The organism is Nocardia lasii, assembly GCF_042658545.1.
Taxonomy (GTDB): Bacteria; Actinomycetota; Actinomycetes; order Mycobacteriales; family Mycobacteriaceae; genus Nocardia; species Nocardia lasii.
Genome location: NZ_JBHSQN010000002.1, coordinates 263,461 through 321,131, shown reverse-complemented (window position 1 = coordinate 321,131; position 57,671 = coordinate 263,461). Strand labels below are relative to the sequence as shown.

The window sequence follows — 57,671 nt, the reverse complement described above, 5'->3', positions numbered from 1 at the left end:
GTGGGTGAGACGATCGCCGTGGAACCGGCGCCCGAGTGTGTGCTGGGCGTCGCGGTGGCCGATCTCGCCACGGTCGTCCGTCGGGGACTGCGACCTGTGGCGCCGACCGTGCGTCCCCTGTGCGAGGCGGTGGGTGCGACTCTGGCGCGGCCGATCCAGGCCCACACCGCCGAACCGGCCGTCGACGTGGCCGGGCGCGACGGGTACGTCGTGAGTGGGCCCGGCCCGTACTGGGTGGTTCGCGCGGGCCGGGTGGGCGCGAAGACCGCGGCGCTGGCGGTGGGTGAGGCCGCGCGGATCACGGCGGGCACCCCGACTCCGCTGTGCACCAGCGCGGTGATTCGTGACGCGCACGTGGAATTCGCGCGGGTGCTCGGTCAGGCGGTGCTGATGCGCGCCTCGGCCGCGCCCAAGACCGACGACACCCGGGTTCGGGGCGCGCAGTGGCACGCGGGCATGGTGTTGGCTCCGGCGGGGGTTCGGGTCGGACCGGCGGTGGTCTCGGTCGGGTCGAGCGCGCGGGTCGGGCAGGCTTCAGTGCGTGGTCCGCTGGCGGCCGATGTGCTCGTGACCGACGGCAGGCTCGGGCGCGGGGTACGGCGCGGGGCGAGCTGGGAACCCGATGTGGTCGCCCCGGTGGTCTCGGACTTCTTGCGCGCGTGCGATTTCCGCTCGGGCAAGGTCTGGCAGATGAACGACGGCGAGCTGCTGCGCTCGTGGTTCACGCTGGCGCCGCAGGCCCAGGTCGTCGTGGTCATCGGCGCGCTCGAGGAGGTCCGATTCCTGCTGGCCGAACTCGGCGCCACCCTCGTCGTCGACGGTGTCAGGATGCGTCCCGGCGGCGAACAGCTGCTGGCGCGGCTGCCCGACGGCCGGACCATGCTGGCGGTGTCGGCGGACCCGTTCGAGGCGATCGCCGCGCTCATGGTGACCGGCCGGTGCGTGCTCGAGGCGCTGACCGCCCGCGATCCGGCCGCCCCGATCCTCGGCCGCCTGGTCGACCGCGCCTCGGCCACCGAGGACCTGACCGAGGTCGTGCCGGTCGGACAGGTCGGTGGTGGGGTGTGGCGGGCCACCGGCCCGGTCGGCGTCCCGCATCTGGCACACCTGGTCGAGGCCCAGGCGCTCGCCCTGCTCGAGCCGGGCGGCACCCGTGGCGCGCTCGCCGAACTGATCCCGCTGCCGCGATGAGCGGGCCGATCCGCACGGTGTGCTCCTACTGCGGCGTGGGATGCGGCATCGCCCTCGAGGTCGAGACCGGCCCCGACGGCACCCAGCGTGTCCGCAAAGCACCGGGCGACAAACACCATCCGGCCAACGGCGGACGCCTGTGCACCAAGGGCGGCAGCCACCTCGATCTGCTGAAGGTCGACGGTCGACTCGACACCGCGCTGGTGCGTGCCGAGCGTGGGGCCGAGCCGGTCGCGCAACCGGTGGACGCCGTCATCGCCGACACCGCGCAACGACTCCGGCAGGTGATCGACACGCACGGCCCCGACGCGGTGGCGCTGTATGTCTCGGGACAGATGACGGTGGAGGCGCAGTACCTGGCCAACAAGCTGGCCAAAGGCTTCATCGGCACCAACCAGATCGAATCGAACTCGCGGCTGTGCATGGCGAGCGCCGGGAGCGGCTACAAGCTGTCGTTGGGCTCGGACGGGCCGCCCGGTTCCTACGAGGACTTCGATCACGCCGACGTGTTCTTCGTGATCGGCGCCAATATGGCCGACTGCCACCCGATCCTGTTCCTGCGCATGATGGATCGGGTCAAGGCGGGCGCGAAACTGATCGTGGTGGACCCGCGCCGCACCGCGACCGCCGACAAGGCCGACCTGTTCCTCCAGGTCACCCCCGGCAGTGATCTGGCCCTGCTCAACGGCCTGCTGCACCTGCTCGTCGAGGGCGGTCACCTCGACGCGGAGTTCATCGCCGAGTTCACCGAGGGCTGGGACGGCATGCCCGAGTTCCTCGCCGACTACACCCCGGCCACCGTCGCCGCGCTCACCGGAATCGCGGTCGAGGACCTGCGCCGTGCCGCCGAGCTGATCGGTACGGCGGGGGAGTGGATGAGTTGCTGGACAATGGGTTTGAACCAGTCCACCCACGGCACCTGGAACTCCAACGCCCTGATCAACCTGCACCTGGCCACCGGCGCGATCTGCCGACCCGGCAGCGGCCCGTTCTCACTCACCGGCCAACCCAACGCCATGGGCGGGCGCGAAATGGGGTACATGGGGCCGGGTCTGCCGGGGCAGCGCTCGGTGCTGGTCGAGGCCGACCGCGCGTTCATCGAGAACCTGTGGCAGATCCCCGCCGGCACGCTGCGCACCGATGTCGGCAGCGGCACCATCGACATGTTCGCGCGCATGGCGGCGGGCGAGATCAAGGCCTGCTGGATCATCTGCACCAATCCCGTTGCGACCGTGGCGAATCGCAAGACCGTGCTGGCCGGGTTGGAAGCGGCGGAGCTGGTGATCACCCAGGACGTCTTCGCCGAGACCGAGACCAACGCCTACGCCGACGTGATCCTGCCCGCGACGCTGTGGATCGAGGGCGACGGGGTGATGATCAACTCCGAACGCAACCTCACCCTGGTCCCGAAGACCATTCCGGCGCCCGGCGAGGCCATCCCGGACTGGCAGATCATCGCCCGAATCGCCTGCGCCATGGGCTATTCCGAGAGTTTCACCTACGGCAGCGCCGAGGAGATCTTCGAGGAGATCAAACAGGCCTGGAATCCGCGCACCGGGTACGACCTGCGCGGGGCCACCTACGACCGGCTGCGCGAGGGGTCGGTGCAGTGGCCGGTCGCCCCGGATGGTCCGCGCCGCAACCCCATTCGCTACCGCAACGACGGAATCAGCCAGGAGTTGCGCACCCGCGAGGACGGCACGACGCCACGACTGTGGTTCCCGACCGCGTCGGGACGCGCGGTGTTCTTCGCCCGGCCCAACCTGGAACCGGCCGAACTGCCCGACGACGACTACCCGTTCGTGCTGAACACCGGTCGCGTGCAACATCAATGGCACACCCTGACCAAGACCGGCAAGATCGCCAAACTCAACAAGCTCAATCCCGGACCGTTCGTCGAGATCCACCCCGACAACGCCGCCCGACTCGAGGTCTCGGCCGGCGACTGGGTCGAGGTCGCCTCGCGGCGTGGTCGCGCGGTGCTGCCCGCGATCGTCACCGACCGCGTCCGGGTGGGGGACGTGTTCGCGCCGTTCCACTGGAACGACCTGTTCGGCGAGTACCGGGCGGTCAACGCCGTGACCAACGACGCCATCGACCCGATCTCCCAGCAGCCCGAATTCAAGGTCTGCGCGGTGCGATTGGCGAAAGTGCCCGCGCCGATCGTCATCGAACCGAGTACCGAGGCTCCCGTCGAGGCCGGGTCGGTGTCGTCCACCGACGAGGCGGCACCCGCCGTCGGGTCGAGCCCGCCCGTCGGCTCGGTAGCCGATGCCGCCGCCGTGCTCGGCCTCGGCGAGCTCGCCGCACCGGCACTGTCGGACGCCGATCGCGCCTACCTCGCCGGATTCCTGTCGGGCATCGACCGTCTCGAGGCCGCCGTCGTGCCGGTCCTGCCCACGAGCCCGCCCCTGCCGCCGCAGGCTGCGGCCTGGGTGAACGGGATGCTGGCGGGCGTGTTCGGGCCGCATCAGCGCGTGACCCGACCGGTCGAGTCCGCGCCCGAACCCGCCGCCGCCGAGCCGGCGCCCACCGCGCGTCCGCTGGTGGTGCTGTGGGCGTCGCAGACCGGCAATGCCGAGGACTTCGTCGCCGCGACCGTGCTCCCGGCGCTGGCCGGAACCGGACGAGCCCCGACGCCGCACGGCATGGACGAGATCGCGGTGGGTGACCTGCCGCGCGAGTGCGACCTGGTGGTCGTGTCGAGCACCTTCGGCGACGGCGACGCCCCCGACAACGGCGCCGCGTTCTGGACCTCGCTGGTCGAGGCCGAATCCGGGGCGCTGGCCGGTTCCCGATTCGCGGTGCTCGCGTTCGGCGACTCGAACTACGACGCGTTCTGCGGTCACGGCAAACGCCTGGACGAGCGGCTCGCCGAACTGGGCGCCGCCCGGATCCTGGACCGGGTCGACTGCGAACCGGACTTCGAGGAGACCGCCGGGGCCTGGCTCGCACGGCTACTGACCGAGTTGGGCCAACCCGCGACCGCTGCCGCCGCCCCGGTGGCGCCGCGTGGCGAGCAGGCGCGCCGACCGGGTTCGACCAGGACCGAGCTCCGCGTCGATGCCCCGACCGGACGCCTGGTGGGCAACCGGTTGCTGAGTCTGCCCGGCGCGCAGAAGGAAGTCCGCCAGTTCACCTACGACCTGTCCGGCTCGGACCTGCGCTACGACGTCGGTGACGCGCTCGGCGTGCGTCCGGCCAACGACCTGGGCCTGGTGTGGGAGTTTCTCGCGGTCACCGGACTGAACCCGAGCGCCGTCGTCGAGGTCCCGAAAGCCGGGTCGATGCCACTGTCGATCGCGCTCGAGGGCCACCTCGATCTCACGCGCACGACCACCGAACTGCTGCGCTTCCTCGCCGAACAGACCGGCGACCGCACCGTCAAATGGTTGCTGCGACCCGACAACAAGGGCGAACTCGCGAAGTGGTTGTGGGGTCGCCAACCGGTCGACATCGCCACCGAATTCGCCGTGTCCGCCGATGCCCAGCAGTGGGTCTCGCTGTTCAAACGCCTACAGCCCCGGCTGTATTCGATCTCCTCGAGCCCGCTGGTCGACTCCGCGATCGTGCGCACGACGGTGTCGGTGATCCGCTACGAGGGCCCGACCGGGCGACCCCGCGGCGGCCTGTGCTCGGCCTACCTCGCCGATGTCGAACTCGAACAACCGCTGGTCCTGCACGTGCAGCCCGCACCGCACTTCCGCCCACCCGACGACCCGGCCACCCCGGCGATCATGGTCGGACCGGGCACCGGGGTCGCGCCCTTCGTCGGGTTCCTCGAACACCGTCGCGCGCGCGGTGACCAGGCCCCGAACTGGTTGTTCTTCGGCGAACAGCACGAGGCCACCGACTTCTACTACCGCGACGAACTGGCCGAACTCGAGTGCCACGGCGTGCTCAGCCGCCTGGACGTGGCGTTCTCCCGCGACCAGCGCGCCAAGATCTACGTGCAGGACCGGATGCGCGAACACGGTGCGCACCTGTGGAATTGGCTGCGCGACGGCGCCCACTTCTACGTCTGCGGTGACGCGGCGCGGATGGCCAAGGACGTCGACGCCGCGCTGCGCGAGATCGTCTCCCACCACGGGGCGATGAGTGAGGAGGAAGCCGACGCCTATGTCAAGAAGCTGGTAGCCGACAAGCGGTATGTCCGCGACGTGTACTGAACCATCGCTCAGATGTCCGCAGGTGCCATAGAATCACCAGTATTCCTCCGCATTATGGGAAGGATCTCACCAGCGGGTCCGTATGTACGGAGATCTGATTGTTACTGGCGGTCGGACTCGATGTGGCGACCCGACCGCACCTCTGTTTTGTCTTCGAACCGCTGAAAGTGGATGACGTTGAACATGATTCGAATGATCCGTGGCATCGCGTTGACCGGCGCGGTGGCACTCGCCGCCGTCGGTTGCGGGGACGACACCGCGACGAAACCCGCCTCGGCGGACGAGATCTCCGGCACGGTCACCGTGTTCGCGGCCGCGTCGCTGACCGGGACGTTCTCCGAGCTGGGCAAGCAGTTCGAGGCCGAGCATCCCGGGGTGAAGGTGGTCTACAACTTCGCGGCCAGTTCGGCCCTGGCCGAGCAGATCAAGCAGGGCGCGCCCGCCGATGTGTTCGCCTCGGCCGCGCCCAAGAACATGCAGCAGGTCGTCGACGCCGGTGACGTGACCGCGAAGCCGGTGATCTTCGTGCGCAACCGACTCGAGATCGCCGTTCCCGCAGGCAATCCCGGCGACATCACCGGGCTGGCCGACTTCGGCAAGTCCGAACCGAAGATCGCGCTGTGCGCCGAGCAGGTGCCCTGCGGCGCGGCGGCGAAGACGGTGTTCGAGGTCGCCGGGGTGACCCCGCAGCCCGATACCCGCGAAGCGGATGTGAAGGCGGTGCTGACGAAGGTGACGCTCGGCGAGGTCGACGCGGCGCTGGTCTACCGCACCGATGTGCAGGCCGCGGGCGACAAGGTCGAGGGGATCGAGTTCCCCGAGGCCGACAAGGCGATCAACGACTACCCGGTCGCGCCGCTGGCGCACGCGCCGAACGCGAAGGCCGCCACGGCGTTCGTCGACTTCATCGGCTCCGACAAGGCCCGCACGGTCTTCACCGACGCCGGCTTCGACGCACCGTAGAACACCTGCTGAGCCGCCGCGAATCCCACCACCGATCCGGCGGCGAAGAACGCCACGCTGCGCCTGGTCGTCCTCGCGACTGGTGCCGACGGGTACCAGGCGACGGTGGCGTGGGGCGAGTTCGATCCCGGGTTCGCCGCGACGCCGGTGCTGGTCGCCTACCGGGAGGACGAGGTCGACCTCGCCGCCCCGCGCCTGGTGGTCCCCGGCGATATCAAGGGTGGCCGCTATGTCAGTGAGCTGACCTCGTTGACCGTCATCGACACCGGGAAGTAAGGCGTCAGCGGTTGACGTAGGCGGCCAGGCCGCCGAGGTCCTCGTTGGCGATGAAGACGGCGCCGACGTTGAGCAGGGCGTGTTCGACGTGGTCGGGACAGCCCCAGGCCGCGTCGCCCCAGGAGTCGGCGACCTTGATCTCGGCGGGGGCGGCGCAGCCTGCCGAACCGCCGAGTTCGCAGTGCTCGGGATGCGGGACAGCGGCCAATGCGGCTGCGGCGCTGCGCATTCGGGCGCTGAGTTCGGCGGCGGCCTCGGCGCGCTGTTCGGCCTCGGCGCGGAGGCGGTGTTCGGCGCGCAGGGCTTGGGCCAGTTCCTCGCGGGCGGCCTCGGCCTGTGCTTCGGCGGTGGCTTTCGCCTGCTCGATGTGGTGACGTTCGATGGCCAACCCGGCGGTGTCGGCGAATACTCGGGCCAGGGCGAGATCGCCGGGCTGGGGCACGCGCGGGCTGCGGTGGTACATGGCGAAGGTGCCGAGGAGGGCGCCGTCGCGGGCCAGGATCGGGGTCGACCAGCAGGCCGCCAGGTCCGCTCGCTCGGCCAGGTCGCGGAAGTCGTCCCAGAACGGGTCGGTGCCGATATCGGTGACGATGACCGGTTCGCGGCGGTGCGCGGCGGTGCCGCACGAGCCGACGCCCTCGCCGGTGGTGATGCCGTCGATCGCCGCGTTGTAGAAGTCGGGCAGGCTCGGTGCGGCGCCGTGGTGTAGGTGCCGGCCGGTGGCGTCGGCGAGGAGGACCGAGACCAGGACCTGTTCGGGTGCGAGATCCTCGATGGCCCTTGCCATTCCGTCGAGCACCTCGGACAGGGGCGCCTGGCGGGCGATCTGTTCGACCAGGGCGCGCTGTTCGGCCATCAGGCGTTGCGCGTGCTTCAGTTGCGCGGTTTCCACGCCGATCAACCGGATCCCGGTCACCGCGCCCGCGCTGTCGCGGATCGGCTCGTAGGTGAAGTCGAAGAACGACCGCGCCGTGCCGACTTGGACCGCGACATCGCGGCCGACGGCGGGCACACCGGTCCGATAAACCTCATCGAGGACGCCGTACGCGCCCCACTCGGGCATCAGCTCGGCGAGCGGAATTCCGGTGCGCACGCCGAACGACTCGAAGAACGCCGAGTTGGCCGCCTCGACCCGGTGCTCGGGACCGCGCAGTTCGACGAACACCGCCGCGGCCTGCCCGAACAGGTCCCGCAGATCCTGCGCGCCCGTCGAATCCCGCACTCGGACACCGGAATCGGTGGGGTTGCGGCCTGTGGTCGTCACTGGGGGGCGCCTCTCGTCGGTGGACTGTGGATCGATCGCCTGCCTCGACGCGACACCATCGTTGTGAAACGCTACCGGTACCGGCGCGAACGAAAGGCACCCCATGAGAATTGCCGCCCTGCTGGTCGGGCTCGCCGTGCTCGGTGTGCTCCTGGCGATCGACAACTGGCACCCGGCGCGCGCCGCGCTGTACGCCCTGGGATGGCTGCTCGCCGCAGTCGTCCTGGTGCGTTTCGCCCGCCGGGTGAGCTGACCGCTCAGAGCTGCGATTGCACCTGCGTGGCGATGAGCTCCAGCTGATCGAGGTCGGTGAGGTCGAGGATCTGCAAATAGATTCTGCTCGAGCCGATCTCGCGGTAGCGGGCGATCTTGTCGAGCACCTCGGCGGGTGAACCGGCCAGGCCGTTCTCCTTGAGTTCATCGACCTCGCGCCCGATCGCGGCGGCCCGACGCGCCACCTCGGCGTCGGTGCGGCCGACACAGGCGACCAGGGCGTTGGAGTACACGAGGTCGTCGGTGCGCCCGGCCGCGCGGACCGCCGCGCGCACCCGGTCGAATTGGGCGGCGCTGTCGGCGACCGAGGCGAAGGGCATGTTGAACTCGGTGGCGTAGCGGGCTGCCAGGCGCGGGGTGCGGACCTTGCCGTTGCCGCCGATGATCACCGGCACGGGACTCTGGACCGGCTTGGGCAGGGCGGGGGAGTCGGTGAGCTGATAGTGGGCGCCGTCGAAGGTGAACTTCGCGCCGGGCGCGGTCTCCCACAGGCCGGTGACGATGGCCAACTGCTCCTCGAGCAGGCCGAAGCGGTTGTCCGGGAACGGGATTCCGTAGGCCGCGTGTTCCGCGGCGAACCAGCCGCTGCCAAGGCCGAGCTCGACCCGACCGCCCGACATCTGATCCACCTGCGCCACCTGGATGGCCAGCGGTCCCGGCAGTCGGAACGTCGCGGCGGTGACCAGAGTGCCCAGCCGGATCCGGGAGGTTTCCCTGGCCAACCCGGCCAGGGTGATCCAGGCGTCGGTCGGTCCCGGCAGGCCCGAGGCGTCGCCCATCGCGAGGTAGTGATCCGAGCGGAAGAACGCGTCGAACTCGAGCTCCTCGGCGGCACGCGCCACCGCCAAGAGGGTGTCGTAGTCGGCGCCCTGCTGAGGTTCGGTGAAGATGCGAAGGTCCATGCGCACCATCGTGCCCGATGCGGTCGGCGTGCGGGCGGGTGCGGTGGGTCGTCAATTCCGCGCACGCTGATCGGAATTGGGTGATGTGTCGATCACCGATGTTCTGTTCGCGTCGAATTCGGAAGCGAAACTAGAGGAATTCGGTCGAATGTCACGATCGAGTAATGGGGGTGCGTCGTCGACGAGCGGTGGGGGAGTGGTCGCCTATTTTGCGTTGAAGCGTGGGACCACACAGGATTCGGGGTCGATGTCGAATGCGGGATTGTCGGTTGCGGTTCGCTGCTCTGATCGCGGCGATGGCGGTGGTGGTGGTCGGGTGTGCGCGCAGTAGTGCCGACTCGGCACCGGCTGACGCGCCATTGGTCGACGAGGCGTCGTTCACGCCGGTGCGCAAACCCTCGAATGTGCCGATGGTGAAGTTGGCGCACGGGGAACGGCCGCCGCAATTCGTGCTGTTCTCCTTCGACGGGGTTGGCCTGTCGCCGAATTGGGATCTGTTCCTCGAGACCGCCGAGCGTGTCGACGCGCGGTTCACGGCGTTGATGACCGGGCTGTATTTCCTCACCGACGCCAATCGGCACCTGTATCAGGGGCCCGGTCATCAGGCGGGGGAGGCCGCGATCGCTTTCGGCGGACAGGCCGAGGATGTGCGCAACCAGGTCGACTACCTGAATCGGACCTGGCTGGCCGGGCACGAGATGGGCACCCACTACGTGGGGCATTTCTGCCACGGCGGCGGGTACAACGGGGACCGGTGGAGCACCGCGGACTGGAACCACGAACTCGAGCAGTTCTACGCGTTGATGGCGAATTTGCAGGCGAACAACGGGCTGTTCGATTCCCCGGATCTGCTTTTCGGGCCGGAGGCGGTGCTCGGTGGGCGAACCCAATGCCTGGAAGGGCGACTCGATCAACTGATTCCCGCGTGGAAACAGCATGGTATGACCTGGGATTCGTCCATGCCCGCGGACCGGCCGGGACTCACCTGGCCGATCGATATCGACGGAATCTGGGAATTCCCCATCCCGTACGCCTATTCGCCCGCATTCCAACAGCGCCAGACCGCCCTGGACTACAACTTCTGGTACACCTTCAACAAGGCCACCGAGCAGCCGGAAACCGCACCGCGCCTGCGCGAGATGGTCGCCGAAACCTACACCTACCTCTACGAACGAGCCTTCCACGGAAACCGCGCCCCACTGGTCATCGCCAATCACTTCAACGACTGGAACGGTAATTCCTTCAACCCGGCCACCGCGGACTTCATGTCCGCCGTCTGCGCTGCCCCCGAAACCATCTGCGCCACGCACGCCGACGTGGTCGCCTGGCTCGAACTCCAGGACCCGGCGGTCCTGACCCACTGGCAGCAACTGCCGGCGGCTGCCGCGGCAGCCGAGGACTGAGCTCGGAATGCGCTCGGCGACGGCCCGGCCGTCGTCGAGGTGCGCCGGAGTCGAACTAGACCATCACGGGCTGCTTCAAGTCCTTTGCGCCAATTAGATGCCGTTATCGCGATATGCGTATTGAAGCATGTGAGCGCGAGGACGGTGGTGCTGGACCCGATCGAACGCTACGAATTACCGACGGGCAGGGGAAGGGAACGGCGGCATCGAGCCGCGCGTCCCGTGCGTGAGGCCCGCCGCCGACGGTGGTCCGCGACGGGCGAATCGATGTCAGCCGAGTCGTTCGCGGACGAAGGTGGCTGCCTCGGTGCGGTTTCCGTTGATGAAGTAGGCGAAGTGGCCGTAGCTCAGGGCGTTGGCGAAGCCGGCGGCTGGGTCGCCGCCCTGGCAGACTCGGTCGCCGGTGTTGCAGTAGCTGTGGAGGCGGTCGGTGAAGGGGGCGAGGGCGCCTGGGGCCAGGGCGCCGGTGCCGGAGAGGGCGGGGTCGTAGTTGCCTCGGTTGTAGGGGTCGGCGCCGTTGAACAGGGGGTTGCCGAACAGGGCGATGGCGTCGATGCGGGCGGCGGCTCGGTCGGTGAGGGTGGTGCCGGGGCGCAGGGTGTTGGTGATGACGCGGGCGCCCTGGGAGTAGCCGAGCAGGACCAGTTGCTGGTCGGGGCAGGCGGTGGCGGTCGTCTCGAGCAGGGCGGTGAGGTTCTCGACGCCGCGCACGGAGCTGTCCGGCGCCATCGAGGCGGGGTAGTCGAGTTCGGTGACGGTGGTCGGTCGACCGGATTCTGCGGCGATCTGGGTGGCCAGCGGGGTGAGCAGCAGGCTGCCGACCTGTGGTTCCAGGGTGCCGCGCACGGTCACGACTTTCACTGCCGCGCAGCTGGAAGCCTCAGTGGTGGGTTCGGCGGTCGCGGTCGGAAGGGTGGTCACCGCCAGTGCCGTGGTGGCCGTGGCGGCCGAGCACAGCAGGATTCGAGATAGTCCACGCATGTGCTCACTGTAGGGCGGGCGTCGGACCGCTGGGGCCGGAGTTCAGCCGATTCCGTACTCGGGTCGGGGTGCGATGAGGCGTCGGGCCGTGCGGGCCGCGCGCGTCGGGGTCGGGTGCCAGGGGGCGGAATCGTCAGCGGGCCAAGCGTATACGGGCACGTCGTCGCAGAGCAGGGTGCGGAGTGCGGGTTGGTCGAGGTCGGTGGCCGACCAGGCGTAGAGCTGGTGCACGCGGGGGGTGATGATGCCGATGTCGAGGAGTCGGCCGAAGCCGTGTTCGTTGTCGATGTAGGTTTCGACATCGTCGGACAGGGGGTAGCGGTCGGGCAGGATGCGCGAGATCGACAGGAACAGGCCGGTCATGCCCAGCCGGGGATCGCCCAGTAGCGGCGCTACGGGCGAGAGCCAACCGAGTGCGAGACGCGGCGCCGCGACGAGGGCGTGGGCGTAGAGCACGCGCAGCAGCACGAGGTTCATGAAGAACCGTTCGGTGCGGCTTTCCTGGTGTGCCAGTGCGTGATTGGCGAGGTAGCCGGCGACGATGCTGGAGTTGTGGGCGCGATACCAGTTGGTCGCGGTCGGTTCGGCGACGAAACGGGTCGAGAGTTCGACGCTGGGGGAGGACGGTGTGCCCGCGAAGCCCTCGGCCAACGCCCGCGACTCCCAGCCGTCGCGCAGCAGTTGTTCGTTGACCGCGCGCCACCACGGGCTACCGGGGTGCGGGTCGGTGGGTGGGTGCAGGAGTCCGCGCTGCACCTGCCAGCGCAGGAACGCTGTTGCGGCACGGCGGAAAGGGAGTCGCCGGGAACGGAATTCGCCGTCGTCGTAGAGGTGGCACAGCGAGCGCGAGCGCGCTTCGGGGTCGTCGCGGACGTCGGCGACTCGCTGGCGGGCGAACATCGCGGCGTCCGAGAGCTGCACCCCGCGATTGTCGCACGTCGGCGGCGCGAACAACGGGTCGAGACGCCCGCTGTGAGTGTCTACAAGCTCTCGTGCGGAGCCCGCCGTCGGCCGGTCGCGTCGAATACGCTGCGAAATCGGCAAGGGCGCCTTCGATCCCTCCCTGGGGGCGGCACGGTCGCGATCTGGGTTCTGCTGCCACGTGTTTCGTCGGCTTCCCGCAAGGCCAAGGAGAGAGATGATCGAACCCGATCGCGCGCGACAGCGCCGCCGCCAGGTTCCGCTGCTGCCCGACGCGGACCCGTTCCTGCGCACACCGGCCGACATCGCCTCGATCGCGCCCGGCACGGTGATCCGGTCGCGGCCGGTGGAGTTGGCGTTGTTCGGGATGGTGCGCCAGCGGGTGCGGGCCTGGCAGTTGGCCTACCGCAGCAACGATCTGTTCTCGCGGCCGGAGCTCGCGGTCACCACGGTGGTGACGCCCTCGGGCGCGGAGCCGGACCCGAATCGGCCGCTGCTGCTGTTCCAGTCGGCGATCGATGCGATCACCCAGCGGTGTGCCCCGTCTTACGCGCTGCGCCATCGCGCCTCGGTGTCGGGGTCGATCACGCGCCTGGAATGGCCGCTGATCGCCAACGCGCTGCGGCGCGGGTGGGCGGTCGGGATCGCCGATCACGGCGGCATGCTGGGCAGTTTCGGCGCACCGCGCGAGCCGGGGTATCGCAGTCTCGACGGTGCGCGGGCGGCGCTGTCGTTCGCGCCGCTGGGGTTGGATCGGCGCACGCCGATCGGGCTGTGGGGGTACTCGGGCGGGGGGATGGCCAGTGCGTGGGCGGCGGAGATGGCGCCCACCTACGCGCCGGAACTGAATATCGTCGGCGCGGCGCTCGGGGCGCCGGTGGGTGATCCGGGTGAGGTGTTCCTGCGACTACATGGCGGGCGGTACTCGGGCTTTCCGCTGATGGTCGTCGCGGCGCTGCGTCGGCTGTATCCCGACCTCGACGAGGTGATCACCGCCAATCTGCTGCCCGCCGGTCAGGAGTTGTTGGACGAGGTGGAGCGGTTGGCGCCGTTGGTGGCGCTGCTGCGGCTGTCGGGTCGCAATGTCGACCAGTATCTGCGGCGACCGCTCGAGGAGATCCTGGGCGATCCGAAGGTGCGGGGCGTGATCGACGATCTGCGCCTCGGTCTGTCGGCGCCGAACTGTCCGCTGCTGGTGCTCCAACCGGTCAACGACCAGGTGATCCACAGCGCCAGCGTCGACGCGCAGGTCGAGCGCTATCGCGACGCGGGCGTGCACGTGACCTACCTGCGCGACCGTCTCAGCGACCATTTCACGCTGCTGCCGCTGTCCACGTCGCTGAGTCTGGGCTGGTTGGCCGATCGCATCGCCGGCGCGCCGCTGCCCGCGCCCAGCACCCGCACCGTGCTGTCGACGAGTGCGGTGTCGGCGAGTTGGCGCGGACTGCTCGGTGTCGCGGGCACCGCGCTGACGGTGGCGGTCGGCGGCAGGCTCGCGGGCACGAACACCCCGTTCACCGGCCCGACGATCGACCGGGCGGCCTAGGACACCGGTGGCCCGCATCGCGACGATGCGGGCCACCGGTGCGGGTTACGCCTTCTCGCCGACCGGAACCAGTTGCGCCACACCGGCAGTCGAGGCCGCGACGGCTTCGCGCAGGGTGGCGGTGAGCGAGTCGAGCAGGGCCTCGGCGCGCTCGGTCGACAGCAGGGTGTCGATGTGGCCGAGGTTGAGCGACAGGGCGTCACGGCCCACGCCGACGGTCAGCATCATCAGCCCGCTGATCGACATGCCGGAGACGAATTCCGGGTTCGAGACCGACCAGGCGCCGACCTCGGTGGGGAAGTCGGTGGTGTCCAGCGAGGTCAGGCACAGGTTGCCCGGACCCCGGGCGTCGAGCAGGCTGACCACCTTGGCGGCGTCGGCGGGGGTCTTGGGCGTCATGAAGGCCATGCTGCCCAGGTTGGCCAGGTGCTGACGCTGGTCGACCCGCTCGGACAGGTCCGTGCCGAAGGCCGCGGCGGTCTCCCACACCGGGGCCGCGGCGGGCGTCGGCAGCGCGATCATCGCCTGGTAGGCGCCGGTGTCGACGGTGTCGATCGGGCGGGCCAGGTGATCGCGGAACAGGACCGAGACACCGACCGCGAAACTGGCCTGCGGTTCCCCGGCATCGGCGGCGGCCGCGCGGGCCAGCGCGACGGCGACGAGACTGGTCAGGTCGACATCGTGGGCGGCGCAGGCCGCGACCAGCGCCTGGTAGTCGGCGTCGGCGATCTCGCGGCGCACCAGCGCGGTCAACCGCTCGGCGGGGGCGGCCTCGGCGCCGGGACGCACGCGCAGCGGCTTGGCCCGCGCGTCGCGAAGCGCGTCACCGGCGAGCTGGGCCACCGTCTTGCCCTTGCCACGCAGACCGTGGAAAGCGCTGGGGAACAACGCTTCCGGGCCCGGCTGCGCGGGCACCTCGGCGACCCACGACGGGTCGGCCGCGGCCAGCTCGAGCACCTGGTAGGCCAGCGACACGATGGTCTGCCCGTCGGCGAAGGTGTAGGTGGAGGTCAGGATCAGATCGTGGACGCCGGGGGCGACGGTGACCAGGGTGGCGCGCAACGGGGGCGCGTCGGGGGCGAAGCGGTCGCGCAGTTCGGCGTCGGCCTCGGCGGCCCAGTCGGTGCCTGCGACCTCACGCAGGGGGATCGGTCGCGCCGCGACGGGGACGAACCGGGGGGCGCGGCCGTCGTCGGAGGTGACCACGGTGCGCAGCATCGGATGCCGGTGGACCAGGGCGGTCAACCCGGTGCGCACGTGGGCGGCGCTCAGGTCGCCGGTGACCCGGACGCGGGACACGATGTGCAGGGGCGCCACCTGATCGGCGGTCCAGTGCCAGCGCTCCAGCACCGACAGCGGGCGCGGCAGCGCGGCCACCGGGGTGGGCTCGCCGAAACCGGGCCAGGTCATCGGCTCGGACAGGCTCGCGAGCACCTTCGCGTCGGAACCCTTGGCGATGAAGGCGTTGCGCACCGCGACCAGCGCCCGGCTGCGGGTCTGCTCGAGGCGGCCGAGCTTGCGGGAACCGTCGACCAGCATGGTGGTGCGCGGAATCCGGCGCTGCTCGTAGCCGCGCAGGGCGCTCACCGGGTCGGCGTGGCCGACCAGCGAATGGCCGAGCACCACGGCGTCCTCGATGGCGGAGTTGGCGCCCTGGCCGAGGCTGGGCAGCATCGGGTGGGCGGCGTCGCCGAGCAGGGTCACCCGGCCGCGACCCCAGCTGGTCAGCGCGGGACGGTCCTGCGCGGGCAGCGCGAGGATGTCGGATTCCGGTGTGGCGTCGATGATCTCGACGATCTCGGGCGCCCAGTCGGCGAACCGGGAGGCCAGATCGGCCTTGCCGTGCGGCCAGTTCGCGGCCCGCTCGGCGGTGGTGGTCATCGTGGCCCACCAGTACACGTTGCCGTGGCCGATGTCGTGGATGCCGAAGCGCATCCCGCGACCCCAGTAGTGGATCGAGGCGCCGGTTTCGATCGTGGGATGCGCGAACGGCACCAGCGCCAACCAGCACACGAAATTGCCCGGACGCGGGGGCTGGGCGCCGTGCAGTTGGGCGCGGATGGCGGAGTTGATGCCGTCGGCGCCGATCAGCACGTCGGCGCTGAGGGTGCGTCCGTCGGCGAATTCGACGGTGACCTGATCGGCGGTCTCGGTGAAGCCCACCGCCTCGGCGCCGAGCTCGACGTGCAGGTCGGGACCGCAGGCGGCCAGCAGGGCATCGTGTAAGTCCTTGCGGGCCAACGGGACCGAGGGGGCGCCGAGGCCGGCGTCGACCTCGGTGAGGTCGACGCGGCGGATCAGCGAACCGTCGGGGTAGCGGAAGGTGAACGAGGTCGCCTGCGCGCCTGCCGCCAGGAGTTCTTCGTCGAGACCGAGGCCGAGGGTGCGCAGCGCGTTGATCGCGTTGGACTGCACCGACAGGCCGAAGCCGGCGGCGCGCAGTTCCGGGCCGCGTTCGCACAGCACGACGTCGATGCCCGCGCGGCGCAGCGCGGCCGTGGCGGTGAGTCCGCCGATGCCCGCGCCGACGACGATTGCGGAGGTGGGGGAAGGTGTCACGGTAATTCCTTGCTGGGTAAGGGGATTCGAGTCTGTCATGCCGTGGTCGAGGCGTGCCCGAGCGCACGGGCGAGTTGGGCGGCCACCTCGCGCACGTGGGGTGCCTGGATCAGCGTGAGGTGGTCGCCGGGCACCTCGATCACCTCGAGGTGACCGGCGACGTGGGCCTCCCACCCGTTGGTCGGGTCGCGGTGCAGGGTGCCCGCCCGGTCGTGCGCGGGTCGCAGGACCTGGGGCAGTGGTTCGACGGCGCGCAGCAGGGTGACGTCGCCGTCGTAGGGCTGCGGTCGGTAGGCGTCGACCGCGCGCCACCCGGCCACGAAGACCTCGAACAGGCGGCGCACCATCTCGCGAGAACCCGTGGGCGGCAACACTCCCGCGTCCACGGCGGTGGTGAGGATGAAGTCGAACACGGCGTCGTCGGTGTCGAGTTCGGTGGGGATCTCGATCACGGCGGTCTCGGCGCCGCGCGCGAGCCACAGCAGTTCCCACAGGAAGAACTCGTAGAGGAACTGCTGCGGGATCGGCAGGCCGTCGCCGTGGCGCACGGTCATGGTGTCGATGAGGGTGAGAGTGGCCACCTCGTGACCGGATTCGCGCAGTTGGCGGGCCATTTCGAAGGCGACCATGCCGCCCAGTGACCAACCGCCGAGGTGGTAGGGGCCCTCGGGTTGGACGCGGCGCAGGGCGGTCAGGTAGGCGGCGGCCATGTCGGGGATGGACTCGGCCGGGGTGGTGCCGATCTCGAGGCCCGCCGCCTGGAGGCCGTAGACGGGTTGGTCGGCGGGTAGGTGGTTGCTCAATTCGACGTAGCAGAGCACGTTTCCGCCGATGGGGTGTACCAGGAACAGCGGGTCCGCGGTGCCCGCGCGCAGGGCGACGAGCGGGTCGAACGCGGTGGCGGTGCGGGTGTCGAGTTTGTCGGCGAGCGCGGCGACGGTCGGGCCGGTGGCCAGCGCCGACACCGGCAGGGACAGGCCGTAGCGCTGTTCGATGGACACGATCAGGCGCATCGCGGTGAGCGAGGTGCCGCCCAGGGCGAAGAAGTCGTCGTGCACGCCGATCTCGGGCAGTCCGAGCGCCTCCGCCATCAGCGCGGCCACGCCCGCTTCGAGGGGGGTGCGTGGGCGGACCATGGTCGCGGTGGTCGCGGCGGGCAGGGTCATGGTGGCCAACACGGCGTCGGCGCGCTTGCCGCTGGGGGTCAGCGGCAGGGTGTCGAGTCGGATCAGCCGGGTCGGAATCATGTAGTCGGGCAGCCACTCTCGCAGTCCGGCCACGATGGCCTTGTCGTCCATGCCGTCGCCGACGAGGAAGGCCACGAGCTGGGTCTGCGCGCTCGAGCCGGTGCCTGCGCCGTGCGCGATGACCGCGACCTCGCTGATCGTCGAGCGCGCGGTCACCCGCTGCAGGGCCAGTTCCACTTCCAGGGGTTCGACCCGGTGGCCGCGGATCTTGACCTGGCCGCCGCGTCGTCCGTCGCTGATCACCGCCCCGTCGGGGAGGCGGCGGCCGATGTCGCCGGTGCGGTAGAGGCGGCGGCCGTCGGCGAAGGGGTGGGCCACGAAGGCGGCGTCGGTGAGGTCGGGGCGGTGTTCGTAACCGTCGGCCAGTGCCGCGCCGCCGAGGTAGATCTCGCCGGGCACGCCGTCGGGGACCGGGCGGGCCAGCGCGTCGAGGACCAGGATCTCGACCCCGGCGATGGCGGTGCCGATCGGCGGCAGCGGCGGGAACAGGGCCGGGTCGCCGGTCATGGCATAGGCGGTGGCGACGTGGGTTTCGGTGGGACCGTACTGGTTCTCGAGCACCACCTCGGTGCCCGCCGCGCACAACGCGCGGATCTCGTCGGTGACGCGCAGCTGTTCGCCGGAGGAGATGATCACCCGCAGCCCGGTGGGGGCGATGTCGAGGCGGATCGCCGCCTCGGCCAGCTGCTGGAGGGCGACATAGGGCAGGAAGATCCGCTCGATGTCGCTGGTGGTGAGCAGGCGGGCCAGGGCGGGCAGGTCGCGGCGTTGCTCTTCGGTGAGCAGGACCAGGCGGCCGCCGCCGCTCAGGGTGGAGTAGATCTCCTGGAAGGACACGTCGAACGACAGTGGCGCGAATTGAGTGGTGGTGGGGGCTTGGTCGCGGTCACCGAGGCGGCCGCTGGGGGTGGACAGCTGCCAGCGCACCAGGTTGGACAGGGCGCGGTGTGGCATCGCGACGCCCTTGGGGGTGCCGGTGGAGCCGGAGGTGAACAGCACGTAGGCGGTGTCGCTCGGGTCCAGGTCGACCGGGTCGGCGGTCGGGGTCGCGGTGGTGAGCTCGTCGACCAGCAGCACCGAATGCGGCTGCGGGACAATCGAAGTGTGCTCTACGGTGGTGATCACCGCGAAGGGGCGGGCCTGCTCGAGCATCGCGTGCAGGCGGGGCAGGGGATAGCTCAGGTCCAGTGGCACGCACGCGCCGCCCGCCGCGGCGATGCCGAGGACGGTCGCGATGAGGTCGGGTGAGCGGTCGAGGGCCACCGCGATCCGGTCGCCGCGGCGGGCACCGCGAGCCACCAGGGCCGCGGCGATGCGATCGGCCTTGTCCTTCAGTTCGGCGTAGGTGACTGTGCGGGAACCGAATTCGAGGGCGACCGCGTCCGGGGTGCGGGCGGTGGCGGCGGCGAACAGGTCGAGCACCGTGCCTGTCGGCGGTGCGGTGGGGAGCGCGGGTGCGGTCGGTGCGAGGGCGGAGAAGTCGACCTCGGCGGTGGGATCGGCGGTGAGCAGGTCCAGCACCGCCAGGTAGGTGTGGCCGAGGCCGGTCAGCTGGTCGCGGGTGTAGGTGGCCGGTTCGCCGTCGATGCGCAGGGCCATCGACCCGTCGAGCGGGTTGCGCACCGCGTTGACCAGCAGGGCGAAGTTGGTGTCCTCCCGGATGTCGACGCCGAGCACGGTCACGTCCAGCGCTGACAGGGCCGCGCCCGCGGCGTGGAAGTGCACGTAGTTGAACGCGGTGTCGAGCACGATGCCCAGCTCGCGCTGGATCTCGGTGAGCGGGTAGCGCTGGTGGGCGACGCTGTCGCGGTCGCGGCGGAACAGGCCCGTGAGCACCTCGAGCCAGCGGCGGTTCGCCAGGTCGAAGCGCACCGGCATGGTGTTGAGGAACAGCCCGGCCATCCGCTCGGCGTCGACCAGTTCGGGTCGGCCGTGGGTGACGACGCCGGTGGTGACGTCGGTGCGTCCCGAGAGCAGCCCGAGGGTGCTCACGTGCGCCGCGAGCAGGACGATCTTGGCCGGGACGTGCAGGTCGAGTGCCACCTGGTCGGCCCTGTCCAGCAGGGTCGCGGGGACCGGCACCGTGACCGAGATCCTGGCGTCGACCGGGTCGTTCGTGGTCGGGGTGGTGTCGGTGTGCGGGCGGGCGCCGGGGATGCCGACGGATTCGGCACCGTCGAGTGCGCGCCGCCAGTACTCGGCCTGGCTCGGGTCGGCGATCGAGTGTCGTTCGGCCCGCACGTATTCGGCGAACGAGGGCAGTGCGGTGGGCTCCGACGAGCCGGGCGCGCGGTATTCGGCGAGCAGTTCGGCGAGCAGGGTCGCCACGCTCCATCCGTCGAGGATGGCGTGGTGGAACGACAGCACCAGGTCGGTGCGGTCCGCCAGACGGAACACCGCCAGGTCGAACAGGCCGGGACGCTCGAAAGCGTAGGGCCGCAACCGGTGTCGCGCGACGTGCTGGGCGACCAGGGTCTCGGCGCGATCGGGGTCGTTCGCGCGCAGATCGGTGATCGTCAGCGGCGGGGTGATCTCGGCGTGCACGAGTTGCAGCGGCTCGGAGTAGGCCGCCAGGTCGAAGGAGGTGCGCAGCATCGGGTGGCGTTCGATCACCCGGCGCAGGGCCGCGCGCAGGGCGGGCTCGTCCCACGGCATCCGCAGCGAGTACCGGAACACATCGTGGTAGAGCGAGGAATCGGCGCGTTCGCGGCTGTGGAACACCATGCCCAGCTGCAACCTGGTCAGCGGATAGGCGTCGACGACGTGGCGCAGCCGGGCCCGGTCGATGCCGGCGACCAGCGCGAACGGTGCGATCGCGGCGACGCCGGTGCCGGGACCGGTGCGCACGCGCTCGGCCAGCTCGGCGACCGTGGGCGCCTCGGCGATATCGCGGGCGCTGATCAGCAGCCCGCGCGCCTGCGCGCGGGCCCGCACCCGCAGTAACAGGATCGAGTCGCCGCCCAGGTCGTAGAAGTTGTCGAACACCGACACCGACTCCCGGTCGAGGACCTCGCTCCAGATGTCGACGAGGTGTCGCTCGGTCGGGGTGCGCGGCGCGGTGGTGCCCGCGGCCTCGGGTTCGGTGGCCAGTGCGGCCAGCGCGGCCCGGTCGGCCTTGCCGCTGGGGGTCAGCGGGATGGCGGCCACCTCGCGCAGCAGTGCCGGAATCATGAACTCCGGCAACGTTTTCGCCAGCTCGGCCCGCACCGTCGCGGTGTCGAGGAGGGTGCTGGTCACGCAGTAGGCGACGAGGTAGGTGCCGCGACCGGTCGAATGCTGGTCGATGACCGCGGCGGCGGTGATGCCGGGGAGACCGACGAGCGCGTTCTCGACCTCGCCGAGTTCGACGCGATTGCCGCGGATCTTCACCTGGCGGTCGATCCGGCCGAGGTACTCGATATCGCCGTCGGCGAGGCGACGGGCCAGGTCGCCGGTGCGGTACATGCGCTCGCCGGGATGGAACGGGTCGGCGACGAACTTCTCCGCCGTCAACTCGGGCCGATCGAGATAGCCGCGCGCCACACCCACACCGGCGATGCACAATTCGCCCGCCACGCCCACCGGCTGCGGGCGGTCGGCGGCGTCGAGCACGTACAGGCGGGTGTTGTCGATCGGGCGGCCGATCGGCACGCGCGCGATCGGCGCGGTCGGGCAGTCGTAGTAGGAGACGTCGACGGTCGCCTCGGTGGGGCCGTAGAGGTTGACCAGGCGCGGGGCACGCGCACCGAGTGCGGCGAAGGCCCGGTTCCAGCGGGTCACCTGGTGGGGCAGCAGGGCCTCGCCGCTGCAGAAGACCGTGCGCAGACCGGCCGCGCGCGATACCGCGGTGGGGTCGGATTCGAGCAGGTCGAGGAACGGGGTCAGCATCGAGGGCACGAAATGCAGGACGGTGACGCCGAATTCGGTGATCGCGTCGAGCAGGTCGCGCGGATCCTTCTCCGCGCCCGGCGCCGCCAGGGCGACCTGGGCGCCTTCGATCGCCCACCAGAACAGCTCCCACACCGACACGTCGAACGAGGACGGGGTCTTCTGCAGGATCACGTCGGTGGGGCGCAGCGGGTAGGCGCGCTGCATCCAGGCCAGGCGGTTGATCACCGAATGATGTTCCACGCCCACGCCTTTGGGCTTGCCGGTGGAACCGGAGGTGTAGATGACGTAGGCCAGGTCGGTGCCGGTGGGGAGTTCGGCCGTCGTGGGCGAACCGGTCGGCCAGGTCGCGGGGGCGAGGCCGCGGGGGTCGTCGGTGGTCAGCACGACCTTGGCGGCACTGTCGGCGAGCAGGTAGTCGATGCGCTCGCGCGGGTAGCCCGGATCGATCGGGACGTAGGCGGCGCCCGCGCGCATCGCGCCGAGCATCCCGACCAGCATGTCGGGTCCGCGTTCGAGCATGACCGCGACCAGATCGCCGGTGCCGACGCCGGATTCGCGCAGCAGGCCCGCCAGCGAGGTGGCGCGGTCGGCGAGCTCGGCGTAGGTGCGGGTCTCGGTCGCGGTGCGTACCGCGACGGCGTCGGGGGTCTGTGCGGCGCGGTCGAGGAAGCGGCCGATCACCGAGGTCTGGTCGTCGTAGGGCACCGCGGTCGCGCCCGCGCGGTCCACGAGCAGCGCGAAGTCGGTGTCGGACAGCATCGGCAGCTGGGCCGGGTCGGTGTCGAGGGCGTCGATGCCGGCGTGCAGCAGGGCCGTCACGTGTTCGGCGACCGACTCGATCCGGTAGTCGGCGTCGAAGATGTCGGTGGCGTTGTCGAGCCGGATGAGCAGGGGGCCGTCGTCGTCGATCTCGGTGAGCGTCCAGGCCATCGCCAGCGGGCTGTAACCCTGCGACGGCTCGACCACCTCCCGCAGGCCGTCGATCAGTTCCGAGGCCGAGGGCAGGCGCGGGTAGGCGACGGTGACATCGAACAGTCGCCGCGCCGAGCTGCCGTGCCGGCGCAGCTCACCCATGAGGTCGCCGAGCGGATAGCGTTCGTGCTGCTTGAGTTGGCGCACTTCGGCTTTCACCGCCGCGACCAGGTCGCGCACCGTCGCCGCACCGCCGGTGTCGATCAGCATCGGCAGGGTGTTGGCGAAGTGTCCGACGGTGGTCTGCTCGGTGGGATGGCTGCGGTTGCCGAACGGGACCCCGATCGCCACCTGCTCGCTGCGCAGCACCCGCGACAGGTACAGGCCGATCATGGTGCAGAAGTACGGGTACAGCGACACCCCGGCGGCGCGCACCCGGTCGACCAGGGCGCGGTCGAGGGTGAACTCGTAGGAGTCGACCGGCGTCGGCTCGGTGCCGTGGCGGCGCTCGAACATGGGGGGCGCGGCGGTGGCGAAGCGGTCGACCAGTGCGTCGCGGTCGGCGCGGTAGTCGGCGCCCGCCCGGTAGTCCTGCTCGATCGACAGGCACCGCAGGAACGAGGATTCGGGGATCTCGAGCGGACTGCCGGCCACGGTCGCGACGTAGTCGGTCATGATCTGCGTGCCGATGAGGAACAGGCCGGTCCCGTCGGCGGCGATATGGTGGGTGGTCACGACCACATAGGTCTCCGCGGCTCCGGCGCGCACCACATGGGCGCGGAACGGCACGGCGTCGACCAGGCCGATCGGGGCGGCCACGAGATCGTCGATCCGGCGCCGCGCCTCGGCGGACGGGTCCTCGGCGTCACTGACATCGATGATGGTGACCGGCGGCATCGGGTCGGTCGACAATTCCTGGAAGGGGACACCGTCGATGACGCGGTAGCGCAAGCGCATCCCGTCGTTGCGGTGCCAGGCGCGTTCGATCGCGGCCACCATGAGCGCGATATCGATGTCGAGATCGAGACCGATGATCACCGGGGACAGGTAGCTCGGCAGACCGGGGAAGAGTTCCACGACGGTCCAGATATCGCGCTGATACGCGGTGAGGGGAAAACGGCCGTTGTCGGGCATGGGTGTACCTCTGAGATCGATGGTGACTCGCGCGATCACGCGGGGCTGCGGCGATCGCGAATTCCGCCCGGAGGCGGGGTGGGTGGACTAGTCCTCGCGAATGGCGATGCGGGAGTGGGCGCGGCGCAGGAAGGCGGGCGCCCACCAGTTGGCCTCGCCGAGCAGGCGCATCAGGGCCGGTACCAGCACGCCGCGGATGATGGTGGCGTCCATCAGCACCGCCAGCGCCAGGCCCACGCCCATGAGTTTGGTGAAGGTGACCTGGGAGAACGCCAAGCCCAGACAGACGATCGCCATCAGCGCGGCCGCGGCGGTGACGATGCGCCCGGTGCGTTCCAGGCCGTAGGCGACCGCGTCGGCGGTATTGCCGCGCACCCGGTATTCCTCGGCGATCCGCGACAGCAGGAATACCTCGTAGTCCATCGACAGACCGAAAGCCAGACAGAAGACCAGCACCGGAATCGGGGCGGCGAGGTGACCGGTTTCGGTGAAATCACCGACCAGCCATTTCAGGTGGCCTTCCTGGAATATGTAGACCATCGCGCCGAACGTCGCCGACAGGCTCAACACATTGAGCAGGACCGCTTTCACGGGAATGATCACGCTGCCGGTGAAGGCGAACAGCAGCACGATCATCGCGACCGCGATCAAGGTGATCGCCAGCGGCAATCTGTCGGTCAGGCTCGCGATGGTGTCGGCGTTCTCCGCCGTCGCGCCGCCGATGAGCAGCGGTGCGGGGGCCGGACTCGCGCGGATGTCGTCGAGGAGAGTTTTCGCCTCGTCGGAATAGGGGTCCACGTCGGGCAGGACCACCAGATGCGCGCCCGTGGCGCCGGGTTGGGTCCGTACCGCGCGCACGTGGGGCAGGTCGGTGATGTGGGCGGTCAGGGCGGTGAGTTCGGCCGGGGTGATCGGGCCGTGCACCACCACGTCGAACTGGCCGGCGGTGGTGGCGGGGAATTCGGCGCGCAACACATCGCCGACCTGGCGGCTCTCGACCGTCGTCGGCAGCGCGCGGTCGTCGGTCAGGCCCAGGCTCAAGCCGGTGAACGGCAGGCCGAGCAGTGCCACGATCAGCAGGGCGGCGCCGCCGAAAACCAAGGGGCGAGCCGTGACTCGGCGCGCGGTGCGATACCAGAAGCCGTCCTCGGGCGCGCGGGGCTCGGGTCGCGGGCGGCGCAGCAGTCGGCCGACGCCGCGTCGCAGATCCAGCGCGTCGATGCGGTGGCCGAACAGCATGAGCAGGGCGGGCAGCAGGGTGACGGTGGCCAGCGCGGCCAGCAGGGTGACCGACAGACACGCCGCGGCCAGCGAGCGCAGGAACGGCATCGGGAAGATCAGCATGGCCGACATGGCGATCACGATGGTCGCGGCCGAGAACAGCACGGTGCGACCGGCCGTGCGCACGGTGGTGGTGACCGCGACGGGGACCGTGCTGCCGGTGGCGCGCTCCTCGCGGAAGCGGCTGACCAGCAGCAGGCTGTAGTCGATGCCGAGGCCAAGGCCCAGCACGGTGGTCAGGTTCAACGCGTAGCTCGAGACCGGGGTGATCTCGGTGAGCAGCCGCAGGATGCCGAAGGTGCCGACGATCGAGACCAGGCCGAGCAGCAGTGGCAGACCGGCGGCGATCAGGCTGCCGAAGATCAATACCAGCAGCAGGAGCAGGATCGGAACCGTCACCGCCTCACTGACTTTCAAGTCGTGGGCCAGCTGGACGGTGACATCGTGGTAGGCCACCGCGGCGCCGCCGAGGCGTAGGCGCAGCATGTCGTAGTCGCGGTCGCGGTAGGTGTCGAGGAGTTCGGTGACGACCTTGTCGACGACGAGTTCGTCGCCGGGAATGTCGACCGCGGTCAGCGCGCGGGTGCGGTCGCCGTTGCGCAGGAACTCCGACGAACCGGTCGACCAGTACGAGCTCACCGAACGCACGCCGGGCACGCGGCCCAGCTCGGCCGTGAGGCGTTGCCCGGCGGCCACGACGGCGGGACTGTCGACCGTGCCCGCCTCGGCGGGGACATCGATGAGCACCACCACATTGGGGGTGCCGGTGGTGTACTCGGAGCCCAGAACCTGTGCGGCACGCGCTGATTCGGCGTCAGCGTCCCAGAATCCGCCACCCGAGAGTCGTTGCTGCAGCGACGCCCCACCGAGGCCGGCCAACACCAGGATCAGCACGACCACCGCGACGACGGTCCTCGGCCGACCGACCGCTACGTGTGCGAGAACCTTCACTGACCACTCATCTCCTTGCGGGACTCAGTGGGCCGACATCGGCACCGTTGGCGCGCGACATCGCGCCCGAGCCAGAGTGTAGGTAGCGAAAAGTGTTGTGTCGCAAAAAGATTCGACATATTCGGACGAATCGGGCGTGGGATCGCATCGCGGTTACCCACCGGTGTGCGTTCGATGCTGGTCGGAGTCGGTACGCCCCGGCAATGTGTGATGGGTCACTGGCCGACGCGGCCGACGGTGGTGACCGGGACTCGGCCCCGAGTCCGACGCACGCGGCTTGGCGCGCGTGACAACATCGCGCGCGGAAGGCTGGATGTGCGTGCAGTGACACTGTTACACGGTGTCACGCACACTGGTTCTCGCCACCGCATCGTCCTGCTCGCCGACGCAACGCCGCTGGTCGGACACCCTGCGATGGCGACATTGCCCGACCGGCGGACCGCGCAACCGAAAGCACCCCGCATGATCGCACCACCACAGACCGGCTCGCCCGACGCGCCGAATGTCACCGCCGTCCACCGGATCCTCAGCCAACTTCTCGCGACCCTGCCGTGCTCGCCGATCTCGGCCCGCCAGCTCGAAACGGTGGCCGCGCACTGCCTCGGGCTGCTCCGCGCGGACCGCCCGATCGGGGGCGGGCTCGACGCCGTCGAACGGATCGCGGGTCGGTGGGCCGCGGGCGGGGTGTCGCACGATATCGCCCAGCACCTGGTCCACGCGATCTTCCGGGCCCATGTGGCCGAGGTCGAGGGCGGGCTCGGGCGCGCGGAGACCCAGCGCCTCGTCGAGGTCGTGCACGCGGTGACCGGTGCGGTGTCGGCGGGGTTCGCCGAATTCGCCGCCTATCACGGCGAGCACGCGGCCTCGGTGGAGGTGGCCAGGGCGTTGCTCGTCGAGCACGGCAGTCTCACCCGGGTTCGGCACCGGCACGGGGTCGCGCTGTCGGCGGAGTTCCTCGTGCTGGCGGTGCTCGATCGGTGCGACGGGCTCGGGCCGATCACGCCGGTCGAACTGCATCAGCGGATCGGGCGGCGGTTCGCGGGGCAGGTGGTGCCCGCGGTGATCGGGCGACACGGCGGGACGGTGCTCGTCCCCGACACCGACATCCTCGACGAGATCGCCACTGCCGTCCGCGATTCCACGCTCAGCGTCGTCTCGCTGGTCGCGGCGGGCCCGGCGATCGCGCTCGCCGCCCAGCAGGCCCACGAACTGCTCGAGGTGGTGCAGACGGTCTACGGCGCGCCCGGCCTCTACCCCTTCGCCGAATTCGCCCTCGAGCACCAGCTCACCCGACCGGGCCCCGGCCGCGACCGCCTGGCGGACCTGATCGCCCCCGTCGCGCGCGACGACGACCTGCTCACCACCCTGCGCACCCACCTGCGCGCGAGCCTGCGCCGCCGAACCACCTCGCGCCTGCTGTATGTCCACCCCAACACCGTCGACCACCGGCTGCGCCGCATCGCGGAGCTGACCGGGCTCGACATCACCGACAGCGCCACCATCTGGCACCTGCACGCCGCCCTGATCGTGCACGACTTCCTGCACCCCGACGAGTCCGTGCCCGGCTGGCGGCCCGCGCGCACCACACCGCGCCGAAGGTCCGCGCCGGTCTCGACTCGGTGGCCGTGAAATACCACGGGTCCGCGCGGCGGTGGGCCAGAATGTTGCCATGCGGACTATGGGCAAGCTCGTGCGCGCGGTCACTGCCGGAATCGTGATCGTCGCGGCTGGTCACGGAGTCGCGGGGGCGCAGTCGTCAGGCAGTGCTGACGGGCTGCTGCCGTGGGCGGCGAGCGGGCCCGCCGGGTTGCAGGCGTCGGGGGCCGCGTTGGCCGATGGGCTGACGGGGACGGTGCTGTGGTCGCGCGAGGCCAATACCCCGGTGCCGATCGCGAGTATCGCCAAGGTGATGACGGCGGTGGTGGTGATCATCGGTGGGGATCTCGAGCGGCCGGTGACGGTGCCGCAGGAAGTCGTCGGCTACTGCGCCGAACACAACGGGAGCACGGCGGGACTGGTGCCCGGGGAGGTGCTCACGGCGCGGCAGTTGCTCTACGGGTTGCTGTTGCCCTCGGGCTGCGACGCGGCGTACACGGTGGCCGAGTCGTTCGGGCCGGGGCAGCAGGGCTTCCTGGCGAAGATGAACGAGACCGCGCGCGTGATGGGTTTGGGCGGAACTCATTTCACCGATCCCAGCGGGCTGCCCAATCCGGGTGACTACACCACCCACTCCACCCCGGCCGATCTCGTGGCGCTGGCGGTACGGGCGATGAACCTGCCGCCGTTCCGTGAGATCGTCGGGGCGCGAGACTATTTCGTGCCCGCCGGTCCGGGCAATCGCGAGCACCGGTGGCAGACGACCAACCGGCTGCTGCAGGAGTACCCGGGCACCATTGGGATCAAGACCGGCAACACCAACGCCGCCGGGCACTGCCTGCTGTTCGAGACGGTGCGGGCGGGGATTCCACTGATCGGGGTGGTGCTGCACAGTTCCGATCACAGCAGCGCCGCCGCCAAGGACGACGCGGTCCGCATGCTCGACTGGGCCTACGGCCCGATCCTGCGCGTGTTGGAGCCTGTGGGAGGCTGAGGCCATGCCCATCCTGAACAAGGACATGCAGCTGTGCGTCTCGTTCGCCGCGCGACCGAGCAATATCGGCACCAGGTTCCACAACTACCTCTACGACGAGCTCGACCTGAACTTCGTCTACAAGGCCTTCGCCCCGGTCGATATCGAGCAGGCGGTGCTCGGGGTGCGCGGGTTGCCGATCCGGGGCGCCTCGGTGTCGATGCCGTTCAAGGAAGCCGTCATTCCGCTCGTGGACCGGATGCACGCCAGCGCCACCGCGATCGACTCGGTGAACACGATTGTCAACGACGACGGGGTCCTCACCGCCTACAACACCGACTACCTGGCCGTGGAGTCGCTACTGCGCACGCACGCGGTGGATCCCTCGGCGAGCGTGGTGCTGCGGGGCAGCGGCGGAATGGCGAAGGCGGTGCTCGCGGCGTTCGCCGGGGTGGGGTTCGAGGACCTGACGGTCGTGGCGCGCAACGAGACGGCCGGGCGCGCGCTCGCGCAACGGTACGGGGCGCGATGGTCCGCGCACGAGGAGACCGGTCGGGTATTGGTGAACGTCACACCCCTCGGGATGGCCGGTGCCGAAGCCGAGACCCAGTCCTTCTCCGATTCGGTCGTGGCCGCCGCCGAGGTGGTCTTCGACGTCGTGGCGTTGCCGTCGGAAACACCGCTGATCAGCGCGGCTCGGGCGGCGGGCAAACAGGTCATCACCGGCGCCGAGGTGATCGCGCTGCAGGCGGCCGAACAGTTCGAGCTCTACACCGGCGTTCGGCTCAGCGCCGATCAGGTGCGGCGCGCCTCGGAGTTCTCCCGCGCCTGATTACTTCGCGCGATCGGGGCTATCTCCTTGCTGTCGGGTGCACCGGCGCACGTTGGACGACAGGGACGAGAATGACCATGCATGTGCGAAAAGCGGTAGTGACGACCGGGATGATCCTGGCCGTGGTCGGTGGCGTCGTGGGCTGTGGCGAGGTGGAGAAGGCCGTCAATCGCGGCGGCGACACCAAGTGCAGCGAATACACGAAGCAGGACGCCGACAAGAAGGACACGACGGTCACCAAGTACCTCGAAGAGGACGGCGGGGAGAACAACCCGCCCAACCAGAACACCATCGACCTGGCGGTGGCCGCCATCGACCTGATGTGTGGCGCCCAGGCGAACCCGGACACGCCCATCCGCGACGCGGACCTCGCGGGCATCGTCGCCCCGAAATAGTCGCTGTTCCCGGCACGCCGCCCGCGCGGACGTGCTCTCATAGGAGGGCTCGGAGCTTGATGTCGTTGCGGCAGAGGGAGTTCGCGGATGACCGTCACCGGATCCGATGAGTCACCGGAAACAGCCGACTTCGCCACGCTGCTCGACGCCGCGTTCCCCCCGCGCGAACTGCCACCCGAGGTGCGCGGCGTGCGAGCCCGATCGCGCACCGCGGCGCAGTTGGCGCAGCTGGAGATCGTCGTGAAGACCCAGTACGCGATCTACGTCGGCTTCCAGGCCCTGGTCTTCGCGCTCACCGCTGCTGCGACGGTGGCGCTGATGATCAGTATCTGGCGGCTGATGACCGGCGACGCGACCACCGCGCAGACCGTGCAGAACGTGGTCGCCGCGCTCGGTGGTCTGCTGATCGGCAGCGCGGCGGTGTTCATCCAGAAACAGGCGGCCACCGCCAAGGCCAACTACGCCACGGCGCTGCGGCAGTGGAAGCAGGGATGACCCGGCTTTCCCGATCTGCACCGAATATGCTGCATCGGTGTCGAATCTACGGATCAGCGAAGTAGCCACCCTGATGGGTGTCAGTGATGACACCGTCCGCCGCTATATCGACCAGGGCCGGCTCACCGCGATCCAACTCGACAACGGGCGCAAGGGAATCGACGGGCGCGAGCTGGCCGAGTTCCTGCAGAACTACTCCGAGGCGCCCGCGCCCGGCACCACCGTCGCGACCTCGGCGCGCAATCGGATGCGCGGGATCGTCACCCGGATCGTGAAGGACACGGTCATGGCCCAGGTCGAGATGCAGGCCGGACCGTTCCGGTTGGTGTCGTTGATGAGTCGTGACTCGGTGGACGAACTCGGGCTCGAGGTCGGCAGCATCGCGGTCGCCTCGGTCAAGTCGACCCATGTGGTCGTCGAGATCCCGGAGAGCTGATGGGGTCGGCCGCGGGCCCGAGGTTCGACACACCGAGGAAGGTCCGGGCGCGCGAACGAGCGGTTCGGGGGCGGCGGCCGCTGATCCTGGTGGTGCCCGCGGTGTGTGGGCTGGTGTTCTTGACGTTGCCGCTGCTCGGGCTGCTGCTGCGGACGCCGTGGAGCACACTGCCCGAGCGTCTCGTCAGCGCGGAAGTGGGCCAGGCGCTGCGGTTGTCGCTGGTCTGCGCCACCTCGGCCACAGGGGTGTGCCTGGTGCTCGGGATTCCGCTGGCGTGGTTGCTCGCGCGCGGTGATGTGCCCGGGTTGGGGTTCGTGCGGGCGCTGGTCACGGTGCCGTTGGTGTTGCCGCCGGTGGTCGGTGGTGTCGCGTTGCTGCTGGTGCTCGGGCGGCGCGGGCTGGTCGGGCAGTACCTGCACGAATGGTTCGGGTTCTCGCTGCCGTTCACCACACCGGGGGTGATCGTGGCCGAGGCGTTCGTGGCCATGCCGTTCCTGGTGATCTCGGTCGAAGGCGCGCTGCGCGGCACCGACCCGCGCTACGAGGAGGCGGCGGCGACACTGGGGGCCTCGCGGTGGCTGACCTTCCGGCGGGTCACCCTGCCCGCGGTGATGCCGGGCGTGGTCGCGGGCGCGGTGCTGTGCTGGGCGCGCGCGCTCGGCGAGTTCGGGGCCACGATCACCTTCGCGGGCAGCTTCCCCGGCACCACGACCACCATGCCGCTGGCGGTGTACCTGGCACTGGAAACCGATCCGCAGGACGCGATCGTGCTCAGCGTGGTGTTGCTCGCGGTCTCGGTGGCGGTGCTCGCGGCGCTGCGGGACCGGTGGACGCGGGGCACGCTGTGACACTGACAGCCGAAATACAGGTCACCCGAGACACTTTCGCGCTCGACATCGCCTTCGAGGTCGCGCCGGGGGAGGTGGTCGCGCTGCTGGGGCCCAACGGCGCGGGCAAGACCACCGCGCTGCGGGCACTGGCCGGACTCACCCCGCTGACCGGGGGACGGCTGCTGCTCGACGACCGGGTCTGGGACGAACCGCCCCGGGAATTCGTGCCCGCCGACCGGCGCTCGGTGGGGGTGGTGTTCCAGGACTATCTGCTGTTCGCGCACATGAGCGCGCAGGAGAACGTCGCCTTCGGACTGCGGGCCCGCGGCACGCATCGCAAACTCGCGCGGGAGCGGGCCGCGCGCTGGCTCGAGCGCGTGGAACTCGGTGCGCACCTGTACACCAAACCCCGATCGCTGTCGGGCGGTCAGGCCCAGCGGGTGGCGTTGGCGCGCGCGTTGGCCACCGAGCCGGCGCTGCTGCTGCTCGACGAACCCCTCGCGGCCCTCGACGCGGGCACCAGATTGCAGGTGCGCTCGGAACTGGCCCACCACCTCAGCGACTACGCGGGCCACACGGTGCTGGTCACCCACGATCCGCTCGACGCGATGGTGCTGGCCGACCGGCTGATCATCATCGAACACGGCGCCATCGTGCAGCAGGGGGCACCGGCGGAGGTGGCGCGGCACCCGCGCACCGACTACGTCGCGAACCTGGTCGGGCTGAACCTGTACCGGGGCGTCGCCGAGGCAACCACCGTCGAGCTCGCCGAGGGCGGTCGGTTCACCGTCGCCGAACCCGCGACCGGACCGGTGCACCTGGCCTTCGCCCCGAACGCGGTGAGCCTGTATCCGCAGCGACCAGCCGGCAGTCCGCGAAATACCTGGCAGGCCACCGTGATCGGGCTCGAACAGCACGCCCACACCACCCGCGTCCGCCTCGACGGCGCACCCTCGGTGCTGGCCGAGGTGACGCCGGCCACGGTCGCGGAGCTGCGCCTTCGGCCCGGAATCGAGTTGTGGGCCACGGTGAAAGCGACCGAGATCCGCACCTATCCCGCGTGAGTCCACGCCGGTTGCGAGATCGGATAACATCCCCTACATCCTCTCGGTCCAGAAACCGGCCGGCAGAGTGAGTTCGCGCTCTGGGCGCTCGGGATCGGAGGCTTTGGTGCACACCGTGGGATTTGTGCTGTCCGCATGGGGGTGGGGCCGGTGACCGGGACCGCATCGCAACGCCCACCCCACATCCTGCTCGTCGAGGACGACCCGGGTGACGCGCTGCTGGTAGAAGAACTGGTCGCCGATCTCTCGCCGCGTCCGCGCCTGGACTGGGTGCGCACCCTGGCCGAGGTCAGCCAACGGCTGCGCACCGAGATCCCCGACTGCGTGCTGCTGGACCTGCACCTGCCCGACGCCCACGGCCTCGAGGCGCTGGCCCGCGTGCGCGGGATCAACGACCAGGTCGCCGTCGTGGTGATGACCGGCCTGGATCAGGAACGCACCGGGCTGGCGGCGCTGGCCTCGGGCGCGCAGGACTACCTGGTCAAGGGCCATGTCGACCCGCACCTGTTCGGGCGCGCGATCCGCTACGCGATCCAACGCAAGCAGGCCGAACGCACCAGCGCCGACCTGCAGGCCAGTCAGATGCGGGCCCAGGAGAACGCCCGCCTCGAACGCGGCCTGCTGCCGACACCGCTGCTCGGCGCCGACCGCGCCGTCGACGTGGTCTCGCGCTACCGTCCCGGCCGCGATCACTCGCTGCTCGGCGGCGACTTCTACGACGTGGTCCAGGACCCGACCGGGCTGGTCCACGCCATCATCGGCGACGTCTCCGGCCACGGCCCCGACGCCGCCGCCACCGGGGTCGCGCTGCGCCTGGCCTGGCGCACCCTGGTCCTGAGCGGGGTCACCGGCGCCAGGCAACTCGACCTGCTCGAGGAGGTCCTCGTCGCCGAACGCGACGACGAGCAGACCTTCGCCACCGCGACGAGCCTGGTGTTCGACCCCGCCGCCGGGGTGGTGCTGGTGCGCCGCGCCGGACATCCGGGCATGCTGGCGCACGGGCCCACCGAACTGAGCTGGGTGGAGGTGCCCGGTGGGCCCGCCCTCGGTTTCATTCCCGGTCGAGCGCGCTGGCCCGCGCACGAACTCGGCCTCGACCCCGACACCGGGCTGGTGCTGTTCACCGACGGCCTGTTCGAGGGCCGGATCGGGCAGGGCAGCGAGCGGCTCGGCGAGAACGGGCTGCTCGAGGTGGCCCGTGGCCTCCGGGCCGAACAACCCGAAGCCTTCGTCGACGCGCTGATCGCGCGCGTGGAGGAATTGTCTTCGGCCGCAGGCGGATTGGATGACGACGTCGCTGTGCTCTCGGTGCGGTGGCGCGAGAACGCGAGGCGGACACAGCTATGAACGCACCATCGAAGTCCTCGTCCGTGGTCGGCCGGCTGACCGCGCAGAGCTGGTTCCAGCTCGTCTTCGCGCTGATGATCCTGGCGGTGATCGTCGGCGCCGCGGCCGGTGGCCGGGTGATCGCGCACACCAACCAGATCACCGACCGGCTGATCACCACCACCCTGCCCGCCGCCACCGCCGCCTACCAGCTGCAGGGCGCGCTGGTGAACCAGGAAACCGGTTTCCGCGGCTACGCCATCACCGGCGACCCGCAGTTCTTCGTCCCGTTCGACCAGGGCCGCAAGGACGAGGCCGCCGCCGCCGAACACCTGCGCGAGCTGCTGTCCGACCGGCCCGATCTACTCGACGACCTCGCCGCGATCGAACAGACCGCGCAACGCTGGCGCACCGAATACGTCGGCCCGCTGGCCGATTCGGTGGTGGTCGGGGTCGGCACCGAGATCGACGACGCCACCGCCAAGCGCGGCAAGGCGCTGTTCGACCGGTTGCGGTCCGAATTCGCCACCCAGAACGCCGCGCTCGCGCAAGCGGTCGAGAACGGCAATGCCGAGGTGGCCTCCGCGCGCGCCACCCGCAACGCGGTCCTGTTCGGGACCGTCGTCGCGTTCCTGCTGACCGGCGCGCTGCTCACCGTGCTGGTGCGCCGGCTGGTGGTGCGCCCGCTGGGCTATCTCACCGAGTCCTCGCGCCGGGTCGCGGCGGGCGAGTTCGACTATCACATCGAGTCGACCGGACCCTCCGATGTGGCGCTGGTGTGCTCGTCGGTGGAGAACATGCGCCACCGGATCGTGTCCGAACTCGACTCCTCGCGCGTGCAGGAGACACTGCTGCACCAGCAGAAACAGGACCTCGCCGTGCAGGCGGAGGAACTGCGCCGATCCAACGCCGAACTCGAGCAGTTCGCCTACGTCGCCTCCCACGACCTGCAGGAACCGCTGCGCAAGGTGGCCTCGTTCTGCCAGCTGCTCGACAAACGCTACGGCGATCAACTCGACGACCGCGGCAAGCAGTACATCGACTTCGCCGTCGACGGCGCCAAGCGGATGCAGGTGCTGATCAACGATCTGCTCACCTTCTCCCGGGTGGGGCGCATGTCCGACGGCAGCGAGACCGTCGAGCTCGGGCACTGCCTCGACGACGCGCTGGTGGCGCTCTCGACCGGCATCGAGGAGTCCGGGGCGGTGATCGAACGCCCCGCGCACCTGCCCGAGCTCATCGGGGAACCGACGCTGCTGACGATGCTGTGGCAGAACCTGATCGGCAACGCGATCAAATTCCGCACCCCCGGCGTGCCCCCGGTGATCGATATCTCCTGCGTGGCGAATCCGGCCGACCCGGACGAGTGGCAGATCTCGGTGTCGGACAACGGCATCGGCGTCGCGCCCGAATTCGCCGACAAGGTGTTCGTGATCTTCCAGCGGCTGCACCCGCGCGACGCCTACGGTGGGACCGGCATCGGATTGGCCGTGTGCAAGAAGATCGTCGAATTCCACGGCGGCCGGATCTGGATCGACACCGACTATCGCGACGGCACCCGCCTGAGCTTCACCCTGCGCGCCCACGTGCCCAGCGTTCCCGTAGTTCCCGCGCTCCAGAAAGAGGACATCTCGTGACCGATCCCGGCCAGCCGATCGACATCCTGCTCGTCGAGGACGATCCCGGCGACGAACTGATGACGCGAGAAGCGTTCGAGGACAACAAGATCGGCAACACCCTGCACGTCGTCCGGGACGGCCAGGAGGCCCTGGACTTCCTCTACCGCAACGGCGAGCACACCGAGGCGCCTCGCCCCGATCTGATTCTGCTGGATCTGAACCTGCCCAAATACGACGGCAGGCAGGTGCTCGAACGGATCAAAGCCGATCCGGAGCTGTCACTGATCCCGGTGGTCGTGCTCACCACCTCCGCGGCGGAAGAGGACATTCTGCGCAGCTACAAACTGCACGCGAACGCGTATGTGACCAAGCCGGTGGATCTGGACCAGTTCATCGCCGCCATCCGGCAGATCGATGAGTTCTTCGTGCAGGTCGTGCGGCTCCCGCGGGTGCGGGAGCCGCGAGCGCGGACCTAGGACACGTTGTCCCTCGCCTCGGCGGAGATCGCCGCGGCGAGGGTGTCGTACACGGCCAGCAGCTTGTCCAAGCCGGTCAGTTCGATCGGTCGCGCCACCTCGTGGGAGGCGACCACCCGCAGCTGATCGGGGGCGGACTTGGACACGATCAGCAGGGCGCTCAGACCCGCCGAACCCAGGAAACCGACCTGGGTCATGTCGACCACGAGCGTCTTACCGCCCTGGCGGGCCTTTTCCAGCGCGGCCTGCAACGCGGGCGCCGAGGCCATGTCGACCTCGCCGCGCACGGTGAGGATCTCGAAGCCGTCCTGTGCGCTGACCTGCACGTCGAGGTCGCGAAACCTGTCTTCGACGGTCACTTTTCACCTCTTGCCTCTAGCTTCGCCGAAATGACGAATAGCGAGCATGTTTCCGAAGCAAACCTACCCTATCGAGTTGAGCCTCAAACCAACTCGAGGCGGCCGCGCGGTACCCTCGGTGACGACCACCACCGTGCTCGGGGCGAGGACCGACGTCACGCCGTCGTTCGGCGTAGAAGACGACTCGATGGGTACAGCCAGGGGGAGGGTTGATCGACGTCGAGAACGAGAAGGAGGCTGCACGCGATGACGCATCCTCTTCGGCCCGACACCACCGTCGCCCCCGCGCTCCATGTCGACTTCCCGGCCGAGGCCGGTCGGTTGGCCCAGGTTCGGCGCGCGCTGAGCGCGTGGCTGGCCCAGGCCGGAGTGCACCCGGATCAGGCCTACGACATCGTGCTGGCCGCCGGTGAGGCGTGTACCAACGCCGTCGAACACGGCCACCGTGGCGACGGCGGTCCGGTGCGGTTGGCCGTGGCGCTGCTCGGGGACCAGGTGCGGGTCGTGGTGACCGATCGGGGACGGTGGGCGACACCGGATACCAGCGGGGAGCATTCGCGCGGGCGCGGCATGGGCCTCATGCGCGATCTCAGTACCGAGTTCGCGGTGACCAGTTCCGAGGCGGGCACCGTCGTGGAGATGCTGATCGCGCGCGGGTGAGAACGCGCGAACCAGGCGCGCCCGGCGGCGCACCTGGTTCGGGTGGGAGCAGTGGGCGGTTCAGGCCGCCTGGTGTTCGCGCTCGTCGAGGGTCTGGGCGCGCAGGCGGCCCAGGATGCGGGTGAGCTTGCGCGAGACGCTCATCTGCGAACTGCCGAGGCGCGCGGCGATATCGGACTGGGTGAGCGAGTCGTAGAACCGCCACACCAGCAGCTGGCGGTCTTCCTCGGACAGTTGCGCGAGCAGCGGCGCGACCGTGATCACGTCCTCGGCGAGTGCGAAGGACGGGTCCTCGTCGCCGATGCTGTCGGCGATCGACATGCCCGCGCCGCCTTCGGCATCGGCGAGGGGGGTGTCGATGCTGCGGGTGTTGTGGGCCTCGGCCACCGACATGGCGCGGGTGATGTCGGTGATCTCGACGTCGAGTTCGGCGGCGAGCTCGTAGGCGGTGGGGGACCGGTCGAGCTGGCGGGTGAGTTTCTCGGTGGCGCCGCGGATCTGGGCGTAGAGCTCCTTGTCGCGGCGCGGCACGTGCAGGGCCCAGGTGCGGTCGCGGAAGTGCCTGCGGACCTCGCCCATCACGGTGGGGACCGCGAAACCGAGGAACGGGGCGCCGTGGGAGACGTCGTAGCGGTCCACCGCGATCACCAGGCCGACGCGGGCGGTCTGCAACAGGTCCTCGAAGACCTCGCCGCGGTTGGCGAAGCGGCGCGCGATGTTCTCGGCCAGCGGCAGGCAGGTGGCGATGATCTTCGCGCGCAGGGCGGCGTGCTCGGCGGAACCGGGCGCGGTCAGCGACCAGTGGACGAACAGCGACTCGGGGCGGTCGTAGGTCACGGTCGGCTCGTCGAGAAGACGGCTGGTGGTGGTCTGGATCATCGGTGCAGCTCCTGGCCTTCGACTGTTCTCACCGGTGGGGTCGGTGAGTCGGAGAGGTGTGGACCTCACTGATGGCAGAGTTGCCCCGATCACGAGACGGTAAACCCCCAATTTTCGGATGCCCGCGTTCGCGGTGGTCAATCGTGGTCCGGCGGGGTCGTCAAAAGGTCGAAACACTCGTGCCGCACCATTGAGGCACGATCGGTGGTGTCGCCCGCCGCGTTCGAACCACCTCGAGGGGAGCCACGTTGAACAACCCGCCGGACAGATCCATGGCGCAACGCCACGTCCGCACGACCACGCTCGGCATGGACGTCAAGGCCGAGATCAGTCAGCTGCTGATGTTGCGCGCGGTCGCCGAGACCGCCGCGATGGTCGCCGGCTTCTCGATGGACGAGGTCACCGATCTGCGGGTGGCCCTCGACGAGATCGCGACCTGCCTGATGCAGCACGCGGTCCCCGACACCCTGATCCGCTGCGAGTTCGCCGCCGACAAACAGGGCATGCGCGTGCAGGTCAGCTCGGTCTCGACGGTGCCGGACCCGATCGACGAAACCGGCCTCGGCTGGCAGGTTCTCAAGGTCACCACCGACCACATCAGCATCGACTCCGCCCCCTACGACCCCACCCTCGACGGCCGCCCCGTCACCGTCACCCTCGAACGAGCCCGCGGCCACCGCTGAATTCGGCCGGCGGACTTCGTCGGTGAGCAGGACTCACGCGATCGGGGGGACGCGTTCGGCCGGGTGTGGGGGCGGCGGTGGGGTGCCTTCGCCGAAGGGGCGGCCGCCGAGTTGGTCTCGGTGGTGGGGGGTGAGCCAGTTGGACAGGTCGGGGCCGTCGGGGATGATGGCGGTGGGGTTGATGTCGCGGTGGACGGCGTAGTAGTGCTCTTTGATCTGGGCGAAGTCGATGGTGTCGCCGAAGCCGGGGGTGTGGAACAGGTCGCGGGCGTAGGCCCACAGGACCGGCATCTCGCTGAGTTTGCTGCGGTTGCACTTGAAGTGGCCGTGGTAGACGGGGTCGAAGCGGGCCAGGGTGGTGAACAGGCGCACGTCGGCTTCGGTGATGGTGTCGCCGACGAGGTAGCGCTGGGTGCTCAGCCGCTCGCTGAGCCGGTCCAGCGCGGTGAACAGGCGGGTGTAGGCGGCGTCGTAGGCGTCCTGGGAACCGGCGAAACCGCAGCGGTAGACGCCGTTGTTGACCTCGCGGAAGACCTCGCGATTGAGCTCGTCGATCTCGTCGCGACGCGCCTCGGGGTACAGATCGGGCGCACCCGCGCGGTGGTAGGCGGCCCACTCGGTGGAGAAGTCGAGGGTCATCTGCGCGTAGTCGTTGGTGACCACCTGCCCGGTGCCGATCTCGACGAGCGCGGGCACGGTGATGCCGCGCGGATAGTCGGGGAACCGGGCCAGGTACGCGTCGCGCAGCCGGTGGATGCCGAGCACCGGATCGACCCCGCCCGGATCCAGATCGAAAGTCCAACTGAGCTTGTCGTGGGTGGGCCCGCACAGTCCCACCGACAGCACCGGCTCCAACCCGAGCAGTCGCCGCACGATCAGCGTGCGATTGGCCCACGGACAGGCCCGCGCCGCGACGAGCCGATACCGTCCCGGCTCGACCGGATATCCCTCGCTCCCGTCGGCGGTGATCCGCGTGGTGATGTAGTTCGTATCCCGACGGAACTCACCCTGTTCGACGTAGCTGCCCGCACCGGCATCGCTCATCTGCCCAGTCTGGCACACGCGGTGTCGCGCGCTGGCGAACCGAGAAGGGCCACCGGTGCGCCGCGCCTCCCTCGACGCGGGGACACGCGCGAAAGACGTTGTGGGAAATGCGAACACGAGAAGAACTCTCGGACGCGCTGATTGCCCCCGCGAGACCGGGGTAGGTCGTAGATGGGTCCTACGGACGGCCCGCGACCACCCCGGTGGTCGAGTGATCTGGCTGGAAGGAACGCAATCATGAGTCTCGCGGACAAGGCGAAGCACAAGGCCGAAGAGCTGGTCGGCAAGGCCAAGGAGGCCGCCGGCAAGTCGACCGATGACCGCTACCTCGAGCACGAGGGGCGCGCCGATCAGTCCAAGGCGAACCTGAAGGACGCGGGCGAGAAGGTCAAGGACGCGTTCCGCGACTGATCGTCGTCGCCGCGCCCCGGTGGTCGTCACGGCCACCGGGGCGCCGGTGTGTCTGGTACTGCGACGAACTCGCCAGTAGCCTGTGCCCGTGAGACCGATGGGCAAAGCGCCGAGCGGAACGGCGCGACCCGGTGTCGCGCTGACCGCAGTAGCTGTCGTGGTGTTCGTGACCTTCCTCGACACCACCGTGGTGAGTGTGGCGCTGGGGGACATCCGGCGTGATCTGAGCGCCGACGTGACGATGTTGCAGTGGGTGGTCAACTCCTACACCGTGGTCTTCGCCGGCCTGATGTTGGCCGGCGGGTCGCTGGGGGACCGGTGGGGGCGCAAGCGGGTGATGATCGCCGGGCTGGTGATCTTCTGCGCGGGGTCGGTGATCTCGGCGTTGGCGAGCAGTGTCGCGATGCTCGTGGTGGGTCGGGCCGTGATGGGTCTGGGCGCGGCGGCCTCGGAACCCGGCACGCTGTCGGTGCTGCGACACATCTTCCCGGACAACAAGACTCGTGCGAAAGCGGTCGGCGTGTGGGCGGCGGTCTCGGGCCTGGCGCTCGCGGCCGGGCCGGTGCTGGGCGGGGTGCTCGTGCACCTGTACGGGTGGCGCTCGATCTTCTGGTTCAACCTGGTGATCGCGGCGGTGGCGTTGATCGCGGCGCTGTGGTCGGTGCCCGAGAGCGCCGACCCGCAATCCGGGCGGATCGACTGGGCCGGTGCGCTGCTCGGCGCGATCGCGTTCGGGTCGGTGATCTACGCGGCGACGCTGGGCCAGGACCTCGGCTATACCGCGCCCGCGGTGGTGGTGCTGTTCGGAGTCGGGGTGTTGGCGCTGGTGGCCTTCGTCGCCGTCGAACGACGAGCCCGCGCGCCCATGCTGAATTTCCGCTATCTGCGGCTGCCGATCGTGCGCAGCGCGCTGGTGGTGGCCTTCGCCGTGTACTTCGGCATCTTCTCCATCTTCTTCTTCACCGCCCTGTATCTGCAGGTGATGCAGTCCTATACGGGCGCGCGCACCGCCTGGGTGTTCGCGCCGATGGCGGCCACGATCGTGATCGGCTCGCTGGTGGCCGGGTACTGGGTGGCCCGGCGCGGGGCGCGGATGCCGATGATCCTCGGCTGTGTGATCGGCGCGGGCGGCATCCTGGCGACCCGGCACATGCTCTCGGGCACCATTCACGATCCGTCCCTGGCCACCGCGATGGCGGTCGCCGGGTTCGGTTTCGGCATCGCGGTGGTGCCGTTGACCTCGGCGGTGCTGTCCGGGGTGCCCGCCGAACACTCGGGAATGGCTGCCGCGGTGACCAATACGATGCGCCAGGTCGGTTCGGCGTTCGGGGTCGCGGTGCTCGGGGCCCTGGTGAGCGGGTTCCTCTCGGCGGATCTGAAGGCGCGCATGGACGAACTCGGCCTGCCGACCTCGCTGCAACCCGACGCGATCCAGGCCGTGGAGTTGGGCAAGATCCCCGAGGGCGTGGATATCGGGCCGTACCTGAAGTACCTGTCGAAGGTCTCGGAGGTACTCAACGCGGGCAAGGCGGCCTTCCACCACGGACTCGACGTGGCATTGCTGGTCTCGGCGATCATGATCCTGGCCGCGGCGGCGTTCACCGCCTACGACACGACACGTCGTCGGGAGCCCGCCGCGACGCCCTGAGAAACGGCGCGCGAGGGGGTAAATTGGCCCTGGCCAGTCACATCCCCGATGCGGGTGCGGCCGTCACAGGAGGCGCGTCATGGTCCAGCACACTCCACAAGCCCCGGTCCGGCCCTCGGGCTGGTGGATCGTGGTCGGCGCCCTGGTGATCGTGCTCGGCGTGATCAGCGCCGTCGCGGTCGGCGTCACCGGGTTCGTCAGGATGAGCGGCGACATCGACAGCTTCCAGCGTGTCGAGGTGCCGGGTTCGGGCGAACTCGACCTCGACGCCGGTGACTACACCATCTACTTCGAATATCCCGGCGCCTCCTCGGCGGGCACCCCCGAATCGGTGTGGGTCGCCCTCACCGATCCCGCCGGCGAGGAAGTGCTGATCGAGGACTACAGCTCCCGCCAGACCTACGGACTCGGCGGGCACGAAGGCCGCGCGATCTTCACCTTCCGGGTCGACGAGAGCGGGGTGTACACCCTCGACACCGAGGGTGGCCCCAACATCACCGTGGCGGTCGGCCACAGCCTGGGCTCCTCGATCGTGGGCACGGTGCTGATCGCGCTGGCCATCGGCTTGATCAGTGTGTTCGTGGGGTTGGCGATCCTGCTCACGGCGGTTATCCGGCGCAGTCGGGCGCGGCGCAAGCTCACGCGCGGTCCGGGTGGGCCCGGTGGTCCCGGATTCGGTGGGCCCGTCGGTCCGGGTGGCGAGAGCGGGTTCGGTGCGCCCTTCGGACCTGGTGGTTCCGGTGGTCCCGGTGGCTATGTCGGACCCGGCGGTCCCGCTGGTGTCGGCCGAGGCGGCTATGGCGGGCCGGGTGGCCCCGGCGGACAGGGTGGATTCGGTGGACCGTACGGTCCCGGCGGTCAGGGTGATCCCGGTGGATCGGGTGGTTCCTTCGGCCCGGGTGGGCCCGGTCGACCGGAGGGTCCCGGTGCTCCGCCGCCGACCGGGTGGCCCGCACCTCCGCAGCACCCCTGACCTGCGGCCGGGGCAGAAGTTCCCCTGGTTGTGCGCGACCTGTCGGACCGGTGAGCGATACTGCTTATCGTGAGTTCGATCGACCGACCAGTGCCCGAAGCCGTCGCCGTGATCAATACGGTGATCGGCGCGCAAGAGTGCTCGGATGTGGGGTCGTTCCGGTTCTGGTTCGCCGATCAGCGGTGGGAGTGGTCCGACGACCTCGCCGCGATGTACGGGTACGCGCCGGGCGAGGTCGAGCCGACGACCGAGCTGTTGCTCTCGCACCGCCACCCCGAGGACCAGCAGGACCTGGAGTCGGCGCTCACCGCCGCGCTCGACGCCGGTGACCCGGTGTGCGGGCGGCACCGGATCGTGGACACCTCGGGCGCCACCCGCGAGGTGATCATCGTCGGTGACCACATGGTCGACGACGAGGACACCGTGATCGGCACGACCGGGCACTACATCGATGTCACCGACCGCCTCGCCGAGGAGCGCCGCGACACCCTCGACGACACCGTGCCCGAACTGCTCGAGGCGCGCGCGGAGATCGAACAGGCCAAGGGCGCGCTGATCCTGATGTACGGGATCAGCGCCGACCAGGCGTTCAAGGTCTTGCAGTGGCGTTCCCAGGAATCCAACGTCAAGCTGCGCGAGATCGCCGCGCAGATCGTCGAGGATGTCCGCTCGCTGGACCCGCAGGTGCCGGGCTGTCGCACCCGTTTCGACCACCTGCTGCTCACCGCGCATCAGCGTCGTCGCCCGGACTGACCGCGAACGCGCCCGGCGCTCACGGCATTTCGATGGTCTCCCCGCGCGCGATCTCGGCGATGGCGCGCCGGACGCACTGATCCGGCGGGGTGTCGGTGAGATCGGCGAGGTACTCGATCAGCAGGATCGCCGCGGGTCGCGGGTTCGACGGCGCGCGATCGGGGTCCTCGGCCTCGTCGATGCCGAGCGCGCCGGTGAGGGCGGTGATGATCGCGCCCGGGTCGACGGTGGGCAGCCAGGCCGCCGAACGCCGCACCACGGCTGCCAGTACCGCGCGTACGTCGTCGCCGGTGAGGCCGTCGGGGTGCGCGGTCTCGAGCAGTTCGCGGATGATCGCCGACAGCACCGTGGTGAGTTGATCCGCGGGCAGGTCGGCGAGATCGGCTGTCGCGTCGGTGAATCCGGCGGGATCGGCCGCGTGCGCCGCGGTGACGGCGGAGTCGACGCCGCTCGCGATCGCGCGGGCGGGTGCGGGCCACTCGGTCGGCCACATGGGGGGAGTCTCCTCGGTGCTCGGGCTGCGCTGGCCCGCACCAGCCTACGCAGCGCGCGTCATCGACTCGGTTCGGGGAATTGGCATTCGGAGACCTTGGGGTTGACGCCGAGGTAGTTGAGCGGGCCCGCCAGCACCGTGAGGCCGATCGTGCCCCAGGCGCCGCAGTTGACGGGTGCGCTGGTGAAGTGGTCGCGCTGCACGGCGGCGATGAGCCCGGAGCCGAACCAGACCAGCATCAGCACCGAGAGAAAGAATTGCGCGAATTGGTGGCGTGGTCTGGCGCGGATCTCGCGCACTTCACGGATCTCCCGGTCACGTCGACGTCGGCCGTATGTTGTCATCGCCACACCTTCCCGCTCCGGTGGCCACCGCCACGACACGCGAAGTACTTCCGTCAACAGTGCAGGTCGGCGCCCCTCGAGTCAATGGTGGGTTTTCTCAGGCGACCGAAACGGGCTCGGCGTCGGCGTCGGCGCGCAGCCCGCCGAGCAGGGTGGCGAGTTTGCGCGACACGCTCATCTGGGAGACGCCGAGGCGTTGCGCGATCTCGCCCTGGGTGAGGGTGTCGTAGAAGCGCCAGATCAGCAACTGCTGGTCCTGGGCCGACAGGCGCGCCAGCAGGGGCGCCATGGTGACCGTCTCCTCGGTGAGCCGGAAATGCGGGTCTTCGGCGCCGACGGTCTCGGCGACGGTCATGCCGGGATCGCCGTTGGCGTCGCGGGCGGGGGTGTCGAGGCTGCGGGTCTGGAAGGCGTTGGCCGCGACCAGGGTTCGCGCGACATCGGTGACCGGCACCGCGAGCGCGGCGGCGATCTCGTGCGCGGTGGGCGCGCGATGGAGCTGCCGACTCAGTGCCTCGGTACTCGCCCGGACCCTGCCCTGCAGTTCCTTCTCGCGGCGCGGCACGTGCAGCGGCCACAGGTGGTCGCGGAAGTGCCTGCGCACCTCGCCCATGATGGTGGGGACGGCGAACCCGAGGAAGGGCGAACCGGTGGTCACGTCGTAGCGGTCGACCGCCATGACCAGCCCGAGGCGGGCGGTCTGGAGCAGGTCGTCGAAGGGTTCGCCGCGCCCGGAGTACTTGCGGGCGATGTGTTCGGCCAACGGCAGGCAGACCTCGATGATCCGGGCGCGCACGGTCTCGTGCTCGGGGCCGCGGGGATCGGTCAGCGCCCAGTGGGCGAAGAGGGGTTCGGCGTGTTCGTAGGTCCGGTGGTCGGTGGTGTGGGACATGCGGATCAGCTCCTGAGCCTTCGGAGGTCTACCGGTGCGGCGCAGTGAACCTAGAGTTGGTGCGGGCCGAGCATTTTCAGCGTCGTCATCATGGCCAGCGCCAAGCCGACGGCACCGACGATCGCCGCGGGCAGCGATCCGGTCAGGGCCGTCAGGCCGACGAGGAAGAACACGCAGGTGGCCAACATGATGGTGGTGCTGGTCAGATCCATGCTCGGCGTACTCGGTGCCCGATTACGTGAGTTGGTCATGTCAGTAGAGTTGACCACCGCGAGGGTTATTAAACTGTTATCGGTCGACAGGGATTGACAGCGCGCGAATTATCCCGTTTTATGTTTGGCCCGCCGAGAAAAGGGAATACCTAAATCCGGGCGCGTACCCGCAGGTCTCGCGCGAGATGATCGCGCTGTTCGATCACCAGTCGCAGCAGGGCCCGCGGTGCTTCCGGATTGGCCGCGAGCCACCGGTCCACCGCGTCGAGGGTGTTCGCGGCGGGGAACAGGCCCACCACGATGCGGCGCGCGATCTCGATGCTGCGCTGTTCCCAGACCGCGCGCAGCGCGGCGAAGTAGGCGTCGTCGTAGCGTTCGATCAGATCGCGGCGCCCACCCGCGCGGAAACCGTCGATGATCGCGTCGAGGTGGTCGTTGGACAGGGTCGTGTCGCCCAGCGCCGCGTCCCACGCCTCGGCTTTGACCTGCGGTTGCGGGCGGGCGGCGAGTGCGCGCAGGTGCGCGGTGCGGCCCGAGGCGGTGTCGTCGTGCTCGAGCGGGGCGGCCAGGTCGGCGGCGCTCGCGTGCCCGGTGGCCGCCAGCGCGGTCCACAGCGACCATCGCAGATCCGGGTCCAGCGCCAAGCCCGCCGGTGTCTTGCCGGCCAGCAGTGCGCGGATATCGTCGGCGCGGTGACCGTCGACCGAGGCCGCCGCGGCGCTCGCGCGCGCCCACGCCAGTTGCGCACCCGAACCTGGTTCAGCGGAATGCAGTGTGGTCCAGCAGGATTCGAGCCAGTCGGCGCGCCAGGTGTCGCGCGCGGGGGCCGGCAGGTAGTGGCCGATGGTGAAGGCGGCGTTGGCCAGGACCGCGGTGAGCAGGGCCATGTTCGTCTCGGCGGGAGCGAAAGCGCGGGCCATCCGCAGGTAGCGGTCGGCGGCGAGTTCGCCGTCGCGCACCGCGTTCCACAGGGCCGACCAGATCAGCCCGCGCGCCAGCGGATCGGTGACCCGGTCCAGCGAGGTCTCCACGGTGGCAAGGGAATCGGGGTCCAGGCGCACCTTCGCGTAGGTGAGATCGCCGTCGTTGAGCAGGCGCAGCGCGGCGGGGGCGAGGGTCACGGGGGTGCGTTCGTCGGCGATGTCGAGTTCGGTGCGCTCGCGCAGGACCAGGTCACCGGCGGAATCGAAGTCGTAGAGGCCCACCGCGAGTCGGTGCGGCCGCGGATCGGTCTGGACGATCTCACCGTCGGTCAGCGTCAGGGTCGACACCCCGGTCGTCTGCAACCACGCCCGCGCCCAGTCGGCGAGATCCCGCCCGGAATCGGCCGACAATTCCGTGAGCAGATCGGCCAGGGTCGTATTGCCGAACGCGTGCGCGCGGAAATAGCGGCGCACCCCGGTGAAGAATTCCGCCCGACCCACATAGGCGACCAATTGCTTGAGCACGCTGGCGCCCTTGGCATAGGTGATGCCGTCGAAATTGAGTTTGGCGGCCTCGAGATCGGTGATATCGGCGACGATCGGGTGCGTGGTCGGCAACTGATCCTGCAGATACGCCCACGCCTTGCGTCGGTTGGCGAAGGCCACCCACGCGTCGGTCCACTCGGTGGCCTCGGCACTGGCCAGCGCGCCCATGTAGTCGGCGAAGGATTCCTTGAGCCACAGGTCGTCCCACCAGACCATGGTGACCAGATCGCCGAACCACATGTGCGCCATCTCGTGCAGGATGGTGTTCGCGCGGCCCTCGTACTGGGCGGCGGTGGCGGCCCCGCGGAAGACGTACGCCTCGGTGAAGGTGACCAGGCCGGGATTCTCCATCGCGCCCAGGTTGTATTCGGGCACGAAGATCTGGTCGTACTTGCCCCACGGGTAGGGGTAGTCGAACTGCTCGGCGAAGAAGTCCAGGCCCTGCTTCGTCACCTCGAGCACGGTGTCGGCGTCGAGGTACCGCGCCAGCGAGGCGCGGCAGTAGACACCGAGGGGGATGGTGAGTTCGCCTCGCGCCCAGACGGATTCGACCCGGTGGTACGGGCCCGCCGCGATCACGGTGATGTAGGTCGAGATCGGCAGGGTGGGGGAGAACTCGACGCGCTGGTTCGCCCCGTCGGCCTCGGTCACGGCGGCGGGGCGGTTCGACAGCACCTCCCAGCCGGCCGGCGCGGTCACCGTGAAGGTGAACGGCGCCTTCATATCCGGCTGCTCGAAGCAGGCGAACACCCGCCGCGCGTCCGCCGGTTCGTACTGGGTGTAGAGGTAGGTCGCGCCGTCGACCGGGTCGAGGAACCGGTGCAGCCCCTCACCCGAGCGGCTGTACGCACCGGTGCCCCGCACCACCACCACATTCGACGCCGCCAACCCGCTCAGGCCGATCCGCGCCCCGTCGTAGTCGACCTCGACCTCGACCCCGTTCACCGTCACCGACTCGACCGACAGGCCGAGGAAATCCAGCCAGGTCCGGTCCGTCGCGGCGGTGAACTCGACGGTGGTCGTCGTGGGGAAGCCCGCACGCCGCTGATCCGGCGCCCCGGACAGGTCGAGCTCCACCCGGTAGTCGCCGACGGTGACCGCCGCCGAACGTGCGGCGGTCTCGGAACGGCTCAGATTCGCGGTAGTCACGCCGACGATCCTGCCAGCTACTCCACCGTGACGCTCTTGGCGAGGTTGCGCGGCTTGTCCACGTCGCGGCCCAGCGCCATCGCGGTGTGGTAGGCCAGCAGCTGCAGCGGAATGGTCAGCAGCATCGGGTCGAGTTCGGGCGAGACCCGAGGCACCCGGATCACCTCGTCGGCGACATTGTCGGGCAGATCGGCGTTGGTGACCGCGATGACCGGACCGCCGCGGGCTTTGATCTGCTCGATCGTGCTGATGTTCTTCGACAGCAGCTCGTCGTCGGGCACCAGCACCACGCTCGGCATCTCCGGATCGATCAGGGCCAGCGGCCCGTGCTTGAGCTCGGAGGCCTGATACGCCTCGGCGTGCACATAGGACACTTCCTTGAGCTTCTGCGCCCCCTCGCGCGCCACCGGCCACGCCCGGACCCGGCCGATGAAGAACATGCTGCGGGCCTTGGCGTAGCGGTGGGCGATCTCGGCGATCGCGTCCTCGTCGGCGATGACCTCGTCGATGGCGTCGGGCAGCGCGCGCAGACCGTCGACGATCCGATTGCCGTCGGCCGCGGACAGGTCGCGCACGCGACCCAGCAGCAGCGCCAGCATGGTGAACGAGACCGTCATATTGGTCAGCGCCTTGGTGGAGGCGACCGAGATCTCCGGGCCCGCGTGCAGGAACACACCCGCACCGCACTGGCGCGCGATCGCGCTGCCGACGGCGTTCACCGCGCCGATGACCCGCCCGCCCTTGCGCTGCAGTTCCTGCACCGCGGCCAGGGTGTCGAGGGTTTCGCCGGACTGGCTGATCGCGACGTAGAGCGCGTCGGGATCGACCACCGGATTGCGGTAGCGGAACTCCGAGGCGGGTTCGGCGGTGGCGGGGATGCGGGCCAGTTCCTCGACCACCTGGGCGCCCAGCTGGCCGGCGTAGTAGGCCGAACCGCAGCCCAGGAACACGACCTTGCTGATGCTGCGCAGTTCGCGCGCGTCCATGTTCAGCCCGCCCAGATGCGCGGTGGCGAAGCGGTCGTCGAGGCGGCCGCGCAGGGCCCGGCGCACCGCGTCGCTCTGCTCGGCGATCTCCTTGCGCATGAAATCGGGGAAGCCGCCCAGGGCGTAGTCCTCGGCCACCATGTCGATGGTGGTCGGGGTCTTGTCGGTCTGCTCGTGGTCGGGAGACAGTGTGCTGGTACGGAATTCGCCGTCGCGCACGGTGGCCAGCTCGCCGTCGTCGAGGAACACCACGCGCTGGGTGTGGTGGACCAGCGCCGCGACATCGGAGGCGACGAACATCTCGCCGTCGCCGACGCCGAGCACGATGGGGCTGCCGTTGCGGGCCACCACCAACTCGGCGGGACGGCGCGCGTCGAGCACCAGCAGGCCGTAGGTGCCGCGGATGCGGTGCAACGCCAGGCGCACGGCGTCCTCGAGCGACTCGGTGGCGTCGAGTTCGCGGGCCACCAGGTGCGCGATCACCTCGGTGTCGGTCTCGGAGACCAGTGTCACGCCCAGCTCGGTCAGTTCCGCGCGTAGTTGCTCGGCGTTCTCGACGATGCCGTTGTGCACGACCGCGATGCGACCGCTGGTGTCGGTGTGCGGGTGGGCGTTGGTGTCGCTGGGTTCACCGTGGGTGGCCCAGCGGGTGTGGGCGATGCCGACGGTGCCGCGGACCGGCGCGGCGTCGACCCGGTCGCGCAACTGCTGCACGCGACCCTTGGTCTTGACCACGCGCAGCTTGCCGCGATGGGGCAGGGCCAGACCGGCCGAGTCGTAGCCGCGGTACTCGAGCTGTTGCAGCCCTTCCAGCAGCACGGGCACCGCCTGGCGATGCCCGATGTATCCGACGATTCCACACATGGCGTGAACCCCTTACCCGTAGTCGATTTATCCGTACACGATGCGACGCAGTTGCCGTTCGGTGAATGTCGGCGCCGCGACCGGACGCTGGGCGAGTTCGGCGTCGAGCCGCTGCCAGATCTCGGCGTTGCGCAGCTCGCGCGCCTGCAGCTCGGCATGGCGGCGGCGCACGAACTGCTCGGCCGTCTCGTCGAAATAGCCGACCACATCGGCGACGACGCGCGCCGCCACTCGCTCGGGCAGACCGGTGGAGGCCACGACATAGCGGACCAGCTCGGTGGGTACCCCGTCATTCACTCGGACGATCTTGCCTCCCGGCCGCGATTTCACCAACATACGTGCCCGATATCGGGCAGAAAGTTATCAGACAGGCGATTTCGGCGACATTTCGCCTGGTCGCGCGTCGGCGGGGTGTTCCATGCTGTTACCGCCTTGTGAAGGTGTGAACCGCGACTTGCGGACAGTTTGCTGGAAAGCTCTACAGGGGCACGGCACGCATCCGAGTGGAGGTTGTGGTGAGGCGGCATCGAATGAGCGACGCGTTCAGTGATCAACTCTTCTTCGCAGGACCTTCGCCGACCTCGGCCGAGTCGCAGGGTCGACCCGAGTATGTGGTGGACGCGGCCATCGTGACGGTCGCCGAACAGATCGTGCGCACCGGATTCGACAACGCCGACTCCGCCCACCGACGCCTGCGCCGCTTCTGCTCGTTCGCCAAAGCCGAAGGGGCCATGGTGAATTGCCTGCTCGGTGCGGCGACCACGGTCGAGGACGGTGGCGCGGTGCCGTTCGTGGGACGCGTCGTGGGCCGGCTCGGACACGCGGAACTGCTGTTCGAACTGGCGCTGGGGGAATCGCGGATCGACCCGTTCGACGGCACCCCGGTCGAGCACAGTGTGCCGCCGGGGTCGATGTCGGAGTTGGACTTCGAGTTCGTCATCGCCCAGGCGAGTGAACTGGTCGATAGCTTGTTGTTACCGAATTACCTGGCCCTGCTGGAATGGCGCGACCTCACCGGCGAGGCGCCCCGCTCGCGCCAACCGCAGCAGTCCGCCGCGCTGCTCTACGAACTCAACGAACGACTCGCCCCGGTGCTGGGGGAGATGCCGCTGGCCTGGCTGCTGCTGCACTACGCCGAGTTCGGGGTCGCGCCGCTGGCGGATTCGATCCATCGCGCGCTGCTGCGCACCAACGCCGCCGACGCGGTCACCGCCGCGCGCACCGCCGCGGCGGCGCTCACCGCGATGTCGTATGTGTCCCCGTCGGCGCGGCTCGACGGGTTGTCGGTGGTGTCGCGGCGGCCGAGTCATCAGCCGACGCTGGTCACCGGCAATCACGTGATGGCCGATGTGGTGTGCGCGCTGTCGCGCTGTGACACCACCAACGGCTGGCAGGCCGACGCGGAGTTGCTGCGCACCGCCGACGCGCAGACCGTCGGGTGGCTGCTGGCCGAGGAACGTCGCCATCCGCGCGAACCCCGGTGTGGCCGTGGCAGTCTCATGGCCTCGGCGATCGGGCTCGAGATCGCGCTCGGGGTCGACCACGCCCGCGGTGCGGCCCCGATCACCGCGCCCTCACCGGCCGCGATCAGCGCCGATCTGCTGCGGGTGCTTCGCCTGCCGTGGGATCGGATCCCCGACGCCGCGCGCTACACCCCCGCGCACCTGCACGGGGTGCTGCGCCTGGCCTGTTGCGCGATGGATTCGATGAGTCCGGGCGCGGCCGAGGCGACCGAGCTGCTGCACCGGGCCGCGGATCGGGCGATTCCCACGCTGAGCGCCCGCCCGGATCCGCCGATCTACCTGCAGGGCGCGCTCGCGCTGCTCGAGGCCTGGCACAGCAGCGGCCCGATGGGCGCGCGTTCGCTGCTCGACGCCACCGAGCCCATCGCGCCGGTCGTGTTCACCACCCTCATGCTGGTCACCACGGCGCTGATCCACATGGCGGCCGAGGAGTTCGACGCGGACGTCACCCAGGTCTTCGACGCGCTCGAGACCCGGCTGCGCGCGCGCGATCGCCTCGCGGAGTGAGGTCTCAGCGCAGGTAGACCCCGAGCTGGGGGACCGCGTCGGCGACGTGCTGGGCCAGGATCGGCTGCCCGATCAGCGTGAAGACCCAATCACCTTGCGGGCGTTGGAGTGTGCCGAAGACCAAGCCGGTGCTCGGGCCCGCCGCGGACAGTTCGAGTCGGACCGCCTCGACCCCGGCGGCATTGTCGACCAGGCGACAGAATCCGTTCGCGACCTGTCCGAGTTGCTGCCCCTGATAGCTGGTGACCAGGAAGACGATCGTGGTCACCGCCGGATCGAGCAGGCTCAGATCGACCACGATGACCTCGTTGTCGCCGTCCCCGTCACCGGTGACGCTGTCGCCGTGGTGGCGCAGCGCGCCGTCCCGCGAGGTGAGCTGTTCGTGGAAGGCGACATCGGTGAACTCGTCCCCGGCGAAGGCCAACGCCGCGGCGTCGATGTCGATATCGGTGCGCGAGAGGGCGGCCACGTCGGTGGCGCCCGCCGGGTCCCAGCCGACGCCGAAGGTGAGGTAGGTCAGTGGTGCGGTCATGCGGAGCTCCTGGTCGACCGTGGCCACCGGAGCCACGGTGGTTGCGGTCTTCCCGAGTCCGGTGTTCGTAAACATCCGATCGCGGCGGGGGGAGTTCGGCTCACCCTGAATTCAATGGTGGTCGCGGCCGGTCGCGGGTGGTTTCGTGTGATCATCCGGGATCGAAGGGAAGGCCAACGTATGTCTGTCGGTGACGCAGCGGTGTCGGGAGTGCGCGTGGTCAAGCTGGGTGCCCACCTCGGCGCCCGGATCGAGGGCGTGCGGCTCGGCGGCGGGCTCGACGCGCGCACGGTCGCCACGGTGCGGGCCGCGCTGGCCGAGCACAAGGTGATCTTCTTCCGCGATCAGCACCACCTCACCGAGGACGGGCAGTACGAGTTCGCGCAGCTGCTCGGCAACCCCACCACGCCGCACCCCACGGTGACCTCGGCGGGCGCCAAGAGCCTGGCCATCGATTCCCAGCACACCCGCTCGAACGTGTGGCACACCGATGTCACCTTCGTCGACCGGGTGCCCCACGCCTCGATCCTGCGGGCGGTCGCGCTGCCCAGTTACGGCGGTTCGACCACCTGGGCCTCGACCGTGGCCGCCTACAACGCGCTGCCCGAACCGCTCAAGCGACTGGCCGAGAGTCTGCGCGCGCGCCATTCCAACCGCTACGACTACGCGGCCGAGATCGAGGACCGCACCGCCGATTCCGACGCCGCCTACCGTCGCGAATTCGAGTCCACCTACTTCGAGACCGAGCACCCCGTCGTGGAGGTACACCCCGAAACCGGTGCGCGCGCACTGCTGTTGGGCTGCTTCGTCTCCGAGATCGTCGGGGTCTCGCGCAGTGAGTCCGCGGCGCTGTTGCGGCTGTTCCAGGATCGGGTCACCCGTCTCGAGCACACCACCCGCTGGGACTGGTCGCTCGGCGATGTCGCCATCTGGGACAACCGCGCCACCCAGCACTACGCCATCGACGACTACGACGGCAGCGAGCACCGCAGGCTCACCCGCATCACCCTGGCCGGGCCGGTACCCGTCGGCGTCGACGGCGCGACCAGCACCGTCATCGCCGGGGACGCGCAGCCCTACGCCGCGCCACTCGAGCGGGCGGCCTGAACCGCACCTCCCCGGTCCGACCGGCGCCGTCGACTATCCTGCGACGGCATATTCACCCGCGATCAGCTACCCACTGCCCCCGCTCGATGATGGGAATGTCGTGAATTTGTGGAATTACGTCCGCGGGCGAGGCGAACTGCTGAGCTTTCTCACCTACCAGCACGCCTCCCTCGCCTTCCAAACAGTGCTGGTCGGAACGGTGGTCGCGATCCTGATCGCGGTGGCGGTGTATCGCCTGCCGCTGGCCTCGGCGCTGACGCTCACCTCGAGCCGGGTGGCGCTGACGATCCCGTCGCTGGCCCTGCTGGCGCTGCTGCTGGTGCCGTTCGGGCTCGGCGTGGTGCCCTCGTTCATCATGCTGGCGTTCTTCGCCGCGCTGCCGGTGATCGGCAACGCCATCGTGGGGTTGCGTTCGGTGCCGCCGACGGTCGTGGAGTCCGCGCGCGGAATCGGGTTGTCGCGCTGGCGGATTCTGCTGACCGTGGAACTGCCGATCGCGTGGCCGGTGATTCTGACCGGGATCCGGGTCTCGACGCAGATGATCGTCGGTGTCGCCGCGATCGTGGCCTATGTGCTCGGCCCCGGGCTGGGCTCGCTGATCTTCAACGGACTGTCCCGTCTCGGTGGCGCCAACGCGCTCGAAATGGCGTTCACCGGAACGATTCTCATTGTTGCCATCGCGTTGGTCTTCGACGCGCTCCTCGTCCTGCTCGGACGCCTCACGATTGCCAAGGGACTGTGATGACCGATGTGACCAGCCAGCCGGCCGCGGCGGCGCCGCAGCGCAATGTGACCGGTGAATCCATCACCCTCGACGGTGTCGTCAAGCGCTACAAGGGCCAGGACACCCCGGCGGTGCACAAGCTCGACCTCGAGATCGAGGCAGGCCAGATCGTCGCCTTCGTCGGTCCGTCCGGGTGCGGCAAGACCACCACGCTGAAGATGATCAACCGCCTGATCGAACCCACCGAGGGCCGGATCCTCATCGGCGGCCGCGATGTCACCCGCGAGGACCCCGACAAACTGCGCCAGTCCATCGGCTACGTCATCCAGTCCGGCGGGCTGTTCCCGCACTGGACCGTCGCCAAGAACATCGGCGCGATCCCCCGGGTGCTCGGCTGGGACAAGAAACGCATCGCCGAACGCACCGAGTACCTCCTGGACCTGGTCGGCCTCGACCCGAAGACCTTCGCCGATCGACTGCCCAAGGACATGTCCGGTGGGCAGCAGCAGCGCGTCGGGGTGGCCCGCGCGCTCGCGGCCGATCCGCCGGTGCTGCTGATGGACGAACCCTTCGGCGCGGTCGACCCGATCACCCGGGTTCGCCTGCAGGACAGCCTCATCGCGATCCAGCACGAACTCGGCAAGACCATCGTGATCGTCACCCACGATTTCGAGGAGGCCACCAAACTCGGCGACAAGGTGCTCATCCTGTCCGAGGGCGGCCACGTCGAGCAGTACGCCAAGCCGGAGGAGATCCTCACCGCGCCGGCCACGCCGTTCGTCGAGGAATTTGTCGGATCCGGCGCGAAACTGGCGTATCTGACGGTGTCGCGGGTGCGTGACGTGGAGGTCGACCCGGTGACGACCGCCCGGATCGGCGAGTCCTCGAAGACGGTGATCGGGCGCGCGAAGGCCGCCAAACATACCTGGGTGGTCGTCGTCGACGACGCCGGGCGGCCGCGTTCGTGGCCGTCGCTGGGCGAGGTCGCGAGCAAGCCCGAAGTTTCGGACTACCTCGATCGGCGCCTGCCGGTCGTGGCCCAGTCCTCGACGCTCAACGACGCGCTCGACGCCATGCTCGCCGCCAGTCAGGGCGCCACCCTGGTCACCGACGGGCGCGGAGCCGTGGTCGGGTCGCTGAGCATCGGCTCGGTGACCGAGGTGATCCAGACCAAGCTCGCCGAAGGCCACGCCGCGGTCGAGGATCTGTCCTACGAGACCTATGTCGACGGCACCGATCACACGCCGACGCCGGTCGTCGCCGCCGACGACGAGGTCGGGCCCGCATGAGTCGATTGCGCCGGGTTCCGATCGACGTCTGGTTCGAACCCCTGATCATCGCGGTGATCGGCATCGGGTACCTGTTCTGGTACCGCTCGGCCACCTTCACCGCCACCGAACAGGCCTCGCTCGGCTGGGCCAACCTGCAGAACACGATCGTCGACCACATCAAGCTCACCGTGGTGGCCACGCTGATCGTGGTCGTGGTGGCGATTCCGTTGGGCATCGCGCTGACCCGGCCCGCGCTGCGGCGACTCGAGCCGGTCGCGGTGAACATCGCCAATATCGGGCAGGCCGCGCCCGCGGTGGGGCTGCTCGTGCTGTTCACGTTCTGGCTCGGCACCGGATTCCGCACGGCCGTGGTCGGTTTGGTCGTCTACGCGATCCTGCCGATCCTGCAGAACACCATCGTGGGGTTGCGCCAGGTCGATCAGCGCACCATCGAAGCCTCGCGCGGCATCGGCTTCTCGGCCACGCGGACGCTGGTGCAGGTGGAGTTGCCGCTGGCGGTGCCGGTGATCCTCAACGGGGTGCGCACCGCGCTGGTGATCCTGGTCGGCACCGCGACGCTGAGCACGTTCATCGGCGCGACGAGCCTGGGCACCCTGATCACCACCGGTGTCACCCTGTTCCTGCCCAAGTTGCTCATCTCCGGCGCGGTGCTGGTGGGGCTGCTGGCATTGATCATCGACTGGCTCGGTCGACTCGTCGAACTGGCCGCGACCCCGCGAGGAATCTCATGAGACACCCACGGCTGGTCCCGCTGATCTCCGCACTGACCGCGACGGTCGCGCTGCTGGCCGGGTGCGGGTTGGTGAGCTCCTCGGGCACCTTCCACGACGCGAGCCTGCCCGACGGGCAGCGACCCCTGGACGGGGCGAAGCTCACGGTCACCTCCAAGAGCTTCACCGAGGGGGTGCTGCTGGGCAAGATCACCGCGACGTATCTGGCCGCGGCGGGCGCCTCGGTGACCGACCTGACCGGTGCGCCGGGTTCGGCGTCCTCGCGTCAGGCCCAGCTCAACGGGGACGCCGACATCCTGTGGGAGTACACCGGCACCGGGTGGGTGAACTACCACAGCGAGACCGAGACGATCGCGGACCCGCAGGAGCTGTGGCAGCGCGTCCACGATGTGGAGAAGCGCGATTACGACCTGGAGTGGATGGCCCCGGCCAACTTCAACGACACCTACGCCTTCGCCGCGGCGACACCGACGGCCCAGAACCTGAAGGTGAAGTCGCTCTCGGACGTGGCCGCGCTGCCGGTATCCGAGCGGACCTTCTGCGTAGACGACGAATTCTTCAGTCGCTCCGACGGTTTCCTGCCGATGCTCGAGAAATACGGCATCCCCTACAACGACCCCAACGGTGTCCCCGCGGGCAACGTGACCCGCATGGACGCCGGCGTCGTCTACACCGCCACCGCCAAATCCGACCCCTGCCACTTCGGCATGGTCTACACCACCGACGGCCGCGTCAAGAACCTCGACCTGTTCGTCCTCGACGACGACAAGAAGTTCTTCCTCCCCTACAGTGGCACCGCCGTCGTGCGCGGCGCCATCATCGAGCAGTACCCCCAACTCCGCGACCTGCTCGGCGCCATCTCCGAACGCCTCACCGACGACCTGATGCGAGACCTCAACGGCCGCATCGACATCGACGGCGAAGACCCCTCCGACGTCGCCTACGACTGGCTGAAAAGCGTCAACCTGATCAGCTGACCAGCCCGTGCCGACCTCATTGTCGAAGAGCTGAATCGAGACTGTCGAGTATTTCAACGAACTCGGCAGTCTCGATCGCGACCTCGAAGACCCGACCCTCGTGCTCGGGGTGCTCGAGGAAATGAGCCTCGCGCCAGAACTGCCACGTGACGACCAGCTGGTCGGCGTCGTGGAAGGCGTAGGCCAGCACATTGTCGGTGGTCGGTCCCCACCGCAGGAACCAGAACCGCTCGCGCAAGGCGTCGGCCGCCGTGGCACCGAACCGGTGATGAGTGGCGACAGGGGACAGGTCGGCAAACGGCAACGACGGAACCTGCCCGGACCGCACCGAGGCGGCGGTCTCCCGCACCGAGCCACGGAACTGTTCGACGAAGACCATATTGTCGTCGCAGGTCAACCACTGGCCTGCGGCCCACAGGTCCACGCGACGCAACCCCGAAGCCGGATCCCCGACTTCGACGGCGAACCTGTTCTTCTCACCCAGCATGACCGACACCCGGACACGATGTCAGCTCCGTCGGCTTTCGCACAACCGGGCATGCGCAGTCGAAGAACCCGTCGTGCGCCACGGGCT

The 57,671-nt window shown here is 69.5% G+C and carries 49 protein-coding genes (1 of these 49 running past the window's edge); 30 read left to right on the top strand and 19 right to left on the bottom strand.

Annotated elements, in window-relative coordinates; genetic code table 11:
* The 4 genes from ACFP3H_RS05250 to ACFP3H_RS05235 form a co-directional block, all read left to right on the top strand.
* Positions 1-1,191 carry the 3' portion of a MoeA family protein gene (locus tag ACFP3H_RS05250; protein ID WP_378600383.1) on the top strand. Its footprint begins 42 nt before the window's first position, so only the last 1,191 of its 1,233 coding nucleotides appear in the window; its start codon lies beyond the left edge, outside the window; its stop codon occupies positions 1,189-1,191.
* Entirely contained in the window at positions 1,188-5,360 is a 4,173-nt protein-coding gene (locus tag ACFP3H_RS05245) for a molybdopterin-dependent oxidoreductase (RefSeq protein ID WP_378600381.1), read from the top strand. The genes ACFP3H_RS05250 and ACFP3H_RS05245 overlap by 4 nt, the downstream gene beginning before the upstream one ends.
* A 192-nt stretch (positions 5,361-5,552) precedes the next feature.
* Positions 5,553-6,323 (top strand): molybdate ABC transporter substrate-binding protein, encoded by a 771-nt coding sequence (gene modA / locus ACFP3H_RS05240; protein ID WP_378600378.1) that lies wholly within the window; start codon positions 5,553-5,555, stop codon positions 6,321-6,323.
* Between the two features lie 105 nt (positions 6,324-6,428).
* Positions 6,429-6,599, top strand: a complete 171-nt coding sequence (locus ACFP3H_RS05235; RefSeq protein WP_378600376.1) for a hypothetical protein — start codon at positions 6,429-6,431, stop codon at positions 6,597-6,599.
* Between the two features lie 4 nt (positions 6,600-6,603).
* Here the strand turns inward: ACFP3H_RS05235 and ACFP3H_RS05230 are convergent, their stop codons facing one another.
* Positions 6,604-7,821, bottom strand: a complete 1,218-nt coding sequence (locus ACFP3H_RS05230) for a GAF domain-containing protein (protein ID WP_378600373.1) — start codon at positions 7,819-7,821, stop codon at positions 6,604-6,606.
* 145 nt (positions 7,822-7,966) lie between these two features.
* Here ACFP3H_RS05230 and ACFP3H_RS05225 point away from each other — a divergent pair, with 145 nt between their 5' ends.
* Positions 7,967-8,116, top strand: coding sequence for a hypothetical protein (locus tag ACFP3H_RS05225; RefSeq protein ID WP_378600371.1), 150 nt, complete (start codon positions 7,967-7,969; stop codon positions 8,114-8,116).
* A gap of 4 nt (positions 8,117-8,120) precedes the next feature.
* Here ACFP3H_RS05225 and ACFP3H_RS05220 read toward each other — a convergent pair whose 3' ends face one another.
* Positions 8,121-9,038: an LLM class F420-dependent oxidoreductase gene (locus ACFP3H_RS05220; protein ID WP_378600368.1), complete on the bottom strand. Its 918-nt coding sequence runs from the start codon at positions 9,036-9,038 to the stop codon at positions 8,121-8,123.
* 269 nt (positions 9,039-9,307) lie between these two features.
* On the opposite strand from ACFP3H_RS05220, the gene ACFP3H_RS05215 reads away from it, so the two are divergent.
* Positions 9,308-10,441 carry a polysaccharide deacetylase family protein gene (locus tag ACFP3H_RS05215; protein WP_378600366.1) on the top strand — a complete coding sequence of 378 codons (1,134 nt, stop codon included), beginning with the start codon at positions 9,308-9,310 and terminating at the stop codon, positions 10,439-10,441.
* Between the two features lie 270 nt (positions 10,442-10,711).
* Here the strand turns inward: ACFP3H_RS05215 and ACFP3H_RS05210 are convergent, their stop codons facing one another.
* Both ACFP3H_RS05210 and ACFP3H_RS05205 read right to left on the bottom strand, forming a co-directional pair.
* Positions 10,712-11,422 carry a cutinase family protein gene (locus ACFP3H_RS05210; RefSeq protein ID WP_378600363.1) on the bottom strand — a complete coding sequence of 237 codons (711 nt, stop codon included), beginning with the start codon at positions 11,420-11,422 and terminating at the stop codon, positions 10,712-10,714.
* Positions 11,423-11,464: 42 nt separating this feature from the next.
* Positions 11,465-12,343 (bottom strand): hypothetical protein, encoded by an 879-nt coding sequence (locus ACFP3H_RS05205; RefSeq protein ID WP_378600361.1) that lies wholly within the window; start codon positions 12,341-12,343, stop codon positions 11,465-11,467.
* A gap of 217 nt (positions 12,344-12,560) precedes the next feature.
* On the opposite strand from ACFP3H_RS05205, the gene ACFP3H_RS05200 reads away from it, so the two are divergent.
* On the top strand, positions 12,561-13,889 hold the full coding sequence (locus ACFP3H_RS05200) for a lipase family protein (RefSeq protein ID WP_378600358.1): 1,329 nt from the start codon (positions 12,561-12,563) through the stop codon (positions 13,887-13,889).
* A gap of 45 nt (positions 13,890-13,934) precedes the next feature.
* Here the strand turns inward: ACFP3H_RS05200 and ACFP3H_RS05195 are convergent, their stop codons facing one another.
* The 3 genes from ACFP3H_RS05195 to ACFP3H_RS05185 form a co-directional block, all read right to left on the bottom strand.
* Positions 13,935-16,448, bottom strand: coding sequence for an FAD-dependent monooxygenase (locus ACFP3H_RS05195; RefSeq protein ID WP_378600356.1), 2,514 nt, complete (start codon positions 16,446-16,448; stop codon positions 13,935-13,937).
* A 35-nt stretch (positions 16,449-16,483) separates the two neighbouring features.
* The gene (locus ACFP3H_RS05190; RefSeq protein ID WP_378600353.1) at positions 16,484-23,611 is read right to left on the bottom strand and encodes an amino acid adenylation domain-containing protein; all 7,128 of its coding nucleotides are present in this window, start codon (positions 23,609-23,611) and stop codon (positions 16,484-16,486) included.
* An 87-nt stretch (positions 23,612-23,698) separates the two neighbouring features.
* The gene (locus ACFP3H_RS05185; RefSeq protein WP_378600351.1) at positions 23,699-25,843 is read right to left on the bottom strand and encodes an MMPL family transporter; all 2,145 of its coding nucleotides are present in this window, start codon (positions 25,841-25,843) and stop codon (positions 23,699-23,701) included.
* A 462-nt stretch (positions 25,844-26,305) separates the two neighbouring features.
* On the opposite strand from ACFP3H_RS05185, the gene ACFP3H_RS05180 reads away from it, so the two are divergent.
* The 11 genes from ACFP3H_RS05180 to ACFP3H_RS05130 all read left to right on the top strand — a co-directional run bounded on the left by ACFP3H_RS05180 (position 26,306) and on the right by ACFP3H_RS05130 (position 35,885).
* The gene (locus tag ACFP3H_RS05180; protein ID WP_378600348.1) at positions 26,306-27,472 is read left to right on the top strand and encodes a PucR family transcriptional regulator; all 1,167 of its coding nucleotides are present in this window, start codon (positions 26,306-26,308) and stop codon (positions 27,470-27,472) included.
* A 40-nt stretch (positions 27,473-27,512) separates the two neighbouring features.
* Positions 27,513-28,433 (top strand): D-alanyl-D-alanine carboxypeptidase family protein, encoded by a 921-nt coding sequence (locus ACFP3H_RS05175; protein WP_378600346.1) that lies wholly within the window; start codon positions 27,513-27,515, stop codon positions 28,431-28,433.
* Between the two features lie 4 nt (positions 28,434-28,437).
* On the top strand, positions 28,438-29,244 hold the full coding sequence (locus ACFP3H_RS05170; protein WP_378600343.1) for a shikimate 5-dehydrogenase: 807 nt from the start codon (positions 28,438-28,440) through the stop codon (positions 29,242-29,244).
* 71 nt (positions 29,245-29,315) lie between these two features.
* Positions 29,316-29,639, top strand: a complete 324-nt coding sequence (locus ACFP3H_RS05165) for a hypothetical protein (protein ID WP_378600341.1) — start codon at positions 29,316-29,318, stop codon at positions 29,637-29,639.
* An 87-nt stretch (positions 29,640-29,726) separates the two neighbouring features.
* Positions 29,727-30,134 carry a hypothetical protein gene (locus ACFP3H_RS05160; RefSeq protein ID WP_378600338.1) on the top strand — a complete coding sequence of 136 codons (408 nt, stop codon included), beginning with the start codon at positions 29,727-29,729 and terminating at the stop codon, positions 30,132-30,134.
* Positions 30,135-30,171: 37 nt separating this feature from the next.
* Positions 30,172-30,570, top strand: coding sequence for a TOBE domain-containing protein (locus tag ACFP3H_RS05155; RefSeq protein ID WP_378600336.1), 399 nt, complete (start codon positions 30,172-30,174; stop codon positions 30,568-30,570).
* Complete coding sequence (gene modB / locus ACFP3H_RS05150; RefSeq protein WP_378600333.1) at positions 30,570-31,418, top strand: molybdate ABC transporter permease subunit; 849 nt, start codon at positions 30,570-30,572, stop codon at positions 31,416-31,418. Before ACFP3H_RS05155 ends, modB begins: the two co-directional genes overlap by 1 nt.
* A complete protein-coding gene (locus ACFP3H_RS05145; protein ID WP_378600329.1) occupies positions 31,415-32,464 on the top strand; it encodes an ABC transporter ATP-binding protein in 1,050 nt (349 codons plus the stop codon). Before modB ends, ACFP3H_RS05145 begins: the two co-directional genes overlap by 4 nt.
* A gap of 135 nt (positions 32,465-32,599) precedes the next feature.
* A complete protein-coding gene (locus tag ACFP3H_RS05140) occupies positions 32,600-33,811 on the top strand; it encodes a PP2C family protein-serine/threonine phosphatase (RefSeq protein ID WP_378600327.1) in 1,212 nt (403 codons plus the stop codon).
* Positions 33,808-35,427 carry a sensor histidine kinase gene (locus ACFP3H_RS05135; protein ID WP_378600324.1) on the top strand — a complete coding sequence of 540 codons (1,620 nt, stop codon included), beginning with the start codon at positions 33,808-33,810 and terminating at the stop codon, positions 35,425-35,427. Before ACFP3H_RS05140 ends, ACFP3H_RS05135 begins: the two co-directional genes overlap by 4 nt.
* Entirely contained in the window at positions 35,424-35,885 is a 462-nt protein-coding gene (locus tag ACFP3H_RS05130; protein ID WP_378600321.1) for a response regulator, read from the top strand. The genes ACFP3H_RS05135 and ACFP3H_RS05130 overlap by 4 nt, the downstream gene beginning before the upstream one ends.
* Here ACFP3H_RS05130 and ACFP3H_RS05125 read toward each other — a convergent pair.
* Positions 35,882-36,244, bottom strand: coding sequence for an STAS domain-containing protein (locus ACFP3H_RS05125; protein WP_378600319.1), 363 nt, complete (start codon positions 36,242-36,244; stop codon positions 35,882-35,884). The genes ACFP3H_RS05130 and ACFP3H_RS05125 overlap by 4 nt on opposite strands.
* A gap of 246 nt (positions 36,245-36,490) precedes the next feature.
* On the opposite strand from ACFP3H_RS05125, the gene ACFP3H_RS05120 reads away from it, so the two are divergent.
* Positions 36,491-36,904 (top strand): ATP-binding protein, encoded by a 414-nt coding sequence (locus ACFP3H_RS05120; protein WP_378600316.1) that lies wholly within the window; start codon positions 36,491-36,493, stop codon positions 36,902-36,904.
* Between the two features lie 60 nt (positions 36,905-36,964).
* Here ACFP3H_RS05120 and ACFP3H_RS05115 read toward each other — a convergent pair whose 3' ends face one another.
* Positions 36,965-37,783: a SigB/SigF/SigG family RNA polymerase sigma factor gene (locus ACFP3H_RS05115; protein ID WP_378600313.1), complete on the bottom strand. Its 819-nt coding sequence runs from the start codon at positions 37,781-37,783 to the stop codon at positions 36,965-36,967.
* A gap of 248 nt (positions 37,784-38,031) precedes the next feature.
* Between ACFP3H_RS05115 and ACFP3H_RS05110 the strand changes: the two genes are divergently transcribed.
* Positions 38,032-38,466, top strand: a complete 435-nt coding sequence (locus tag ACFP3H_RS05110) for an ATP-binding protein (protein ID WP_378600311.1) — start codon at positions 38,032-38,034, stop codon at positions 38,464-38,466.
* A 33-nt stretch (positions 38,467-38,499) separates the two neighbouring features.
* Here the strand turns inward: ACFP3H_RS05110 and ACFP3H_RS05105 are convergent, their stop codons facing one another.
* Positions 38,500-39,510, bottom strand: a complete 1,011-nt coding sequence (locus ACFP3H_RS05105; RefSeq protein ID WP_378600309.1) for a glutathione S-transferase family protein — start codon at positions 39,508-39,510, stop codon at positions 38,500-38,502.
* A 237-nt stretch (positions 39,511-39,747) separates the two neighbouring features.
* Here ACFP3H_RS05105 and ACFP3H_RS05100 point away from each other — a divergent pair, with 237 nt between their 5' ends.
* From ACFP3H_RS05100 to ACFP3H_RS05085, 4 genes are all read left to right on the top strand, one after another.
* Positions 39,748-39,921, top strand: coding sequence for a CsbD family protein (locus ACFP3H_RS05100; RefSeq protein ID WP_378600307.1), 174 nt, complete (start codon positions 39,748-39,750; stop codon positions 39,919-39,921).
* A 97-nt stretch (positions 39,922-40,018) separates the two neighbouring features.
* Complete coding sequence (locus ACFP3H_RS05095) at positions 40,019-41,569, top strand: MFS transporter (protein WP_378601587.1); 1,551 nt, start codon at positions 40,019-40,021, stop codon at positions 41,567-41,569.
* Between the two features lie 79 nt (positions 41,570-41,648).
* Entirely contained in the window at positions 41,649-42,542 is an 894-nt protein-coding gene (locus tag ACFP3H_RS05090; protein WP_378600305.1) for a hypothetical protein, read from the top strand.
* 69 nt (positions 42,543-42,611) lie between these two features.
* Complete coding sequence (locus ACFP3H_RS05085) at positions 42,612-43,295, top strand: PAS and ANTAR domain-containing protein (RefSeq protein WP_378600303.1); 684 nt, start codon at positions 42,612-42,614, stop codon at positions 43,293-43,295.
* Positions 43,296-43,314: 19 nt separating this feature from the next.
* Here the strand turns inward: ACFP3H_RS05085 and ACFP3H_RS05080 are convergent, their stop codons facing one another.
* The 7 genes from ACFP3H_RS05080 to ACFP3H_RS05050 form a co-directional block, all read right to left on the bottom strand.
* On the bottom strand, positions 43,315-43,788 hold the full coding sequence (locus ACFP3H_RS05080) for a hypothetical protein (protein WP_378600301.1): 474 nt from the start codon (positions 43,786-43,788) through the stop codon (positions 43,315-43,317).
* Positions 43,789-43,847: 59 nt separating this feature from the next.
* Complete coding sequence (locus ACFP3H_RS05075) at positions 43,848-44,132, bottom strand: hypothetical protein (RefSeq protein ID WP_378600299.1); 285 nt, start codon at positions 44,130-44,132, stop codon at positions 43,848-43,850.
* Between the two features lie 97 nt (positions 44,133-44,229).
* Positions 44,230-45,024 (bottom strand): SigB/SigF/SigG family RNA polymerase sigma factor, encoded by a 795-nt coding sequence (locus tag ACFP3H_RS05070; protein ID WP_378600297.1) that lies wholly within the window; start codon positions 45,022-45,024, stop codon positions 44,230-44,232.
* Positions 45,025-45,074: 50 nt separating this feature from the next.
* The gene (locus ACFP3H_RS05065; RefSeq protein ID WP_378600295.1) at positions 45,075-45,275 is read right to left on the bottom strand and encodes a hypothetical protein; all 201 of its coding nucleotides are present in this window, start codon (positions 45,273-45,275) and stop codon (positions 45,075-45,077) included.
* Between the two features lie 110 nt (positions 45,276-45,385).
* On the bottom strand, positions 45,386-47,854 hold the full coding sequence (pepN, locus tag ACFP3H_RS05060) for an aminopeptidase N (protein ID WP_378600293.1): 2,469 nt from the start codon (positions 47,852-47,854) through the stop codon (positions 45,386-45,388).
* Positions 47,855-47,871: 17 nt separating this feature from the next.
* Positions 47,872-49,704 carry a glutamine--fructose-6-phosphate transaminase (isomerizing) gene (glmS, locus tag ACFP3H_RS05055; RefSeq protein WP_378600291.1) on the bottom strand — a complete coding sequence of 611 codons (1,833 nt, stop codon included), beginning with the start codon at positions 49,702-49,704 and terminating at the stop codon, positions 47,872-47,874.
* Positions 49,705-49,731: 27 nt separating this feature from the next.
* Complete coding sequence (locus ACFP3H_RS05050; protein WP_378600288.1) at positions 49,732-50,001, bottom strand: hypothetical protein; 270 nt, start codon at positions 49,999-50,001, stop codon at positions 49,732-49,734.
* A gap of 233 nt (positions 50,002-50,234) precedes the next feature.
* On the opposite strand from ACFP3H_RS05050, the gene ACFP3H_RS05045 reads away from it, so the two are divergent.
* Complete coding sequence (locus ACFP3H_RS05045) at positions 50,235-51,734, top strand: hypothetical protein (RefSeq protein ID WP_378600286.1); 1,500 nt, start codon at positions 50,235-50,237, stop codon at positions 51,732-51,734.
* A 4-nt stretch (positions 51,735-51,738) separates the two neighbouring features.
* Here ACFP3H_RS05045 and ACFP3H_RS05040 read toward each other — a convergent pair whose 3' ends face one another.
* Positions 51,739-52,266 carry a TerD family protein gene (locus ACFP3H_RS05040; protein WP_378600283.1) on the bottom strand — a complete coding sequence of 176 codons (528 nt, stop codon included), beginning with the start codon at positions 52,264-52,266 and terminating at the stop codon, positions 51,739-51,741.
* A 180-nt stretch (positions 52,267-52,446) separates the two neighbouring features.
* On the opposite strand from ACFP3H_RS05040, the gene ACFP3H_RS05035 reads away from it, so the two are divergent.
* The 5 genes from ACFP3H_RS05035 to ACFP3H_RS05015 all read left to right on the top strand — a co-directional run bounded on the left by ACFP3H_RS05035 (position 52,447) and on the right by ACFP3H_RS05015 (position 57,097).
* Positions 52,447-53,373, top strand: coding sequence for a TauD/TfdA dioxygenase family protein (locus ACFP3H_RS05035; RefSeq protein WP_378600281.1), 927 nt, complete (start codon positions 52,447-52,449; stop codon positions 53,371-53,373).
* A gap of 100 nt (positions 53,374-53,473) precedes the next feature.
* On the top strand, positions 53,474-54,115 hold the full coding sequence (locus ACFP3H_RS05030; RefSeq protein ID WP_378600278.1) for an ABC transporter permease: 642 nt from the start codon (positions 53,474-53,476) through the stop codon (positions 54,113-54,115).
* A complete protein-coding gene (locus tag ACFP3H_RS05025; RefSeq protein ID WP_378600274.1) occupies positions 54,115-55,386 on the top strand; it encodes an ATP-binding cassette domain-containing protein in 1,272 nt (423 codons plus the stop codon). The genes ACFP3H_RS05030 and ACFP3H_RS05025 overlap by 1 nt, the downstream gene beginning before the upstream one ends.
* Positions 55,383-56,120, top strand: coding sequence for an ABC transporter permease (locus tag ACFP3H_RS05020; protein WP_378600272.1), 738 nt, complete (start codon positions 55,383-55,385; stop codon positions 56,118-56,120). The genes ACFP3H_RS05025 and ACFP3H_RS05020 overlap by 4 nt, the downstream gene beginning before the upstream one ends.
* Positions 56,117-57,097: a glycine betaine ABC transporter substrate-binding protein gene (locus tag ACFP3H_RS05015; RefSeq protein WP_378600270.1), complete on the top strand. Its 981-nt coding sequence runs from the start codon at positions 56,117-56,119 to the stop codon at positions 57,095-57,097. The genes ACFP3H_RS05020 and ACFP3H_RS05015 overlap by 4 nt, the downstream gene beginning before the upstream one ends.
* A 16-nt stretch (positions 57,098-57,113) precedes the next feature.
* On the opposite strand, the gene ACFP3H_RS05010 is transcribed toward ACFP3H_RS05015, so the two are convergent.
* Positions 57,114-57,593 (bottom strand): hypothetical protein, encoded by a 480-nt coding sequence (locus tag ACFP3H_RS05010; protein ID WP_378600267.1) that lies wholly within the window; start codon positions 57,591-57,593, stop codon positions 57,114-57,116.
* Between the last annotated feature and the right edge of the window lie 78 nt (positions 57,594-57,671).

What these genes read in the sequence shown, in the direction of transcription:
- ACFP3H_RS05245 (WP_378600381.1), top strand. Translation starts at nt 1,188, where the DNA reads ATGAGCGGGCCGATCCGCACGGTGTGCTCCTACTGCGGCGTGGGATGC.
- modA (WP_378600378.1), top strand. Translation starts at nt 5,553, where the DNA reads ATGATCCGTGGCATCGCGTTGACCGGCGCGGTGGCACTCGCCGCCGTC.
- ACFP3H_RS05225 (WP_378600371.1), top strand. Translation starts at nt 7,967, where the DNA reads ATGAGAATTGCCGCCCTGCTGGTCGGGCTCGCCGTGCTCGGTGTGCTC.
- ACFP3H_RS05220 (WP_378600368.1), bottom strand. Translation starts at nt 9,038, where the DNA reads ATGGACCTTCGCATCTTCACCGAACCTCAGCAGGGCGCCGACTACGAC.
- ACFP3H_RS05210 (WP_378600363.1), bottom strand. Translation starts at nt 11,422, where the DNA reads ATGCGTGGACTATCTCGAATCCTGCTGTGCTCGGCCGCCACGGCCACC.
- ACFP3H_RS05200 (WP_378600358.1), top strand. Translation starts at nt 12,561, where the DNA reads ATGATCGAACCCGATCGCGCGCGACAGCGCCGCCGCCAGGTTCCGCTG.
- ACFP3H_RS05190 (WP_378600353.1), bottom strand. Translation starts at nt 23,611, where the DNA reads ATGCCCGACAACGGCCGTTTTCCCCTCACCGCGTATCAGCGCGATATC.
- ACFP3H_RS05180 (WP_378600348.1), top strand. Translation starts at nt 26,306, where the DNA reads ATGATCGCACCACCACAGACCGGCTCGCCCGACGCGCCGAATGTCACC.
- ACFP3H_RS05175 (WP_378600346.1), top strand. Translation starts at nt 27,513, where the DNA reads ATGCGGACTATGGGCAAGCTCGTGCGCGCGGTCACTGCCGGAATCGTG.
- ACFP3H_RS05170 (WP_378600343.1), top strand. Translation starts at nt 28,438, where the DNA reads ATGCCCATCCTGAACAAGGACATGCAGCTGTGCGTCTCGTTCGCCGCG.
- ACFP3H_RS05165 (WP_378600341.1), top strand. Translation starts at nt 29,316, where the DNA reads ATGACCATGCATGTGCGAAAAGCGGTAGTGACGACCGGGATGATCCTG.
- ACFP3H_RS05160 (WP_378600338.1), top strand. Translation starts at nt 29,727, where the DNA reads ATGACCGTCACCGGATCCGATGAGTCACCGGAAACAGCCGACTTCGCC.
- modB (WP_378600333.1), top strand. Translation starts at nt 30,570, where the DNA reads ATGGGGTCGGCCGCGGGCCCGAGGTTCGACACACCGAGGAAGGTCCGG.
- ACFP3H_RS05140 (WP_378600327.1), top strand. Translation starts at nt 32,600, where the DNA reads ATGGGGGTGGGGCCGGTGACCGGGACCGCATCGCAACGCCCACCCCAC.
- ACFP3H_RS05135 (WP_378600324.1), top strand. Translation starts at nt 33,808, where the DNA reads ATGAACGCACCATCGAAGTCCTCGTCCGTGGTCGGCCGGCTGACCGCG.
- ACFP3H_RS05120 (WP_378600316.1), top strand. Translation starts at nt 36,491, where the DNA reads ATGACGCATCCTCTTCGGCCCGACACCACCGTCGCCCCCGCGCTCCAT.
- ACFP3H_RS05115 (WP_378600313.1), bottom strand. Translation starts at nt 37,783, where the DNA reads ATGATCCAGACCACCACCAGCCGTCTTCTCGACGAGCCGACCGTGACC.
- ACFP3H_RS05105 (WP_378600309.1), bottom strand. Translation starts at nt 39,510, where the DNA reads ATGAGCGATGCCGGTGCGGGCAGCTACGTCGAACAGGGTGAGTTCCGT.
- ACFP3H_RS05100 (WP_378600307.1), top strand. Translation starts at nt 39,748, where the DNA reads ATGAGTCTCGCGGACAAGGCGAAGCACAAGGCCGAAGAGCTGGTCGGC.
- ACFP3H_RS05095 (WP_378601587.1), top strand. Translation starts at nt 40,019, where the DNA reads ATGGGCAAAGCGCCGAGCGGAACGGCGCGACCCGGTGTCGCGCTGACC.
- ACFP3H_RS05090 (WP_378600305.1), top strand. Translation starts at nt 41,649, where the DNA reads ATGGTCCAGCACACTCCACAAGCCCCGGTCCGGCCCTCGGGCTGGTGG.
- ACFP3H_RS05080 (WP_378600301.1), bottom strand. Translation starts at nt 43,788, where the DNA reads ATGTGGCCGACCGAGTGGCCCGCACCCGCCCGCGCGATCGCGAGCGGC.
- ACFP3H_RS05075 (WP_378600299.1), bottom strand. Translation starts at nt 44,132, where the DNA reads ATGACAACATACGGCCGACGTCGACGTGACCGGGAGATCCGTGAAGTG.
- ACFP3H_RS05070 (WP_378600297.1), bottom strand. Translation starts at nt 45,024, where the DNA reads ATGTCCCACACCACCGACCACCGGACCTACGAACACGCCGAACCCCTC.
- ACFP3H_RS05065 (WP_378600295.1), bottom strand. Translation starts at nt 45,275, where the DNA reads ATGACCAACTCACGTAATCGGGCACCGAGTACGCCGAGCATGGATCTG.
- glmS (WP_378600291.1), bottom strand. Translation starts at nt 49,704, where the DNA reads ATGTGTGGAATCGTCGGATACATCGGGCATCGCCAGGCGGTGCCCGTG.
- ACFP3H_RS05045 (WP_378600286.1), top strand. Translation starts at nt 50,235, where the DNA reads ATGAGCGACGCGTTCAGTGATCAACTCTTCTTCGCAGGACCTTCGCCG.
- ACFP3H_RS05040 (WP_378600283.1), bottom strand. Translation starts at nt 52,266, where the DNA reads ATGACCGCACCACTGACCTACCTCACCTTCGGCGTCGGCTGGGACCCG.
- ACFP3H_RS05035 (WP_378600281.1), top strand. Translation starts at nt 52,447, where the DNA reads ATGTCTGTCGGTGACGCAGCGGTGTCGGGAGTGCGCGTGGTCAAGCTG.
- ACFP3H_RS05025 (WP_378600274.1), top strand. Translation starts at nt 54,115, where the DNA reads ATGACCGATGTGACCAGCCAGCCGGCCGCGGCGGCGCCGCAGCGCAAT.
- ACFP3H_RS05020 (WP_378600272.1), top strand. Translation starts at nt 55,383, where the DNA reads ATGAGTCGATTGCGCCGGGTTCCGATCGACGTCTGGTTCGAACCCCTG.
- ACFP3H_RS05015 (WP_378600270.1), top strand. Translation starts at nt 56,117, where the DNA reads ATGAGACACCCACGGCTGGTCCCGCTGATCTCCGCACTGACCGCGACG.